A 57,206-nucleotide genomic window follows, 5' to 3' on the forward strand; every position below is an offset into this window, starting at 1 on the left:
CCCGCGCCGTCGCGTTCACACCATCAAGAAGCCACCCACGCTCCGAAGCGTCCACCAGAGGAACAGACGAAGCAGACCCAGCACCACCAGACGCCAACCACGACAAAACACGCGAATAACGCGAGGCCAATAAAGCGGCGTCTTCCTCGCTGAAAGCACCGAGCGACAAGTCGAGGTCAACCTCGACCCGCTCACCGTCGCCATATTCCCGGACGAAGATCTCGACCGGCGTGCGCTCGACGCCGTTCAGCAGCACCCGGGGCACACCGGCCACAGCATCGCCAAACGGCAACTCGCCGAAATCGACACGTTCATAGGAGATGTTGATATCGAAAAGTTGCAGTACCCGTTGCGCTGCCAGACCGAGGCTCCGGTTGACTCCGGAGAGCGGATAGCGGTGATGCCGCATGGCGCCTCTCATGGCCCGGTCAAGCTCGGACAGCAGGGCATCCAGGCCATCGGCCGGATCAAGCTGAACGCGTGGCGCGGTGGTCAGCGAGAACAGCCCGAAGGTCTCCTTGTCCCGTGCGGTTGGCCGGTTCAGCACCGGCATGCCGAACACCATGTCGGTCGCACCAGAGAGCTTGTGAAACAGGATCAGCGCGGCGGCCATGAAGAGCCGTGCCGGTGTCGCGCCCTTTTCGGCGGCCACCGCACGCAGCTTTGTCATTGTGTCCGCGTCGATACCAATCCGCTGCAACGAGGTGGACTCGGGCGGGCGTCCTTCCAATACGCTGGGCACCGCATCGACCAGTCGGTCGGGCAATGTCCTGTATTGATCGCTCCAATAATCAGCAGCCTTGGCGAAGCGCTTGCTTTCCAGGAAGGCGCGGTCGCCTTCTACGGCATCCGCGAATTGCGGCGCCTCCGGCAGCTCCGGATGCTCTCCGCTGACCAGCGCGCTGTAGGCTGCCGCAACATCCCGCATCAGAATACCGTTGGCCCAGGCGTCCATATTGATGTGATGATAGCTCATCACCCAGATATGCCGGTCCGTTGCAAAGCGGATGAGGTCGAAGCGGAAGGTCGGACCGCCATCGAGCGAAATGGCCCGGCGCCCGAGATCGGCGGCAAGCGTTTCGGCAGCACTTTCCGGATCGGCAGCATCCGAAACGTCATGCAGATCGAACATCCGCTCCGGCGCCGGGCATTCGATCTGCACCGGCTCCAGCCCACCATCGTCTGAAACGGGTGTCAGCCTCAGCGCCTGGTGTCGCTGCCACACCCAGAAAAGCGCCTGCTCGAATTTCTCGGCGTCAAGCGGGCCGGAAACGATACTGCGCGCCGACACGGTATGCACGGCCGTGCCAGGGAACAAAACATGCTCTCGCCAAACCTCCTGTTGCGCCATCGAAAGCGGCAACGGATAGTCTATGGAATGAGCCTGCTCATTCATCGTGCCACTCACAGTCAATCTCCGAGGGTTTTCAACATACAAAACCAGAGCATGAAACTACGCCCGATTCATCACCCAACAAAATTGATTGAATTCGCTCAAAACAGCGCGAATTTAAGCATAAACAATAAATCCAATATACCCAGAACCCATTGTGAACAAATAATTAATCGTTTGCAAACGCCTTAGCCTCACCTCATAGTGCCGCGGTCGTCGCTGGAAGCTGCCTTCAGGATAAGATCGCCCAGCGCGAGCATTTTGAGCATGTGACATATCGAAACATGCGAATATTTGTTACGGTATTATGATGCCTGTCGCCGCCGCATTAGTGAAACTCGCACTCTTCGTGCTCTGGGCGCTGCCGACTTATAAGTCGACGGTGGAGATGCTGGAGATGCGGGAGCGCCGGTTGGGAATCCTGCCGGACGAAAAGGACGTGACAGCAGACAATGCGAGCGTCGAACCGGAAGGCGAACCGGCACCAAAAACCACGAAATCAGCGCCGGCCAAAAAGGCCCGCTCCACCTCTCAAAAACAGACGAGGACAACATGAGCACCGGATCCGAGACAGCTCCCGACCAGGCAGAAACCCCGGTCGCGTCGCATCAGGTTCTGATCAACGATGAAGAGCAGTATTGCCTATGGCCTTTGGCAAAGGCGGTGCCGAGCGGCTGGAGATCCGTCTTTTCAGGAACGCATGAGGATTGCGTCGCTCATGTCGACAGGACATGGACCGACATGCGACCAAAGAGTGTTCGGGCCTGATGGCCTCGGGATTGATGGCAACGGGAGCAATGCCGGGCGTCCTGCGATCAGTAGCCGCACCGACGCCCTGGCTGCCTGTACAGCGCCGGGCCGGCGTGGGCACAGGACCTGGCAGCGTTCTTATCTGCTTCCCTCCGGCAGGCGCCGGTGCCGGTTTTTTCCGTGAGTGGGCGGGCTCCCTGCCCGGTATCCGCATTGTTCCGGTTCAGTTACCCGGCCGCGAAGAGCGCTTCGGAGAAGCGCCCGAAGAAGATGCCGTGGCGCTCGCCCGGAACATCGCCGACGCTATCGCCGCGGAAGGCTGGGATCGCCCGGTTTTGCTCGGTTACAGCTACGGTGCATTGCTTGCTTTTGAAACCGCAATGCAGTTGGAAGCCGAAGACATCGATATCGCCTGTCTTATCGCAATGGCCCGCGCCGCCCCGCAGACCACACCGCAACCGACCGTCGCCGACATGGGTGACGATGCGTTCCTCGACTATGTCCGGCGTCTCGGCGGCCTGCCGCCAGAGGTCGATGAAGTGCCTGAGTTCGCGGAACTGATGTTGCCGGTCATGCGCGCTGACTTCCGCGCGAACGATCTTTATGCCCGGGCCGAAAGCGAACGATTACGCTGCCCCATCCACACCATTGCCGGTACGGCCGATGCGGCCACTGCCGACGGACGGGACGGTGCCTGGGCGGAACGGACCAAGTCGGATCATGGACTTGCCCGGATTGATGGCGGTCACTTCTTCATTAACGAAAAACCAAGCGCCGCATTCCATCAAATTCGCGATATGATATCATCCGCAAGCCATGCTGGCGGGGTTAAAGCATGATTTTTTTCCAGACCTTACTCGTCGCGATGGCCCTTCTGTTGTCGGCACTGCCTCACACGGCAGATGCTCAAACACCCGTCCCGCCGATCGATGATGACGAAGCCATACCGACTTCCGGTCTTGGCGCCACAACAGTTGGTCAACGGGTGATTCTGTTACCGGATGGAACTTGGAAGATAGATCAATTCTATAGCGCCGACGAAGTGACCGCGATGAGCGACCACGGACGGGTCGTCACGCTTTCACGCACGACCGACCCTGTGACAAAGCATCCCGTCCTTCGCTGGAAATATGCAAGAGGCCACGGCGGGCCACTGCAAATCGTCGTCTCCCGCGCCATCACGACAGACAGAAGCAGGCACAGCACGGATGACAATTGCATCCCGGTCCTCACCATTCGGAATCTAACCAACCTGGGCCTTTTCCGCATCATTGCCGAAGTCGAATTTACGGTGAAAGATGGCAGCGGCCAATCAGCGACAAGCGTGATGGCTGGTCCATTAGATGACGGTGAGGAAGGTGATTACCTCGCCTCACCCCTTTTTCTGGAGACCTGCAAGAACCTGGAAGCGACCGTCAACATACCCTATTGCACATTCGAGAACGGGCTCGATTGCCGTGACGTTGTGACCGCAACACAGTTCGGAACCATACCGGCCAAGATCGCCGCCCCGAAAGAAAAGGCCGCACAAACGAAGCAGAACTAATAGAGAACCTCCACGCATCCGCGGGGGACGATGGATGCACCGGCGGTTCCAGGGGGATACAATGTTCGGATTACCCAAGTCGTCGAAGATTATGAGCGGACACCCATTGGCGTTGGCACGCAGGACAACTGTTGCATCGTTGATGCTGCTGCTGACGGGCCTTGCCGCCACACCGTCGGCAATGGCTCAAATTGCACCGCTTCCGCCCGTTTCCGGCTTCGAGCAACCATCCGGACTCAGCTTCGGCGGTTTCAAATTCTACAACCGGATCCAGGCCGGCCTTATGGCAACCGATAACATTCGCCTCGACCCGACAGAAGAATCTGACTTTAAAAAGATTTTCGCTTTTAATGCAGGAGCTCAGTCGGACTGGGAGAAGCACGCGGTGGCAGCCACCGTCAGTTATGTCGACCAGAAAGCCGTCGATGTTTCCGATCAGAAGAGCAGCGCACTCTCCGGAACGATCAGCGGACGCTATGACTTCACAGACGCCCTCAACCTGCGGCTCGGCGCCCTCAACGAAGGCAGCATCATCGGCAAGAACGATCCGCTGCAATTCAACGGAAACCTGAACGGCACAACCCAGACCAACACCCTGGAAGCCGCACTCGGATGGGACGACAAAAAGTACTTCGTCAATTTGCTGAGCCGCTATCAGGACGTATCGAACGATACAGATATCGATGTAACCATCGTCAGCCGGGTGCAGTCTCAGGACCGCGAGGAATACAATCTCACTCTTGAAGCGGGTCAGCATTACAGCTGGGGTAAGGCCTCTGTCTTCAGCGGCCCGATACGGATCCGGTATTCGGGCTCGGATTTCATTCTGCCGGAGGATCGTGATTCCGAGGGCGGCCGCGTCGGGATCGGCGCCGAATTCGCGCAAGGCAACCTGTCCGGCCTCGTCCGCGTCATCGGCTTCGCGCAGTATTTCGACGCGCCGACCATTGGCAAGGTGATTTCCGGCGTCGGCACGGCGCAACTGACCTACAAAATCGATGACCAATGGGGTGTCGGCGGGGCGCTACAGCGCACATTCGACGAAACGAACATCCAGACGTCGGGCGGACTCTTCACCAATCTCGCGGCAGTTTCGGCACTCTACCGCCCGGCAGATGATATCTACCTGAAGCTTGGTCCGACCTACAGGTTCTACACAATCGAAGGCACTCCCTACGAGGCGGAAAGCTTTACCCTGGATGCGACCGCCGCATGGCAAGTGCATGACCGCGTCGAATTAATGTTCAATGCCTCGGCATCGAATCAGCTCGTCAACGACGCGTTCCTTTCAAATCTCCAGTACAGCGAATCGTCGGCGACAGTCTCGGTCGTCATTACGTTCTAACCGGGAGAACAAGCGTCATGGCACAGAAGACATCCCGCGCGCGCCTCGCCGCAACCATATGTAGCGCAATCCTCGGCTTTGCAGCACCTGCTTCGGCCGATGACCGATACATCTTCCTCGGCGACAGCCTGGTGGACAATCAGAACAGCTTTATCGCGACCGGGCTCATCACGCCGACGAACGTGATCCCGCGAACACCGCCCTATTATCAGGGACGTTTTTCCAACGGCCCTAACTGGACCGACCGGCTGGCGCCGACGCAGCTCTATTACATGGATTACTATTTCAGCAATCCTGACTGCGCGACCACCAACGCTTCCAACGGACTTGCAAGCCTGTGCGGCTCAACCACAAATCCAGGAGCGCAGGACGGCGTCAGTCTCAGCTTTGCCTTCGGCGGGGCGAAAGCCGGAACGGAAGACTTGCCGAGCGCCGCGCCGGGCCTGCTGTCAGTGTTTGACGATCTGACGGCCTATAACACCTCCGGCGTCGTCGCCAACACCTCCGGCGCAACCTTCGCCATCCTGACCGGCGGCAACGACTATACGAACTATGTTATCGGCGCCAATCCGGGCGTCAGCGAGCAAGGCATCGTTGATCAGACGCTGGGAAACATCCAGACCGGCATTGAGCGGGCTTCCACCCTCGGCGCCCGGCGCGTGATCGTACTGAACCTTTTCGATCTGGACCGGGTACCGACCCTGGTAACGGATTTTACAGCAGATCAATTGGCGCAATCGGGGCGCCTGTCTGCGTCCCACAATGCCGGCATGCCAACCATGTTGCAAACGGCCCGGACGAATACCGGCCTCGAGATCATTCTGGTCGATCTCGACGGGCTCTATGACGATATCGATGCACAGCCAAGCCTCTATGGCTTCACGAATACCACCGGCTCCTGCATCACCAACAATGCAGCTAACGGGCAATGCCCGGACACGGCGAGCGAGAACGCTACGCTCTACTGGGATGGCCAGCACCCGACCACCGCGGCGCACGGGTATATCGCCGAGCTGGTGACCGCCACCCTGCAGGCGGTCGACAGCGATGGCGGCAGGCTTGCGGCTCTCGCCGATTCAGGTCTGGAACAACAGCGCGCCGTAATGTCAGCCCTGCGCGGCCAGATCCACAGCTTGCGCAGCGCACCGGGTCTTGCAGGTTCCGGAGCGGCACCGGTCAGCAGCCAGAAATTCGGTGACAGCACGCTCTTCATCATTGCCGAAAACGGGTTCGGCACCCGGGACAAGGACGGGGACTTCTCCGGGTACGACTACGATAGCCGGATGGCAATGGTCGGCATCTCCTATCACCCGCCGGGTATGACCGAGGATTTCGTCTTCGGCGCCCATATCGGCTATGCCAGCCTCGACTCGTCAATCAATGGCGGTGGCTCGTTTGACAATGACGCGGTGACTGTCGGGGGCTTCGGCGGTTGGCGGAGTGGCCAGTTCAGCCTCGGGCTGCAGGCAGGCCTGTCCTATCACACGGTCGATGACGTGAAGCGCGACACCGGATTCTCCGTGATGCCGACAGCACGCAGCGATACCAGCGGATGGGGCGTGAACGCCGAACTGGAAGCGCGCTGGGACAACGACATAAAGATCGGCGAACGGCGCATCGGCTATGCCGCAACCGGGCGGCTCGGCGCCGGCTGGACAACCGTCGACGGCTTCACGGAGAGCGGTGCCAGCTTCCTCAACCTGACGGTCGAGGACAGCGATGTTGCCGAGGTGAAGGCCGGAGTGGATTTCACCGTCTGGACGAACCTCGATACGAAAAATGGCGTGCTGCAACCCTATCTCGGCGTCGGCTATGAGCATGACCTGCTCGATGCGGAGCGTGAGATCGACGGCCGACTGTCATCCGGGCAGACCATCCATGCGGATTCACGTGCAGCAGCACAGAACTTGTTCAATCTGGCGGGTGGCCTCCGGTATCTCGCTTCCGATGGTTTGCGGGCGGAATTGAAGGTGGCCGCTTCTCTCGGTACCGGCGGCGAGGAAAGCTTCATTTTGCCGCAGCTGAGAATCGCTAAAAGCTTCTGAGCAGTTGTACTCAAAGGACCGTTTCGGATATGCTTGAAATGATTGAGAAAGACCTTCGGCCGGCTGGGCGCAGAATAAAGATGAGGGGCCGCTTGGCCACGCACCATTACACAAAATACGACTTCACCAACTCTGGAGAGTAATGATGGCAGATGATGTATTGGCTGCTCGGCGTGTCGAAGCCTCGAGCATCGTAAACACCTATATGGGCTGGTCCGCCGGCGCCAGTTTCATTCCGCTTCCGTTCGCCGATCTGGCGGCGGTCACCTTGGTTCAGATCAAGATGGTTGCGGATCTGGCAAAGCTCTATGAAGTGCCGTTCTCGCGCAATGTCGTGAAAACCATCATTGGCGGCCTGCTTGGTAGCCTGGTTCCGGCCGGACTGGCGCGCGGCGCCTCCAGCCTGATCAAGGCGATCCCGGGCGTCGGAACAGTGCTTGGCGTGCTGGCCGCGCCGGTCTTCACGACTGCATCAACCTACGCGGTCGGCAAGGTCTTCATCCAGCACTTCGAAGCTGGCGGCAACGTGTTGAACTTCGACCCGGAAGCCATGCGCGAGCATTTCAAAGCCGAGTTCGAAGAGGGTGTTTCCAAAGCCTCCACATCGACGAAGGCCGCAGCCTGATCAGTCACGACGGCTGAAAATTTAGACAATCCGACCGGACGGCATAGGCGGCCCGGTCGGCTGTCATATCGCAGCGACGCTCAAATCGGATTGCGCCTAATGCAATTTATCCCACTCGGTCTCTATGTGCTGCTTTCTGTGATCCTGGCCTATGCCGGTCGGCACACCCGGATCGGTGCGTTTGGGGTATTCCTTTGCTGCGTGATCTTTACGCCGCTGTTGGTCGGGCTAGTGTTTGCGCTGGTCCGGCCTGCTTTGAAAAAAGCTTCATCCGGCCCTTCTCAAGAAGGCTAACCCGCCCCGGGAGGAATTTCCGCGATGGAGACCGGTTCCGCCGCTGCCGATCTGGTTGCGTCAAACGGCCTGATTAAATTCCTGCGCAGCGAAGCGACGCTATCGCCTCGCAAGGCACTGACCGTGGCCGCCGTTGCCGGCCTGACCAACGCGATGATCCTTGCGGTCATCAATACGGCGGCCGAGCATGCCGAACAGTCGGAATCGCGCCCGCTCTATGCGGTGTTTTTCGCTGCCGCAATGATTCTCTATGTTATTTCACAGCGCTGGATCCTGACCCAGGCCGCCGAACAGGTCGAGGCGATGATCCATCGCGTGCGCATGCGCATCGTCTCCCACCTGCAATATTGCGAACTGCTCGATGTGGAGCAGCTCGGACGGGTGGTGATCTACAGCGGCATCGCACGCCATATGCAGACGCTCTCGCAATCCGCGTCAACCATGACCATTGCGGTGCAGATGACGATCCTGATTCTGTTCACGGCGCTCTATATCGCGTGGATTTCGATCACATCTTTTATCGCTCTCGTTGCCTTCATGAGCGTTGCTCTGTTCGTCTACTGGCGAAAATCCTATTCGGTGCGAAGCGACCTCCGCGGCACGCTGGAGATGGACAACGACGTCTACAACACGATCGACGACCTGCTGGACGGCTTCAAGGAAGCCAAACTGAGCCGGGGCAAGGCCCGGGCCATCATCGCTCGGATCGAGGAAATCAGCCAACGCGCCTCGGAGATGCGGGGCGTTACACAAATCATGCTGGCAAAGAACTTCGTGTTCTCCCAGACCGCCTTCTACCTGCTGCTTGGTACCATGGTGTTTGTGGTCCCGATCCTGACCTCGGGCTATTCAGACGAGGTTCAAAAGTCGACCACCGCCGTACTCTTCATCATCGGACCGATCTCCGGCCTGATAGGCTCCATCCCGATCTTCGAGAACTCCTCCGCCGCGGCCGAGGCGATCATGGATCTGGAACGCGACCTGAAAAGGATGTCCGGTGTCGAGTTGGCGGTCGACGAAGACGGCAAACCACTGGCGGAAGCGCCGACGGCGGACAGCACGCGCTTCGCAAATTTCAAGACCCTCGAACTGCGCAAAGCAGTGTTCCGCTACACCCCGCCAAACGGCGACCCCACTGAAAGCTTTGCCATCGGCCCGATAGATCTCACCGTAACGCGCGGGGAAGTTCTGTTTATCACCGGCGGAAATGGCTCCGGAAAATCGACCCTGCTGCGTGTCCTGACCGGCCTCTACCCCTTGCATGAAGGCACCATCCTGGTGGACGGCAAGGCTCTCCCACAGAATGCATTGCAGGATTATCGCGAAATCTTCGCGGCCGTCTTCGGCGACTTCCACCTGTTCTCGGAACTGTATGGCGTTCCGGATGAGGCGCTGGACGAAGTCGCGGACTGGATCGCCACGCTGGAGATCCTCAACAAGGTAAAGTTCGACGGCCAGCGTTTTTCCACCATCGACCTTTCAACCGGCCAGCGCAAACGCCTGGCCCTGCTTGCCGCATTGCTGGAAAAGCGCCCGATCCTCGTGCTCGACGAATGGGCCGCCGATCAGGATCCGATGTTCAGACGCAAGTTCTACCGTGAGATTTTGGGTATGCTGCGATCACGCGGGGCCACTATCATTGCCGTCACTCACGACAACCGCTTCTTCGATGCTGCCGACAGGCAAATGCACATGGAAGATGGTATGATGGCGACCTTCGACCCGGAGCTTTTCCATGATTAGTCGCTTCTTCAAATGGGCGTCGGCCTGGACGGGCAGGCACTGGGTAGAGTTCTTCGCCGCCGGTGCGCTGCTGCTCCTGATGATCATCGTGTTGTGGCCACTGATTGTCTACACAGTGCCGCCGGGATCAGTCGGGGTGATGTGGTACCGGTTCTTCGGCGGCACAGTCACAACGAGGGGCGAACAGCTCAGGGAAGGCATTCACTTCATCCTCCCGTGGGACAAAATCTACATGTACGATGCGCGCCTGCAGCGCATCAGCGAGAGTGTGCAAGGACTCAGCGTCGACGGCCTGGAGATCACGGTCAATATCTCCAGCCGCTTCGTCATCAACAGTAAATATGCGGGTTTCCTGCACAAGAGCATCGGGCCGAACTATACCGACACCCTGATGCGTCCCCAGCTCCGCACCCTGATCCTGACCTATATTTCAGAAAACGAGGCCTCTGACCTCTATTCGACCCGGCGCGAACGGGTGCAGACCATCGTGCAGACCCGGTTCCAGAGCAAACTTGCGAACATCTCCTCCAACGTCCCGTTCGACGAAGCTTACGTCAATCTCGAGGACGTGCTGATCGAGGAAATCACCCTGCCAACCTTTGTACGCAATGCCATCGAGCAGAAGGAACGGGTCCGCCATATGAGCGAGGCCTATGAATTCCGTCTGCGGCTGGAAGAAAAAGAACGTCAGCGCAAGCGGATCGAGGCAGAGGGTATTCGCAGTTTCCAGGAAATCGTCGCGCCGGGCATCACCGAGAGCTATCTGCGCTGGCGCGGCATCGAGGCAACCCTGCAATTGGCCCAGTCCAACAACTCCAAGGTTATCGTCATTGGCGGTGCAGACGGGCTGCCGATCATCCTCAACACCGACCCTGGCCTGAAAGGCGTAGAGAACGAACAACGGGGTGCGCCGAGCGGCAACAGTTCGCTTGGACCGCGCAGCGACCTTCTGAAGATGCCTTCCCTCGCCGGGCCGGCACCGCTGACCGCTACCGGTGCCATCATCAATCAGGACACCATGACTCCGCCCGGCACTCCTGCACCGGAGGAAAAAGGGTCACCGGCCAGCCAACCGCAGGCCGGAAGTCCGGCACAGCCCCCGGGCGGCTTGCCCATGGCGGATCCAGCGGCCGAACAGGCGCTTGGGCAATGGATTGATAAATTAACAGGCTCCGCCGGCAAGGATGGCGCCACGCCAAAGCCAGTGAACTAGCCGAATAACCGGACGCCTTAGTCTTTTCCACCCGCACCCGACAGGGTGCGGGTGCCATAAATCTCCGGAGGCGCCGGTTTTACGGCAGCACATCGCGCGCCAAGCGCGGGGACCGGCCTAGGCGGAACGCAGTTTTTCCCGGGCGACGATGGTTTTCATGATCTGCGCCGTTCCGTCGCCGATTTCCAGCCCCATCACATCACGCAGGCGCTGCTGGTGCGGCAGATCCAGAGACCAGCCATAATGCCCATGGGTCAGCAGGCACTGATGGATCACCTCCACGGCGCTCTTCGGCGCCAGCCACTTGCACATAGCAGCTTCGGAGGTGTGCGGCCTTCCCGCATCCTTCAGGCGCAGCGTGTGGTAGCAGAGTTGTCGGGCAGCCGCGATCGCCGCCTCGTTTTCCGCGAGCGGAAAGGTTATGCCCTGGTTCGCCGCCAGCGGCGCTCCGAATGCCTGACGCTGCTGGATGTAGCGCCAGCTCTCGTCGAGGGAGGCCTGTGCGGCGCCGAGAACCTGGAGCCCGATCAGCGCCCGGCTGAAATCGAACCCCTGCATCACCTGGACGAATCCCCCGCCTTCTTCCGAAAGCCGCCAATCTGCCGGTATCTCAACATCGTCGAAGAAGATCGAACAGCGGCCGATGGCATGACTGCCAAGGTCCCTGTAGCGCTGGGTCGAGATACCGGGCGTGTCGATCGGGATCAGGAAAGCACTGATGCCGCGGGCACGATCCTCGGCGGCGCCAGTCCGCGCGAACAGCACGATGGCATCGGCCTGGTCGGCCATGCTGATCGACGATTTCTCGCCCTTCAGGATATATCGGTTTCCGGAGCGCCGCGCCGTGAGCCCGAGGTTGGCGGCGTCCGATCCGCCACGCGGCTCCGTCAACCCGATGCAGACGACGGACTCGCCGGAAACGATCCGGCCGATCCACTCGGCAGCGAGGTCCGGCGCGGCGTGCTCCGAGATGATCTTGCCATTCAACGAGCCGAGGATCTGCAGGTAGGCGACATTGAGGTCGGCATAACCAATCGCCTCGGCGATCAGTCCGCTGGTTACGCTGTCGAGACCGAGACCGCCCTGTTTTTCGGGCAGTTCCGGCGCGATCAGGCCGAGACCACCCAGTTCCCGGACGAGCGCCCTGTCGATCCTGGCCTCGGCCTCGCGCGCCTGATAGCCCGGCGCAACACGTTCGGCCGCAAAGCGCCGGGCGGTTTCGAAAATACTCTGCTGGTCGTCGCTGAAGGCCGGATCCATGGCGCTTGCCTCTTTCAAAACGTGATCGAGCGGCTCTAGGCGCCGTTACTTGACATGTTTACGGAAATCCGGCTTTCGCTTTTCCAGGAAGGCGTTCACGCCCTCGCGGGATTCATCGGTGTCGTAATAGAGCTTCAGGGCATACATCCCCATACCGGCGATGCCCGCCTGGTGCGCGGTGTCCATGTTGAAGGAACGCTTCGCAATGGCGATCGCCGTCGGGCTCCGCTCGCAGATTTCCTCGCCCCATTTCTGCACTTCCGCATCCAGTTCGTCCTGCGGCACACATATATTGGCCAGTCCCATCTCGACGGCTTCAGCACCGGAATAGCGTCGGCAGAGATACCAGATCTCGCGCGCCTTCTTCTCTCCGACCGCGCGGGCGAGATAGGCTGTGCCGTAGCCGGGGTCGACCGACCCCATCTTCGGCCCGACCTGACCGAAGACGGCCTTGTCCGAGCATATTGTCAGATCACAGATCGTCGCCAGCACGTTACCACCGCCGATGGCATAGCCCTGCACCCGCGCGATCACCGGCTTCGGCACGTCCCGGATCGCGGCATGCAACTCCTCCATCGGCAAGCCGATGGTCCCGCGTCCGTCATATTGCCCGTCATGTTCAGACTGGTCTCCCCCGGTACAGAAGGCCCGCTCACCGGCCCCAGCCAATACAATGGCGCCAATCTCCCGGTCATAGCCGGCCTTGTAGAGCGCCTTGATCAGCTCATCGCAGGTCCGGCCGCGGAATGCGTTCATCTTTTCCGGCCGGTTGATCATGATCCAGGCAACGCCGTTGCGAACCTCGTAGAGCAGGTCCTCGAAATCCATTTTATGTCCTCCAGAGTTTTCGTTGACCGTCTCAGCCAGCCATCGTCAGGCCGCCGGAGACACTGAGCACCTGTCCGGTCACATAAGCCGCGTCGTCGCTGGCGAAGAAAAGGATCGCACCCGGAAGATCCTGCGGCTGTCCGATGCGTCCCAAAGGGATGGCCCGCTCGAAAGCCTTCAGCAATTTGTCCGGGTCGCCCGCACCTTCCTTGAAGTCCGCGAACAGCGCCGTATCCGTCGGTCCGGGACAGACCACATTGACGGTGATCCCGTGCCGGGCGTGTTCACGGGCGATCGTCTTGGAAAAAGCGACGAGCCCCCCCTTGCAGGCGGCATAAACGGCTTCTCCTGAAGACCCGACGCGCGCGGCATCGGAGGAAATATTGACGATGCGTCCGTGCCGTCGCTCGACCATGCCTGGAAGGACGGCGTGATGCATGTGAAGGGCGCCCGTCAGATTGATCGCGATCAGCCGCGCCCATTCCTCCGGCACCGTCTGCGCGAATGGCTTGAAGATGTCCCATCCAGCATTGTTGACGAGGATATCGACGGGCCCGAGTTCTTCCTCCGTCCTGGCAACTGCGCCATCAACCGCCTTCCGGTCGGTGATGTCGCACTCAAGCGCGATGGCATGCCCACCCGCATCCCTGATCCGGCCTACAGACACCTCGGCGGTCGCGAGATCCCGGTCGAGCACCGCCACAGCGGCACCTTCAGACGCAAGGCGCAAACAGGTCTCACCGCCGATGCCGCCACCACCGCCGGTCACGATTGCCGTGTTGCCGTCAAAACGTTTCATGAATTTCCTCCCTCAGACCCGATCCAACGATCTTCATGCCGCCGCTTTTACTGGTCATAATATATATCAATGCTATGATGTATATTATGGTGCGTCAATTAGTTGATGGAATGCGCGTTCGCATGGCAGACCCCGACATAGTCCTGCAGGATGACCACTCGGTCGACGAAGTCGCAAACCGGCTTTTTTTCCGCCTTTATCAATCATCCAACCTCATGCATAAGGCGGGAACAAACGCCGTTGAAGCCTTTGGCATCACCACCCAACAATGGGCCGTGCTTGGCGCTTTGGCGCGAAAACAGGTTCAGAAAGACGGAATGTCCGTCAAGTTATTGATGGAATATTTGATGGTCAGTCGACAGAGCCTGACCGCCGTTCTCGATCGCCTGCAGCGCGCGGGGCTTGTCGAACGCATTCGTGCGGCAGATGACGGACGGGTCCGCCACGTGCGGCTGACGGCAAGCGGCAAAACAACCTGGGAAGCCATGCAGGGCGCAATCCAGGCATTTTACGATGCAGCGCTCTCGGAGCTTTCAGGGGAGGAGAGCTACCTGCTCATGCGATTCCTCGACCGACTCTGCAACGGATTGGCGAAGCTCTAGAGCGATACGCCCATCAATCAATTGCAAAGAGAGCGATCTCCACGGCGGACGGGAGCCGTGCGCCCGTGCCGACAAACAGCGTGCGATTGACCCAGTCGTAGCGCGGATCCCCGGTCTCGAGACGAGCCGATGTCCGCATATAATAATCTGCGGGGTCTACCGGCTGCCCCTCCGCGAGTTTCGCCAGAACGTCCGGCGGGCCGTGCCGGTATCCCTGGTTCAGCACCTCGATCAAAGCGCCGTCCGGTGTTTCGAAGGCATAGCGGGCGTCGAGCCAGGCGCATCCATTGTCATAGACTGTCTGCCAGTCTGCGCCGACGCCGAGGATTGTGCCGTTAAGCTCCGGTCCCTCGACCCGGCCGCCCACGATCGGGATAATACGCCGCTTGCCCGCCCGTCCCTGACCAAGCTCCCGGATCGAGCTCAACCCCACCGTCAGCGTGCAGACCGGGCGCAGGCCGGGCGCGCCGCGCATCTCAGGCGAACCCGAGCAGACGGGCGGCATTGCCTTTCAGGATATCGGGGCGGATCTCGTCCTTGATCTTGATCTGCTCGAAATCCGCCAGCCAGCGCTCCGGCGTGATCATCGGCCAGTCGGAGCCGAACAGGACCTTTTTCCGCAGGATCGAATTGCAGTAGCGGACCAGGATTTCCGGGAAGTATTTAGGGCTCCAGCCAGAGAGGTCGATATAGACATTCGGCTTGTGCTGGGCGACGGCCAGCGCCTCCTCCTGCCAAGGGAAGGACGGGTGCGCCAGAATGATCTTCAGGTCCGGAAAATCGACGGCGACATCGTCCATATACATCGGATTGGAATATTTAAGCCGCATGCCATTACCGCCGGGCATGCCGGAGCCGACACCGGTCTGGCCTGTGTGGAAGAGCGCGATGCCACCCTCTTCCTCGATTGCCTCGTAAAGCGGATAGGCCATCCGGTCGTTCGGATAGAAGCCCTGCATGGTCGGATGAAACTTGAAGCCCTTGATACCGAAATCCCGGATCAGACGGCGGGCTTCCCGTACCCCCATCTTGCCCTTCCAAGGATCGATGGAGGCGAAGGGAATGAGCACGTCGTCATTCTCTGCCGCGAGTTCCGCGACTTCCTCGTTCTTGTAGCGCCGGTAGCCGGTCTCGCGCTCCGCATCAACGGGGAAAATCACGGCGGCGATATTCTGCTCACGATAATGCTGTGCGGTCTCCGGCACGGTCGGCGGGTGCTGCCAGGGCGCCCGGAAATACTGCGCCATGGTCGCCTGCAAATCATCATAACCATCGTCCGTGTGGCAGCCGCACGGCTCCTCGGCATGGGTATGGATATCGATCGCCCTGACCTTGGAAATATCAACCATATTCCTGTTCCTTCAGAGTGTCGTCACGGCTGCATCACCGTCGGAATAGAGCCGCTCAAGAAGCGCGGACCGGCGCTGCAGGACACGGCGGAAATTGAGGTTGCCCTTGGCAGTCATCTCTGCCTCCGGCATCGAAGCTGGCTCGGCCAGCACAATAGCCCGGCTGACACGTGTCGAGCTGCCGGAAAATTCCCGGTCCCGGACGGCAAGCCGACGGTGAATATCGCCGAGTAACAGCCTGTCGGTCAGCGCACCGTCCGCCTCATCAAGAGCATATCCCTCACGCTCCAGTTCGCCGAGGTTGGGGAAGATCATCACGCCGATCTCATCCCGGTCGGCGCCGGTCACCACAAGATCGGCGGCGAGCGGCGCGAGGCAGGACAAGAGATCGAGCCGCAGTTGGGCAGCTCGCACCCAGGTTCCGGTCAGCAGCTTGAAGTCTTCCGAGATCCGGCCATCGAACCGCAGGCCGCGATTGAAGTCGTTCGGATCGACAAAGGCCATCGCGTCTCCGGTGATCAGGAAGCCTTCCTCGTCGAACGCCGCCCGGGTTTTCTCCGGTGCCTCGAAGTAACCTGGCATGATGTTCGGCCCCTTGACCCTGACCTCGCAGCGCATATCCGGGTCCGGGACGAGCTTTACCGTAACCCCGTTCAGCGGCACACCGACGACGCCGGAACGTTCGGTCGGCTCCATCTGCATCAGCGCGGCAGGCGCAGTCTCCGTCAGCCCCCAGGACGAGGTGATCAGCGGGATCTCGCCCTTGACCTCGAACGCCATGCGCTCAAGCCCCTCCCAGACTTCCTGCGGCAGGGAGGCCCCGGCATAGAAGATCAGATCCAGCCCCTCGAAGAAACGCTGGCGCAGAGCTTTGTCCCCGGACAGGGCCGAGACCAGCATGGCGAAGCCGACCGGCACGTTGAACGAGAGGGTACCGGGCATCAGGGAGAGATTCTCGACCGTGCGCTCGAACAACCCCTTCACCGGCTTGCCGTCATCGATATAGAGGCTGCCGCCATTGGCCAGCATCATGTTGAAATTGTGCGAACCGCCGAAGACATGGTTCCACGGCAGCCAGTCTGTGATCCGTGGCGGCCGTTCACGCAGAAACGGCAAGGCGTCGGCGATCTGGGTCTGGTTCGCGCACATCATACGGTGGGTAGTGAGCACCCCTTTCGGCTCCGAGGTCGAGCCCGACGTCATCAAGATCTTGCCGACCGTATCCGGCGTGACGGCGGCAAAAGCGGCCTCGACATCCGCCTCTGCCCGCGCTTTCAGCAGATCGTCAAAAGCCGTGACATCGCTCCGCCCCCCGGTTCGGCTGGCAACGATCTCGATGCCGTCGAACATGTCCAGCGCCAGGGCTTCGGCATATTGTTCAGCGTCGATGGTGTAAGCCATGCGCGGACGCACTAGTTCCACCGCATGGCGGAGCCGGTTATGGGCGCCATGGATTAGGGAATACTGCTCGGCCACGGGGACAATCGGCGCGCCGATATATTGCGCGGCCAGAGCGAGCAGTCCGTGATCCACACCGGCTCCGGAGAGCACGATGATCGGCGTTTCTGTTCCCATGCCGCGTGCCAGCAGCGCCGCCGCCAGAGCCCTGACCTTTTCCAGCACGGAGGCAAAGCTCTCTCCCCGCCACCCGGCGCCGCTGCGCTCGGCGATAAAGATGCGGTCCGGCGCTTCGGTAGCCCAGTGATGCAGCCAGTCTCCTGTCCGCTCGACGACCGGGCCGAGTGTATAGGATGAGCGCAGGATAATGCTGCCATCGGGGCGATCCTCCCGCTCGGTGCGATGAGGCCGAAAACTGGCGGTGCGCTTCATTTCGATCCGCCTCCATCACCGCCCTGCCGGATGACTGTCATCGCCTCGGCAACCGTCGCCCGCATTTCCGTCGAGAGGTCGCTGAACATCCGTTCCTCGTGCCGTTCGACCTCTGCCATCGCCTTCTCGCAAAGCCGCCTGCCTGCCAGGGTGACGTTCAGGGCATAGGCCCGCCGGTCCGTCGGCACCCGCTCGCGGACAATCAGGTCGCGTCCTTCCAGCTCATCGACCAGCACAACGAGATTCGGCCGTTCGATATCCATCACTGTGGCGAGCTGGGACTGGCTGAGCCCCGGATTGTCCATGATCAGTACCAGCGCCGTATAGGAAGTCATCCTGAGATCGAACGGGCGCAGTGCCTCTGCCAGATCCGCCTGCACGACATTGAAGGCCCGCTTCATCCGGTAGCCGAGAAAGCGCTGCAACAGGGAATCGGACGCTTCGCCGGCAAGAGGCGGCACCGCGCCCGGTTTCGTCTTGGGCGCCGTCATGCCGCGCCTCCGAATTTCGGTGCCCTCTTCTCCAGAAACGCAGCCAGCCCTTCAATCGCGTCCGGACTGGTCTGGGTCAGCGCCGCGCACAGGCTTTCGGTGAAGAGGCCGTCGGCCTTGGACATATCCTCGATCCGGCTGAGCGCCTGGATCATGATGTAGTTGGAAAGCGGTGCGTTCGAGGCGATCTTGGCGGCGAGATCCAGCGCCTGCTCCAGAGCCTCTCCTTCGCCTACCGCATAATGGGTCAGGCCAAGCGCCAATCCTTCTTCCGCCGAATAGCGCCGGCCGGTCAGCATCATCTCGATCATCCGATCAGCGCCGAGAATGCGCCCCACCCGCACGCTGGCACCCCCGCCAACGAAGATCCCCCTGCGGCCTTCGGGCAGCTGGAAGATGGTCGAGGGTTCCGCCAGCCGGACATGGGTCGCGCTGGCAAGTTCAAGCCCACCGCCGATCACAGCGCCAGACAGCGCCGAGACCACGGGCAGGCCGCCGAACTGGATGCGGTCCATCACCGCGTGCCAGCTTCGGGAATGCCGCATCGTGCCTTCGGCGTCGCGGGCGACATGCTCGCTGAGATCGAGGCCAGAGCAGAAATGCCCGCCAGAGCCGGTCAGCACCACGGCTTTCACCTCCGCCGGCGGATTGACGAAGAAAGCGTCAATCGCCTGCAACAGGGCATCGCACATCGCATTGCGCTTGTCCGGCCGGTTCATGGTCAGAACGGCAATCTCGCCGCGCGCTTCGATAGTCAGAACAGGGTCGCTCATGGGAATACCTCAGCGCTTCGGCAGCCGGACCGCGCCGTCGAGGCGGATGGTCGTGCCGTTCAGATAGGGATTGGTGATGATCTGCCCGGCGAGCAGGGCATATTCCTCGGGCTCCCCGAGCCGGGCCGGGAACGGAATGTTTTCGGCAATCTTCTGCGCCACCTCTACCGGCAGGCCCTGCATCATCGGGGTCTGGAACAGGCCCGGCGCGATGGAGACCACACGGACACCAAACTGGGCGAATTCGCGCGCTGCCGGCAGGCAGAGCGAGGCAATCGCCCCTTTCGATGCTGCATAGGCCGCCTGGCCAAGCTGGCCATCCTCGAATGCCACCGAGGACGTATTGACGATCACCCCGCGCTCACCGCCTTCCAGCGGCGGCAGCTCGGCGATGTGCCGGGCAGCGTGGCTCATCACATTGTAGGTGCCGAACAGGTTGACCCGCAGCGTGCGCTCGAAGACGTCGATGGAAAGCTTGCCCTCGCGCCCAACAATCCGGGCAGCGGTGCCGATCCCGGCGCAGTTCACGACAATGCGCGGCGCCGCGCCAAGTTCTTCGGCAATGCTGTCGATCACGGCGCCAACCGCGTCCGCGTTGCTGACATCGACCTGACGGAAGAGACCGCCGATTTCCGCGGCGACTGCTTCTGCCCGCGCGGCATCAAAGTCGAGGATGGCGACCTTTGCCCCCTGCGCGGCCAGATGACGGGCCGTCGCCGCCCCAAGGCCGCTGCCGCCGCCCGTCACGAGTGCTGCGTTGCCTGTGATCAGCATGATTTGAATCCATGTCGAATGAGTGTGCGCATCGCTTTCGCTCCGCTCAGTAAAGAAGGAACAGCGTGATCGACGGGAACAGCACCAGAAGCACCACGCGGACAATGTCAGAGGTGACGAACCAGAGCACCGCCTTATAGGTCTCGCTGATCGGCGTTTCCCGATCCATCACGTTGATAATGAAGAGATTCATCCCCACCGGTGGGGTGATCAGCCCGACCTCGACCACGATCAGCACCAGAATGCCGAACCAGATCGCCATATGTTCCGGGCTCATGCCGAAATCGAGCTGGCTGACCACGGGAAAGAAGATCGGGATGGTCAGCAGGATCATCGACAGGCTGTCCATCAGGCAGCCGAAAACGAGGTAGAACAGCAGGATCAGCGTCAGCACGGTCCAGGCACTGAAGCCCTGACCCACAACCCAGGCCGAGAGTTCCTGCGGCACCTGGCTGAGGGCCAGAAATCCGTTGTAGAGCGCGGCGCCGAGGATAATGAAGAAGATCATCGCGGTGTTCTGGGCCGTGGCGACGACGCTTTCCTTCAGGAAGCTCCAGGTCAGAGCCCTGCGCGCCAGCGCGATGGCACCCGTGCCCGCAGCACCGACAGCCGCGCCCTCCGTCGGCGTGAACCAGCCAAGATAGATACCGCCGACGACCAGCCCGAAGACCAGCAGCACCGGCCAGACACTCACCAACGCGCTGAAGCGTTCCGCATAGGGAACTGGCTCTCGCGTGCCCGCCGCGTCCGGGTGGCGCCGGACATAGAGAGAGATCGTGATCATGTAACCGGCCGCAGCCAGAAGGCCGGGAATGAAGGCGGCCGCGAACAGCTTGGCGATATTCTGCTCCGTCAGGATGGCGTAGATAACCAGAATCACCGATGGCGGGATCAGGATGCCGAGGGTGCCGCCGGCGGCCAGCGTCGCGGTCGAGAAACCGCCGGAATAGCCGTACCGCCTCAGCTCCGGCAGGGCGACCTTGCTCATGGTTGCCGCCGTCGCCAGTGAAGAGCCGCAGATCGCGCCGAACCCGGCGCATGCCCCGACCGCCGCCATGGCAACCCCGCCCCGGCGATGACCGAGCCAGCTTTCCGCCGCCTTGAATAGAGCCGTGGACATGCCGGATGCGGTCGCGAACTGCCCCATCAGAAGGAACATCGGGATGATGGTCAGCGAGTAGCTGGAAAAGGTCGAATAGGTTTCCGACTTCAGCTTGGCCATGAACATGGCGCTGCCGCCGGTCGAGAAATACAGCCCCCCAATGCCGCACAGGAACATGGCGAGGCCAATCGGCGCGCGCAGTAAAATCAGGATGAGCAGGACCGGAAAGGACCAGAAACCGAGTTCAAGAGGGCTCACGAGTGCATGCCCCTTTCAATCAATAGATCGTCCCGCCCGGTCAGCAACCCGGCGACCCTGGTCCCGGCCGCATAGAGTGCGATCAATCCGGCGATGATCGCCGCCACGAAACTCGCGCCATAGGCCCACCAGACAGGGAACTGCAAGAGGAAGGTGGTCTCGCCGTAGCTATATTTGCTCTGGAGCCCTTCGAAGAGGCGCCAAGCGATCAGCAATACGATCAGCGTCAGAACCACTTCCCAAAACGCCACCAGAAACCGGTTCACCTTAGCCGGAAGCTGATCGGTGAAGATGTCCACCGTCGCATGTCCGGCCTTGAGCTGGCAGATCGGCAGGAAGGCGAAAACCGCGAAGGCGATCCCAGCCTCGACGACCTCGAAGTCGCCGGTCACAGCACCAACACCGCTCGTCAGAAGGGCGTCCGCAAGCCCCGGCGCCAGATCGCCCAACAGCGCGCTATGGCCGAACGTATTGAGCCCGCGGCCCAGCACACTGACGCAGGTAAGGGCGATCAATGCCAGCAAAACCGCACCGCCGAGCAAGGCCATGAAACGGGCCAGCCGCGTCACGAGGACAGCCATGGTTTGAACTCCGGGAACGAAAACAAGAACGGGTTGCCCCGGACCGTCTCAGACGGTCCGGGGCAATGCGGCTATTGCGCCGTGTGTTCCTTGATCAGGGCGGCGGCCTTGGCCTTGAGACCGGTGCCGTCTAGACCCTTGCCGTCCATCTCCTTGACCCAGCTATCCGTCACAGACTGGGCGGCCTTGCGCCACTCCTCCGTTTGCGCCGGTGTCAGGGTGATAATGTTGTTCCCCTTGTCGACCGCCGACTGCCGGGCGGGACCGTCGTCCCGCTGCATCTGGGCTCCCGCGAAGGCGGAAAACTCAAGCCCGGAATTATCGTCGATCACAGCTTTCAGGTCGTCCGGGAGAGCACTGTAACGGTCCTTGTTCATCGCGAAGATGAAGGTGGTGGTATAAAGCGAGGCATCACCGAAGCCGGTGTGATTCTGCACCAGCTCTGGCACCCGCAGCGCACCGGTCACCTCCCAGGGAATAACCGTCGCGTCGATCACGCCCTTGGAAAGCGCTTCCGGTACAGCCGGAACCGGCATGCCGACCGGGGTCGCGCCGAGTGCGGCGAACAACATGTTGGTCACCCGCGTCGGTGCCCGCAGCTTGACCCCGTTCAGGTCCGCGATGGAGCTGATCGGCGCCTTGGAATGGATCAGACCCGGCCCGTGAACCCAGAGCCCCAGCACCTTGAAGGCGCGGAAGTCGCTGTCCATCATGGTTTCCTCGGCCAGCTTCCAGTAAGCGCGCGAGGTGGCTTCTGCATTGGTCATGGTGAACGGCAGCTCGAACACCTCGGCCTTAGGGAAACGGCCCGGCGTGTAGCCGGAAACGGTCCAGATAATATCGGCGACGCCGTCAATGGCCTGATCGATCAACTCCGGCGGCTTGCCGCCGAGCTGCATGGCCGGAAAGCGCTGGATCTCGATCCGGCCACCGGAATCCGCCTCGACCTTGTCGGCCCACTTATAGAGAATGTTTTTCGGGACATTGGCCTGCGCCGGCAGGAACTGATGCATGCGCAGGGTTACTTCCGCCGCGGCGGAGACGCCCACGCTGATGGCGAGCACGGCAATTGCCGCAGCCGCCCGTGTCAGGCTTACGCGAATAAAGGTCATGGTTTCCTCCCCAAATGACCGATGTCGGCGGAGGCTTTTCGCCTCTCTTCCGATTAGTTATGTAACATAACTATTTTGATTTGTAATCACATCCTTGGACGGCACATTGAGAAAACACGGGCACGGATTTGCACACCCTATCCACTTTCCTGGGATTTATAAATTCCCCGAAAGAGCGCGGCTCGCGGCATGCCGCCCGGCGATATAGGCAAAAGCGATTGCCGGTCCGAGATTGATGCCCGGGGCTGGGTAGACGCCTCCCATCACCGACTGCATGTCATTGCCGCAGGCATAAAGCCCGTCGATGGGCTGCCCGTCGGCATCCATCAGCCGAGCGTCGGTATCCGTCAGCAATCCGGTAGCCGCGCCAATGTCCCCGGGCCAGAGCCGGATGGCGTAGTAGGGAGGCGTACGGACCGGGCCGAGCGTCGGGTTCGGCTCATGGGACGGGTCGCCATTGGCCCGCTCATAGACGGTTGTTCCCCGACTGAAATCGAGGTCGATGCCGGTTTCAGCAAAGCTGTTCATGCGTGCGGCAGTGTCCGCCAGGCCGTCCGGATCGATGCCGAGTTTGCCGGCAAGGTCAGCCAGCGTTTCTGCCTGCACCAGATATCCATCTTCCAGGAAGGGCCGAAGTCCGCGCCCACCCGGCCGCACCATGCCGAGCCCGTATTTTCGCAGCCCGTCGGCGTCGGTGATCTCGAAGGCCGGAATGGTGGAGCCGTCCCTGTTCGCGGCATACATCGCCGCAACGAACTCGTGATATGAGCGGCTTTCGTTGACGAAGCGCCGCCCGTCCCTGCCGACCGAGAAAATACCGGGCTTCGATCGGTCGAGCACAAAATGCGGGAACACCGCCATGCTGCCATCCTTGCGCTGGCGGCGCGACACCGGCGCCCAGAAGACCGGCTGCTCCGCACCCTCTCCATAGCGGGCGCCGAGCCTGAGCGCGATATCATGCAGCGCGCCGGTATTGCCAGGGGCCGCCGGGCTGAATTCCGGCTGCGGTTCGGGCAGCATCTCCCGGCGCCGCTCCGGATGGCGGGCGAAGCCGCCAGATGCGAGGATCACCCCTCCCCGCGCCCGCAGACTGATATCTCCGCCTTCGGTACGAGCCAGAACGCTTGCGCCGTCAGGGCCGGTCGAAACATCGAGGGTTTCGGCTTCCGTCATCAGCGTGACGCCGAGATCCCGCAGGGTTTTCAGCAACCGGCCGGTCAGGGCGTTTCCCATAACCAGCCGCGCTCCGCGCCCATGGCGCAGACGGTCCACGGCATAGCCCCCGATCAAACGAACACCATGGGCCAGGGATTTCAGCGATGTCGTCATCTTCAGCAGATGGCCGATATCGTCCCTGTCGACCATCATCCCGCCGAAGATCGTGAATTCCGGAATCGGCGGTCGTAGAAGCCCAAGAGCCCGACCAAGGGTTCCGCCATCAAACGGCAGCGCCTCGAGCGCCCGTCCACCCGCAGCAGAGCCGTCCAGCTCAAAAAGGTAATCAGGATGGAAAGGGCGGGCGCGGAATTGCACCGCCGTGTTTTCTTCAAGCCGCCGGATCGCTTCCGGCCCGGCTCGCAGAAATGTTTCCCGCATTGCCTTCGGCGCCCGGTTACCGACCGCAGCATCGAGAAACGCGGCCGCCCGCTCCGGGCTGTCCTCCGCACCAACCTCAAGGGCATGCCTCGTATTGGGAATCCAGACCGTCCCGGCGGACAGCGCCGAGGTGCCGCCGACGAACTCGGAACGCTCAACCAGAAGCGTTCTTGCCCCGTCGAGCGCGGCGAAAACCGCAGCGGCCATCCCGGCCGCCCCACCACCAAGCACAATCACATCCCAGTCGTCGGGTGCCTGTTCAGATTTCGCGGATATGGAGGCAATTTTGGGATCGGACATTGAGCGCACTCTTGCTGCCGGATGGTGTCGGACAAGCCGATCATAGAGGCTTCCAATCCGAAACATGATTCGAAATTAGAATCTCTTTCCATTTTTTGATTTCACCGATGTACCCTGCGGGATGACAAAAACGGCGGGACCGCCTGCCCGGATACCGGAGTCGCGGCAATGAACGGAATTGAGCAGTGAGCAGCGCCCTCGAACGCGGTCTCCGCATCCTCGAGCTGATGGTCGAGCATCCTGCAGGCCTGCCAGTAAGCCGGATCGCCGCCGCACTCGACATGCCGGTTTCCGGTGTGCATCGGCAGCTGAAAGAGCTGGCACGGCTCGGCTATGTCCGGCAGGCGCGTGAGCAGGGCGATTATCTGCTCAGCGTGAAGCTCTCTGCCCTCGGCCTCGGCTTTCTCGGCCGGTCCGGGGTGACGGACATAGCCCAGCCCATTCTCGACAGACTGGCGGCGGCAAGTACCGAACTGATCCGGCTCTCCGTCATCGACGGGGACAGGCTGGTCTGGGTTGCCGTCGCGCAAGGCGCAACGGGCGGTCTGCGCTACGACCCCGGCCGCGAGCAGGGCGTCTCAGTGCATCTCGCCAGCACCGCAGGTGGCCAGGCCTGGCTTGCCAGCATGAGCGATGAAGAGGCCCTGGCGCTTGTCAGCCGGCAGGGCCTGAGACCAACCGAATTCGAGCCGGGTCCCGGCACCCCGACAAGCCTGACGGCATTGCTCGCCGCCCTGAACGAAGCCCGCGCGAACGGTTACGCCCTCACAGTCAACAGCTACATGATCGGCATGGCGGCGATGGCGGTGCCGGTCCGGTTCGGAACCGCCGGCCCCGCCGTCGGTTGCCTGTCAATCGCTGGGCCATCGGTCCGGCTCGACAAGGCACGTGTCACCAGCCTGGCGCCAGTGCTGGCCGAGGCTGCCGCCGAGCTTTCGGCTGCGGCCGATGCCTCGCAATTCTTCAGCCGGCTGGGCCGGGATTATTCCGAGGCACCAGAGCACCCTCAGACAAAAACAGCGAGATCGCAATGACACGCGCCTATTCCCTCGGCTACCTGACCGGCAATGGCGTCGACCCTGTATCCGCCGTCGGCATCGCCGCCGAGCATGGCTACGATATGGTGAGCTTCCGCCTGCTACCGGCCGGCCCCGGCGACAGCCTCTCCCGGCTGCTTACGGACGACGCCCTGCTGCGCGAGGTGAAGGCAGCGCTGCGCGATACCGGGATCACCATGGCCGACGCGGAGATGATCCGCCTGAATGCAGACACCGCGCTCGATACCTTCACGCCGTTTCTCGACCGGATTACCGAACTCGGCGCCCGTCATGTCCTGGTCGCGGTCGATGATCCTGATCCCGTCCGAAGTCAGGAGTGCTATACGGCCCTCTGCGTCCGGCTCGGCACCTATAACCTGACGGCGGATCTCGAATTCATGCCCTGGACCGGGGTGAAGGATCTGGCGCATGCAAGACGCATGGTCGAGGCCGCCGCTCATCCAGCCGCCGCCGTGCTGTTCGACAGCCTGCATTTCGACCGCAGCAGCTCGACCCTGGAAGAGTTCGCCGCCCTGCCGCCAGGCCTGATGAACTATGTGCAGATCTGCGACGGACCGGTGCCTTATGACCCGTCAGACGCGGAACTGATCCGGGTCGCCCGGACAGCGCGGCTGATCCCCGGAGAAGGCGGCATCGACCTCACATCCATCGCCGCCCTGATCCCGAAGGACATGACGGTCAGCGTCGAGGTTCCAAACCACGCTCTTGCCGAAACCATCGGTGCCTCAGAGGTCGCCCGGCGGGCGCTGCAGGCAACGAAGGAACTACTCGGCGACTGAAGGCCACAGCGAACAAAGAAAACAACAAACCAAAGGAGTGAAACAACATGGCTTTGACCGGCAACGCTTTTCTGGCGCTTTGGCACGATATCGACCCGCCATCCCAGACCGAATACATGGAGTGGCATACCCGCGAGCATATGCCCGAGCGGCTGTCGATTCCCGGTTTCACCATCGGCAAGCGGCTGATCAATCACAGCGTCCCGCGCTACCGCTACGGCACGGTTTATGGCGGCGAGACTATCGAAGTCTTCCGTTCGCCCGCCTATCTCGAACGGCTGAACAACCCGACTGACTGGTCCAACAAGGTGCAGCCCACCTTCCGCAACTTCTTGCGTGTAGCCTGCGATCGGATCGCTTCGGCCGGCGTCGGTGAAGGCGGCGCCATGGCCACCATCCGGCTCGATTTCTCGGACGGGGCCGGACCGGACACGGTGCGGTCAAACGCACAGTCTCTCGCCGACACCCTGCTTGAGGTCACCGGTGCCTGCGGCGTCCATATCGGCCTCGCCCGGACGGAAGTCTCCGGCGTGAAGACCAAGGAAACCGAGCTTCGGCCCGGCATGGCGGAAAAGGAATTCGACGTGGTCGTCCTGATCGAGGGCAGCGGAGCGCCCGAGCTTGAAGCCTCAATACCCGAGATGCTGGCCGTCATCGCGGCGAGCGACATCGGAGCAACCAACCCGCAGACCATCGTCTACAACCTCGCCTATCAGCTCACCTCTGCGGATATGGCCGGCGCGGGAGCGGCACAATGAAGGTCCTGATCACCGGCGGCGGCGGCTTTCTCGGCGCCTGGCTCATCAAGCGGCTGAATGCGCGCGGCATCGAGGTCCGGGTGTTCGACCGAAAGGAAGACCGCTCCATCCTCAGGGAAATCATCGGCAACGCCGCGGGCGATGTCGACTGGGTGACCGGTGACATCGGCGACACGGACCGGGTCCGGGACGCGGCGCGGGGCTGTGACTTCGCAGTTCACCTCGCCGCCCTGCTGACCCCGGATTGCGCCGCTAATCCGGTGCTCGGCGCGCAGGTGAACCTGATCGGCACACTCAACGTCTTCGAGGCAGCGAAAGCGGAAGGCATGCGCGGCATCGCCTATGCCAGCAGCGCCTCCGCACTGGCGCCGGATGACGCAGCGGATCTAAGCCCGGTCACCCATTACGGTGCCTACAAGCTTGCTTGCGAAGGCTGTGCCCGGGCCTACTGGATCGAGTCCGGCATTTCCAGCATCGGTTTCCGCCCGGCCATCGTCTACGGCCCGGCCCGGGAAACAGGCATCTCCGCCGGTCCTTCGGTGGCCTGCCGCGAGGCAGTGGCGGGACGGCCCTACACGATCGGCTATTCCGGCGCGGCGGATCTGATCTTCGTGGACGATGTGGCGGCGCTCTGCGAAGCGGCGGCCCTGAAGCCTTTCGAGGGCGCCCATGTCATCACTCTGTCCGGCGAGATGGTGGATGTCAGCGCCATCGCCGAGGCCATCCAGGATCAGGTGCCGGGCGCCCGGATCAACTGGGACGGCCCTCTCCTGCCGATCCCGGCGCACATGGAGCGGACCCCGACCGAGGATCTGCTGGGGCCATTGCCACGCACACCCCTGAAGGACGGCATCGCGCAGACCATCGCGCACTACCGTCCCGGCCGGAACGCGTGAGCACCATGACGCGCGACGCGCTGATTGCCCTGGTTCAGAGCTACTTTTCCGGCGTGGACGGAGAGGACCTGGACCAGGTGCTTGCGACCCTGACGGAGGACTGCCGCTTTTCCGTCGAAACCCACGGTGTCGCGCTCAACGGTCATGCCGAAATCGGCGGGATGATGACGCAGCTATGGAGCCGTCACAAAGCCGTTCTTCATGACAACTTCCAATTTGTCTGTGACCCGGAGAACGGTGCGATCGCGGCACGTTTCCGGGTCGTCAACACGCTGCATGACGGCACACAGGTCCATAAATCGAACTGCAACTTCTTCACTCTAAAGAACGGAAAGTTCGATACGGTCGCCGTCTACATGGCCGGCGAGAACACCCTGGAGCGCAAGCCCTAGCGGCCGTCCGGGCGCTTCATCTCGAAGGTATCCCGGCTGGTCGCATAGAGGTTCGCGCCCAGCCGTCCGATGGTGTCCAGTCCGATATGGTCGATATGGAGCTTCTCCTCGTCGAGCACCAGCGCGTCACGGACGGAGATGCTCCGCACCTCACCGACAACGATCTCGCGCCGGTTGCCCAACTCAAGCGTCGTGTGCCGTGTGCATTCCAGAGCGACTGGCGCCTCGGCAACGCGAGGCGGCCTGATGGTCTCCGACGGCTCCACCGTGAAGCCCGCGAGCGGAATTTCGGACTCGCCATGCGGCAAGGGTGTCGAGCAGGCGTTCATCTTCTCCGCCATGGCCCGGTCGACGATATTCACCACGAACTCGCGGCTATCCCGGATGTTCCGCGAGGTGTCCTTCGGGGAGCCGTCAGGCCGCGCTTCCAGTCCGAGAACGACCATGCAGGGATCGAAGGCGATGGCATTGAAGAAAGAGAACGGCGCGGCGTTCACGATCCCGGCCTCGTCAATCGTCGTCACCAGGGCGATAGGCCGCGGGGTCACCACATTGCGCAGCAGCTTGTAGGCATCCGTCGCCGACAGATCGGCCAGATTGAAGGTCTTCATTTACGGGTTCCGTTTCTTGGCAGGAGAATGGTGGGCAATCCAGTGTCGCGCGATATCGACCCGGCGCGTGACCCAGACATCACTGTGCGACAGCACATGGTCCAGAAACCGGGCCAGCGCCCGCGCCCGTCCCGGGCGGCCGACCAGGCGCGTATGCAGGCCGACTGACAACATCTTCGGGGCGTCCGCCCCTTCTTCGTACAACTGGTCGAAACTGTCTTTCAGATGATTGAAGAAGTCATGGCCGGACCCGTAGGACGCCGGCGCACCAAACTTCACGTCATTGGTGTCGAGCGTGTAGGGGACGACCAGATGATCCCTGCCCGCGACGGTCTCCCAGTACGGCAGGTCATCGGAATAGGAATCCGAATCATAGAGAAAACCGCCCTCCTCCACCAGGAGGCGCCTTGTATTGTCACTCGGAGCGTAGCGGCAATACCAGCCGTAGGGCCGGTCCCCCGTCAGGCGGCGGATACTCTCGATCGCCTTTTCGATATGCTCGCGCTCGGTCGCCTCGTCCAGCTCATAGTGGTTGATCCAGCGCCAGCCATGACCGGCAATGTCGTACCCGGCCTCGGCGAAGGCCTCCGTCAAGGCCGGCGCCCTTTCCAGTGCCAGGGCACAGCCGAACACCGTCATCGGAATGCCGCGCTCCCGGAACAGGCGCAGGACGCGCCAGGCTCCAGCCCGCGGGCCGTAATCGTAGAGGCTCTCCAACCCGAGATCGCGCTTTCCAGCCGGATGCCGCCCCCCGACGACCTCGGACAGGCCGCCTTCGTTGCGCGCATCGCCATGCAGGACATTCGTCTCCGACCCCTCCTCGATATTGAGGACGAAATTGACCGCAATCCGCGCCTTGCCCGGCCATTTCGGATCAGGAGTCTTGCCCGCGTAGCCGTTCAGGTCGCGGGGATACTGGTCGGACATTTTTTACCTCGTTCGCATTACAGCGGGGAGAAGGAGACAGGACACATTCGCGAGCGGGCCATTGCCCGTTGGAGATGATCACGATGAATTGAGTATCGCAACGCCGCAAGGGCAACCCGGTCGCCCTCGGCAAAGGACGCTGTTGGCCCCGGCAGAAAAAGAGGAGGCACCCTTTCGAGTGCCTCCTCCAATCTCAAGCAGATCAGACGTTGTGAACGCCGTCTATTTCTTGAACTTCTTGATCTCGCCCGACTTCAGACGCTCGACATAGGACGTCATCTCGTTCTTCACGACGCCCATCAGGAAGTAGAGGCCGATGATGTTGACCACCGCCATGGCGAAGATCGCCGCGTCGGAGAAGTCGATCACCGGGCCGAGATTCGCGGCCGCACCGATCACCACGAAAACGCAGAAGATCAGCTTGAACACGAGCTCCGCCGTCTTCCCTTCGCCGAACAGATAGGTCCAGCTTTTCAACCCGTAATAGGACCAGGAAATCATGGTCGAGAACGCGAACAGGATGACCGCGATTGCCAGAACATACGGGAACCAGCTCACCGCAGAGCCGAAGGCGGCGGACGTCAGGGCAACGCCCGTATTTCCGTCCACCGTCGCGATGTGGTTGCCGTTGAGCATGTAGTTCCCCGTTGCCGGGTCAGAGATCAGCTGGCCGGAGATCGTGATCACCAGGGCCGTCATCGTGCAGATCACCACCGTATCGATGAACGGCTCCAGCAGAGAGACGAAGCCTTCCGTGATCGGCTCTTTCGTGCGCACCGCGGAGTGCGCGATAGCGGCCGAGCCGACGCCGGCCTCGTTCGAGAAAGCGGCGCGCTTGAAGCCCTGGATCAGGGCCCCGACAAAGCCGCCGGCAATCCCGAGACCGGTAAAGGCACCTTCGAAGATCTGGCCAAATGCCCAACCGATATTCTCGTAATTCACCACGAGGATGATGACCGCTGCAGTGACGTAGAGAATGCCCATGAACGGCACGATTTTCTCGGTCACACGGGCGATCGACTTCACGCCGCCGACGATGACGGCGAAGACAACTGCCGCGAAAACCAGCCCTGTGATCCAGCCCGGATAGTCACCGAGAATGCCGGAGATCTGGGCGTGTGCCTGATTGGCCTGGAACATGTTCCCGCCGCCCAAGGCACCGAGGATACAGAAGATAGCGAACAGAACCGCCAGGATCTTGCCGCCGGGAAGCCCCTTCTCGGCAAAGCCCTTGGAGATGTAATACATCGGGCCGCCGGAGACGGTGCCGTCAGCATACTCGTTCCGGTATTTCACGCCGAGCGTACATTCGGTGAACTTGGAAGCCATGCCCATCAGGCCGGCCAGGATCATCCAGAAGGTCGCTCCCGGACCGCCGATCCCGACGGCAACGGCAACACCGGCGATATTCCCGAGACCGACGGTTCCGGAAAGTGCGGTCGCGAGTGCCTGGAAGTGGCTGACCTCACCGGCATCGTTCGGATCCGCATAATCGCCCTTCACCAGTTCGATCGAGTGCTTGAAAAAACGGAACTGCACGAAGCCGAAATAGAGGGTGAAAATCGTCGCGGCGATTACCAGCCACATCACGATCCAGGGAAAGCTGGTCCCCGGGATTGGAGCAAAGATGAGGCTGACAAACGGGCCCGTGATTGTTGCAAAGATGGCATTCACCTTTGCATCCAGGCTTTCCGCTTCCTGCGCGAGAGCCGGGGGGCTGATCACCCCCATGAGCAATGCGAACATTGCCCCCAGATTGAATTTTTTCATTATCGCCCCCCTAAGCAACGACCGTGACAGGTACGTCGGCATGCATGACCAGATTCGCGGTAGCGCTGCCGAAGATCCGGCTCGCGATTCCCCCTTCCGAGGCCCGTCCCACGATGATCTGATCCGCTTTCTCCTCCCCCGCGACAGCGTTCAATGTATCGGCGACGTTGCCATGCCGGACCATGCCGCGCGCGTTCATGCCCGCCTTTTTCAGGGCATCAACCGCCGGAACGACAACCCGTTCCGTCGCCAGGGCGATCTCTTCCTCGCGCCGTTTATGGCGCTCGGCATTTTCTTCAGGTGTCTGAAAGGAGAAAGGCGACCATTCGATCACATAAACAACGAGAAGCTCGCAGTTTCCCATGACCGAGGCCAGGTTCTGCGCGAACTTCAGTGCGCGCTCGCCGGAACCGTGGCCATCCAGCCCGATAATCAACTTCATACTGATACCCCCTACTCATATTCCGACGAGATAATCTCCCATCGGTTGTTGCGATCAGCTTAGGTCAAGCCATGAAAGGGGTCTATCGCCAATGCGACGCCCTTATTTCGGCGAAAAAAGAAGCAAAAATAGAGAAAATCGGAGCTTTCGGGCCCGTTCAACGCAGCCGAAGAACGGCAGCGCTGAACGGATAAAAGACACGCCAAGCGTGCTGCCGAGCGGGATCAGCCCCGTTTAGGAATTACCTAGCTCGTTCCCGACCATGTTCTCCGGACGCACCCAGGCATCGTATTCTTCAGCCGTCACCAGACCGAGCCCGATTGCCGCCTCCTTGAGGCTTGTCCCCTCATTGAAGGCCTTCTTCGCAATCTGGGCCGCCTTGTCGTAGCCGATATGCGGATTGAGGGCCGTCACCAGCATCAGCGACTGTTCCATCAGCTGCTGGATACGCTCCTCGTTGGCCTCGATCCCGGCGACGCAATTGGTGGAGAAGCTGCGTGTTCCGTCAGCCAGCAACGCGACCGACTGCAGCAGATTGAAGATCATTACCGGCTTGAAGACATTGAGTTCGAAATGCCCGGTGGCCCCGGCCATGGTGATGGTGACGTGATTACCCATGATCTGGGCGCAGACCTGCGTCAGGGACTCGGACTGGGTCGGATTGACCTTGCCTGGCATGATCGACGAGCCGGGCTCGTTCGCGGGAAGTTGCAGCTCGCCAAGCCCGCTACGGGGGCCGCTACCCAGCATGCGAATATCGTTCGCGATCTTCATGCAGCTCGCGGCCAGGACATTGAGAACACCCGACATCTCGACGATGGCATCATGCGCCGCAAGCGCCTCGAACTTGTTCACCGCGCTGGTAAACGGCAGGCCGGTCAGCTCCCTCACGCGCTCCACGAAACTCTCGGCAAAGCCCGGCGCCGCGTTAAGCCCCGTGCCAACCGCCGTGCCGCCCTGGGCCAGCTCCATCAGTCTCGGCAGAGCCCCGCGCACACGCTCGATCCCAAGCTCGATCTGCCGGGCATAGCCGGAGAACTCCTGCCCCAGCGTTACCGGCGTCGCGTCTTGCAGATGAGTGCGGCCGATCTTGACGATGCCGGAGAATTCCTCCGCCTTGGCTCGCAATGCTGTGTGAAATTCTTCCAACGCCGGCAGCAGCGCCCTGTCGATCTCGAGCACACCAGCAAGCGACATGGCGGTCGGGAAACTGTCGTTGGAGCTTTGCCCCATATTGACGTGATCGTTCGGGTGCACAGGCTGCTTGCTGCCGACAACGCCACCCATCAGCTCGATGGCCCGGTTCGAAATCACCTCGTTGAGGTTCATGTTCGTCTGGGTGCCTGAACCGGTCTGCCAGACCACCAGCGGGAAATGATCGTCGAGCCTGCCCGCGATCACCTCGTCGGCGGCCGCCACCATGGCCTTGCCGCGTTCCGCGTCCAGCTTGCCAAGGTCCATATTGGCAAGCGCCGCGGCCTTCTTCTGGATCGCGAATGCGCGGATCAGAGCCGACGGCATTCGCTCCCCGCCGATCTTGAAGTTTTGCAGGGACCTTTGCGTCTGGGCTCCCCAGTAACGGTCCGCCGGAACGGACATCTCGCCCATTGTGTCGGTTTCAATACGTGTATCGGTCATGAAAGACTCTCCGAATGCACCCTGTGGGTTCGGTAAATTTTCCGACCAGCCTTACTCCCTGAACCGTGGCGCCGCGTCAATTTCTCGCGTCCGGCAGCCCCAGTCCCGTCCACCTTAAGCGGCGGATCATCTCCCCCTGAAATGCCCGCAATGACGCTGAAGCGCAAGTGCGCGCGATCAAGGCGTGCGTCACAGCGGGTTATCGACACATACCAGTCCCGATCTCACCAGGGAACGGAAGCGCCTCGCCAATCGAAGAAACCGCCGGTGTCTTCCTTTTTCAGACGATCAAGAACAGTCAGCAAATTGGCAGCCGCGGCAGCCGGGCTGTGCAAATCCAATCCCTGTTTTGTAAAAGGTACGGACAGTTGGGTGTCCACCGTTCCCGGATGCAATGCGACACAGACGGCCTCTGGAGCGCGGCGAGCCAGCTCCACGGATGCCGTCCGAACAGTCTGGTTGAGCGCCGCTTTCGAGGCGCGATAACCATACCAGCCGCCGAGGCGGTTATCGCCAATGGACCCGACCCGCGCGGATAATGTTGCAAAGACCGTTTTTCCTGTGCGTGGGAGTCTCGGCAGGAAGTGCTTCATGAGCAGCGCCGGCCCGATCGCATTTATGGCAAAAGCGGTCGCAAGCTTCTGCGCATCGAGTTCACGCCAGGTTTTCTCCGGGCCCTCACCGTCCTGATGAAGAAACCCGGTCGCGTCGACAACCAGTCGAATCTCACCTTCCGCTGCAGCCGCCTTTGCCGCACGTTCCAGGCTGGCCTCATCGGTAAGATCAATGGCAAGAGGGCTGCTGCGGCTGAAACCGAGAACTGTCTTGAAACGATCCGTGTCGTTCAGGATTGAGACCAGCGCCGATCCGATGCCGCCGGATGCTCCAATCACCACGGCCACGCCGCCAGGAGAGAAGGATTCAAACGCGCACATTGCAGGTCTAGTCTTTCCGGATCAGGTGTCGGGCGCGCTGAAATGTCTGTGCGAGCCACGGACGTATCGGCAGGAACAGACGGTAGCCAAATTCAAGCAGCGGCGTCAGACCCGGTAGCGATGCAATCCTGGCCACCCATCTCCATCCAGGCAATTGCCGCCAGACCTCTACGAAGGCGGCGGCGCCTGAGCGTATCTGTCCGTCTTTCCCAATGATGTGGAAACGCCTCATTGCCGTTTCCCTGTCGAGGTCCGGCGGCATTACCGCATTGGAAACGGACACATCCACGAGGCATAACGCTCCCTCCACATCATGCTGCCGGTACATATGAATTTCCGACTGGCAGAGAGGGCAGGAGCCGTCAAAAAAGATAATTGTCTGGCTTTCCTTGTCCGTCATTTTCCGCCTCGCTCGATGAATTCTCGCTGACCTCACATTGCGTTTTACGCTGCAGTGCTGGCGGCAGATCTATTTGCAGCCTGCCGGCCACCAACTGGTTTACTTGCTTCAGGCCGCCTCGGCAGCTCGCGCCGGCCCTCTCCTGTCGAGCTGCAGCCAAAGAAAGACAGCAACCGAGAGATTAAGCAGGTTCCAGGCGACGCCATTCAGGAAGGCGGCATCGTAGGACAGGGTGAGGTCATAGATCTTGCCAGACATCCAGCCACCGAGTGCCATGCCGAGCAGCGTTGCTGACAGGACGAGCCCCACCCGTGTCCCCGCCTCTGCCGCCGGAAAGACCCGCCGCACGATGAGCGCATAGGTCGGCACGATGCCGCCCTGCGCCAAACCGAACAGGGCGGAGACGGCGTAAAGGGAAATCAGACCGGTAAAGGGCAGGAACAGCAGCAGCGACAGACCCTGCATGACCGAAGACAGGATCAGCGTCGGCAAGGCACCGATCCGGTCGGCGATCCAGCCGAAGAGAAGCCGGCTGACAATGCCGGTCGCGAGCATCAGGGAGAGCATTTCCGCGCCCCGTGCCGTGCCGTAACCGAGATCCGCACAATAAGCGACGATATGCACTTGAGGCATCGCCATGGCGACACAACAGCTGATACCGGCAACCAGCAGCAACCCTTGCACGGCGGAGCGGGGCAAGGCGCTTTCATAGCTCTCCTGCAGGCCACCGGCCTTCGTGCCGGACACTGTGCCAGGCTGTGGCACAGGTGCCGTGGGGCTGCGTTCACGCAAAGCCGCCGACAGCGGCAGCAACGTGCAGAGACAGATTCCCGCAATGATCATATGCGTGTCGCGCCAGCCGTAAGCATCGACGAAATACTGGACCATCGGCGGCCAGACCGTGCCGGCGAGATAGCTCCCGCTGGCCCCGATGGCGACAGCAATCCCGCGACGGCGCTGGAACCAGTGCGTCACATCGGAGATCACCGGCCCGAAGCTGGCCGAGCTGCCGAGCATGCCGATCAGCACCCCCTGAAGCATCGCGAACTGCCAGAGAGTTTCCGCCTGGGCCGAGAGCGCATAACCGAGCGCGAGGGCGACCGCCCCGAAACGCAGGGGCACCACGATGCCATAGCGGTCCGCCAGCCGTCCCATCAGGATGCCGCCGACGGCGAAGCCGATCATGGTGATCGTATAGGGCAGCGACGCATCGGCCCGCGCCAAGTTAAAGTCCGCCTCGACCGCCGGCAGGATGACTACGACGGACCACAGGCCAACACCACCGACCATGCTGATCAGCAGAGACATCGAGAGACGGAACCAGGCGTAGGGACTGTCGACTTCCCGCACCGCAAGTATGGAGGCGACGTTCATTACAATGACTGGCCTAAACTGAAAGAGGCTTTGGAACAGGTTAGCGTGAGCCAGGAAGCATGATAGCCGAGGATCGGTGTGCCACTCCGCCTCACGGCTACCAGTTCACACACTAGATTTCGTCAGCATAGGCGGTCGACTCATAATTTTTAGTGCGCTCAAGAGCATCCAGCCAATAGCCGGAACTGATGATCTCAAGCTTTACGGCGTCTTCGCCAACCGGCTCCGCGCGCACGGTCCAGACAACCTCGGCTGCATTGGGAAACGACTTTCCAGACAACTGATCACCATACAACCGGTGCAATATGGCGTGGTCATCCATACCGTCCGCCAGCAGCCGCACCAGAAATGACTCGTTGTTGACGTTCTTCAAAAGGTGCTTCGCGCCAGCGCCGGTCGCCGTGACCTGAAGCTCCAGGCGAACCGCATCGGGTTTCGGGAAAGATTTGGGAAGAGCCGCATACAGCAGGCTTCCTGCATTGAAGAACCGTTCGTGCAGGTTGGAATTCGAGTATTCCTCCCAGAGTTTCTCGTCTTGCATCTCACCGGCAGCATTACGCATCTGACCGTCGCGAAGGACGTCTGCCATGTCGTGCTTCAGCACCTGGTACGCCGCCTCTTCAGGCTCCAGATCCTGCAGCGACAAGATGCACATCTCACGCTTCTCGTCGTCGCTCAGCCCAGACTGGTCACCGTATTCCATGGCCTCGAGCAGCGCCTCGAAGTCACGTGTTGTCCGTGCCCCGCCTATTTCCAGAATGTTGGAGAAGTGAAGCACCTGAACCTTGTATGTATCGACCATTCGCGATCAGCTTTCATTCGCGCAACCACGCGGGTTGGCACGCAACGATTCCGCCCCGGTCGACGGAACCGATATGAAGATTTCCGGATACGGTATTTTGGAAGAGATTATTCAGAGGACGGCTGTTTTGGCGACTAAAATCGCATTATGGAGAGGAGGAATCTGGAATAGAAATCGTCGATATCACACCCCATTCCCTCCTTGCATAATAGACATACAAAAATCCGAACTATTCACCGCACCCACTGCACCATAAACAGAAAGAAACGACCGGGTTCATCAATCCGGCGAACAGCTGCGAAACGCAAAGAGCTGCAGGGAACCGCCGCATGAGAGCTTTCAAGGGCATAAGAGTGATCGATTTCAGCCGCGTGCTTTCGGGCCCGGTCGCGACGCAGATGCTGGGCCTGCTTGATGCCGACGTCATCAAGATCGAACCGCCGGGCGACGGAGATCAGTTGCGGGGTGTTCTGACGGATCCCGAAATGGCGGCGAAGCGGATGTCGCCCGCTTTCCTCACCGTCAACCTCAACAAGCGCAGCATCGCGCTCGACCTCAAGTCCGATGCCGGCCGTGCCGCCGCGGCCAAATTGGTCGAGAATGCGGATGTGGTGGTCGAGAATTTCGTTCCCGGCGTCGCGGCCAAGCTCGGAATCGATTACGAGAGCGTGCGCGCGGCCAACCCGAACGTGATCTATTGCTCCATCAGCGGCTACGGCCAGAGTGGCCCCAAAAGCGCAGAGCGAGCCTACGATGTCGCCGTGCAGGCCGATTCCGGCATGATGACCCTGACCGGCCACAAGGAAACTGGGCCGACCCGCGTCGGTTTCATGCTGATCGATATGACCACCGGCATCTCGGCCGCTTACGCGATCGCCTCCGCGCTGTACCGGCGCGCGGTCACCGGCCAGGGCCAGTATCTCGACGTCGCAATGTACGACACTGCACTTCAGATGATGTCCTGTCAGGCGGCGGATTACATGATGCGCGGCAATCACCCGGGCCTGCTCGGCAATAGCTCCCCGACAGCGCAACCCACAGCGGGCGCCTTCGAGACAAGCGACGGCATCGTCCTTCTCGCGACCCTGACATCGGCGCAGCAGGAAGCCTGTTTCCGCGCTGTCGGGCTTGAGGAAAGCCTGCAGGACCCGCGCTATGCAACGGAGACCGCACGTCAGGAAAACTTCGGAACCGGACAGGCGCTGATCCAGGCCGCCATGAAATCAAGGACCACCGAAGAGTGGCTCCCGATCCTGAAACAGCATGGCGTTGCGGTGCAGTCGGTGCGGGACCTGGACACTGCACTCTCGGACCCGCAACTCGCGCACCGGGGCATTCTGGTCAACGCATCCGGCGGCGGTCTCGACGAGAGAAGACCAACCTGGTCGGAGCGCCGTTCCTGGCCAATGAGGACGGCCCGATGACCCAGGCCAGCGCGCCGGTCAGAGTCGGCCAGGACAGCCGCGAGATTCTTGAGGAGCTGAACTGCACCCCGGACGAAATCGACGCCATCCTTGCCGGGATGGAGTGACCAGGAAAGCGTCTTCCCCGGCCAGACGAGCGGACTGCATGCGCATCAGTGTGCCCGGCGCACTCAATCCTCGTTGGCAGGGTGATTGAGCTGGTCTATGGATTATGAATAGGTGCCCCATCACCGATTTCTCCGCTAGGACATGGCCATGAAGTTCCGCTTCCCCATCGTTATCATCGACGAAGATTTTCGCTCCGAGAACTCGTCCGGCCTGGGCATTCGTGCCATCGCGCAAGCCATCGAAGCCGAGGGTTTCGAAGTGCTCGGAGCGACAGGTTACGGGGACCTGTCGCAATTCGCGCAGCAGCAATCGCGCGCCAGCGCCTTCGTTCTGTCGATCGACGACGAGGAATTCACCCCGGGACCCGATCTCGATCCGGCAGTTCTGAACCTGCGCACCTTCATCGAGGAAGTACGCTGGAAGAACGCCGACGTGCCGATCTATATCTACGGCGAGACCAAGACCAGCCGACACATCCCGAACGATATCCTGCGCGAGCTGCACGGCTTCATCCACATGTTCGAGGACACGCCGGAATTCGTGGCGCGCCACATCATTCGCGAAGCCAAGGGCTATCTCGAAGGCATCCAGCCGCCCTTTTTCAAAGCCCTGCTCGACTATGCTGAGGATGGCTCCTACTCGTGGCATTGCCCCGGCCATTCGGGAGGCGTCGCCTTCCTGAAAAGCCCGATCGGCCAGATGTATCATCAGTTCTACGGTGAGAACATGCTGCGCGCCGACGTCTGCAACGCCGTGGAGGAGCTGGGTCAGCTGCTGGACCATAACGGCGCCATTGGTGCGTCAGAGCGCAATGCCGCACGCATTTTCAACGCCGACCATTGCTTCTTCGTGACCAACGGCACCTCGACCTCGAACAAGATGGTCTGGCACCATACCGTGGCGCCGGGCGACGTGGTCGTGGTGGATCGCAACTGTCACAAGTCGATCCTGCATTCGATCATCATGACCGGCGCCATCCCGGTCTTCCTGAAACCGACACGGAACCATTTCGGTATCATCGGCCCAATCCTGCAGGCCGAGTTCGAGATCGAGTCGATCAAGGCAAAGATCCGCGCCAACCCGCTGCTCGAAGGCGTCGATGCTGACACGGTGAAGCCCCGAATCATGACGCTGACGCAGTCCACCTACGATGGCGTGCTCTACAATACGGAGACCATCAAAGGCATGCTCGACGGTTATGTCGAGAACCTGCATTTCGATGAAGCCTGGCTGCCGCATGCCTCCTTCCACCCGTTCTACGGCACCTACCATTCGATGGGCCGCAAGCGGGAACGGACGAAGCACTCAGTGACCTATGCCACGCAGTCCATTCACAAACTGCTGGCCGGGATCAGTCAGGCGAGCCACGTGCTGGTGCAGGATTCGCAGGAAGCCAAGCTGGACCGCCACCTCTTCAACGAAGCCTACCTGATGCATACGAGCACCAGCCCGCAATACAGCATCATCGCCAGCTGCGATGTCGCCGCCGCCATGATGGAGCCGCCGGCGGGCACAGCACTGGTGGAGGAAAGCATCGCCGAGGCGCTCGATTTCCGCCGCGCGATGCGCAAGGTCGACGAGGAATTCGGCGAAGACGACTGGTGGTTCCAGGTCTGGGGACCGGACGAGCTTGCCGATGAAGGTATCGGCAACACCAATGACTGGGTGCTGAAGAAGACCGATGCGGACGGTGTCCAGGCTGCCGATGGCGAGGATTCCTGGCACGGCTTCGGCGACATGGCACCGGGCTTCAACCTGCTCGACCCGATCAAGGCCACGATCGTTACGCCCGGCCTCAATCTGGACGGCCGCTTCGACGACTGGGGCATTCCCGCGTCCATCGTGACCAAATATCTGGCCGAACATGGCGTTGTGGTGGAGAAAACCGGTCTCTACAGCTTCTTTATCATGTTCACCATCGGCATCACCAAAGGCCGCTGGAACACGCTGCTGACCGCGCTGCAGCAGTTCAAGGACGATTACGCAAAGAACCAGCCGATGTGGCGCACCATGCCCGAGTTCTGCGCCTCGCAGAAACGCTACGAGAACATGGGGCTGCGCGATCTCTGTCAGCACGTTCACGCGCTCTATGCCAAGTATGACGTGGCGATCCTGTCCACCGAGATGTATCTGAGCGACCTGACGCCGGCCATGATCCCCAGCGAGGCATTCTCCCACATCGCCCGCCGCACGACGCAGCGCGTGCCGATCGACGCGCTCGAAGGGCGCATCACGACAAGCCTCGTCACGCCTTACCCGCCAGGCATTCCGTTGCTCATTCCGGGCGAGGTGTTCAACGGGAAAATCGTCGAGTATCTGAAGTTCAACCGGGAATTCGCCCGCGAATGCCCAGGCTTCGAAACCGATATCCACGGTCTCGTGCAGGAGGTCGGAGAAGACGGCCAAATGCACTACTTCGCCGATTGCGTGGCCGAATGACCTGCACTGACTGACGCTGCTTGAAAACGAAAAGGCGCGGTTTCCGGACCGCGCCTTTCTCTGTCTAGATCCCCAGCTTGTCCCGCAGCGCGTACCACCACGAGCCCGCCGCCGAATAGGGCACCCGGAACATCCGGCCGCCCGGGAACGGGTACCACGGCACCTTCTCGAACACGTCGAACCGGGAACGGTCGCCATGGATGGCTTCCGAAAGGATACGGCCGAAAGTGTGGGAGCCGGTAACGCCATGGCCGCTATAGCCGTGCGCGAAATAAGTATTGTTTCCGATCCGGCCCATCTGCGGCACGCGGCTGAAGGAAAGGGCGAAATTCCCGCTCCAGGCGTAGTCGATCTTCACGCCCTTCAGTTGCGGGAACACCTTGTTCATATTCGGCAGCAGTTTGGCCCTGATATCGTGCGGGTCGGTGCCGCCATAGACCGTTCCCCCGCCGAACAGCATCCGCTTGTCGGCGGAAAGGCGGAAATAGTCGAGAATGTAGCGCACATCCTCGACACAGACGTCGGTCGGGATCAGCTCGGCCGCGCGTGCCTCACCCAGGGGTTCGGTCGCCATGACCTGGGTCGAGACCGGCATGACCCGCGCCGTCAGCGTGGGCACCACATGCCCCAGATAGGCATTGCCGCACAGCACAAGCGTCGAGCAGGTGATCGAGCCATCCGGCGTCTTCACAACAGGCTTTGCCGCGTCGGTATCGACATGCACGGCAGGCGTCTGCTCGTAGATTACCCCGCCCAGTTTCTCGAACGCGGTGGCCTCGCCGAGCGCAAGGTTGAGCGGATGCATATGACCGCCGGAACGGTCGATCACGCCGCCTGCATAGACGTCCGAATTGATGTGTTTGCGGAGCTGCTCCTTGTCGAGCATTTCCTGATTGTTGATCCCGTAGCCCTGCCAGAGCTTAAGCCGCTCCTCCAGCTCCCGCATATGCGCGCCGGTATAGGCTGTGAAGACGTTGCCGTCCTTCAGATCGCACTGGATATCGTAGGTCTTCACCCGTTCGCGGATGATCTCGCCACCTTCCTGCACGAGGCCGGCGACGAAATTGGCGGTGTCCGCGCCATAACGCTTCTTAATGGTTTGCAGGCTGGCATTCAGGCCGTTGACGATCTGCCCGCCATTGCGCCCCGAGGCGCCCCATCCGATCCGGGCCGCCTCGATAATCGCGACCTTGTGCCCCTTCTCGGCCAGATGCAGCGCGGTCGAGAGCCCGCTATAGCCCGCGCCGACAACCAGAATGTCGACTTCAATATCGCCTTTCAGCGGCGGGCGCTCCGGCGACGGGTTGGCGCTGGCCGCATAGTAGCTACCAGTATGCGCGGTCACGCCCTCGAACATCTTTTCCGGACGGCTCATCACACGACCTCCAGATAGCTGTCATACTCGAAGTCTGTTACCTGACGGGCGAAGCGTTTCAACTCCTGCAGCTTGCTTTCGACCAGCATGGTCTGCAGCCGTTTCGAGTAGACTTTCCGGATATTGCGGCCGCGCCGGAAGGCCTCGATCGCGGTCGCCCAGTCCAGCGGCAAATGATCGAGCTTCATGCTGTAGGCATCGCCGGTGATCGGCTCCTCCGGTTGCATCTCGCCCTCGATCCCGATGAACGCGCCACCGAGAATGCTGGCCAGTACAAGATAGGGGTTCGTGTCCGCGCCAGCGACCCGATGCTCGATCCGGCGCGCCTTGGGACTGCCGCCCGGAATTCGGATGGCGGCGGTACGGTTCTCATACCCCCAGGCAACGCTTGTCGGCGCGTGCGCGCCGGGCAGCAACCGGCGATAGGAGTTCTCGTGCGGGGCGAAAACCAGCGTGTTTTCCTGCATCGTCGCCAGCAGCCCTGCGACCGCGTTCCGCATCAGCGGCGCACCTTCGTCGGTGCCATTATCGAACAGATTCTCGCCCGCCTCGTTCTCGAGCGAGAAATGGACATGCAGACCACTGCCCGCCCGATCTCCGTAGGGCTTCGCCATGAACGTCGCGGCAAGGCCGTGCTTGCGGGCGATACCACGGACCAGACGCTTGAAAAGAACTGCATCATCGGCCGCCTTCAGCGCGTCGGCCACATGCACCATGTTGATCTCGAACTGACCGGCGCCGTTCTCGGATATGGCGGCGTCCGCCGGGATACCCTGCTCGGCGCAGGCATCGTAGACATCGTCCAGAAACTCATCGAAATGCTCAAGCTCGTCCAACGACAATGCGCCGTCGGAATCCAACCGCTTGTCGGTGATCGGCGAGCGTGGCGGCTCCGGCTGCGTGCCGCTTGGATCGTAGAGATAGAATTCCATCTCGGTCGCGACCACCGGGGTCAAGCCCCGCTCCTTGTACCGGGCCACGACCTCGGCCAAAGCCCTGCGCGGATCGCCCAGGAAAGGCTTTCCATCCTCCTCACGCATCCACAACATGGCCAGCGCGGAGGGTCTATTGGTCCAGTTGATCAGAACGATCGGGCGTCCGGTGAAATCGCAGATCCCGTCGGAATCCCCGGTTTCGAAGACAAGTTCGCTGCCTTCGATATCCTCTCCCCAGACATCGACGCTGAGGGTGGAAAGCGGCATGCGCAGGCCGCCCCCGAGAACTTTTACCGCCTGTTCGATAGGCAGGCGCTTGCCGCGCATCGTGCCATTCAGGTCACAGACACAGGCGAAGACGGCTTCAATTTCGGGATTTTCCAGCAGCAAGCTGTTCAGATTGTCGACAGACACTCTTGGCCTCGTTCGGACACATGAAGATCAGGGGCGATTTTACTGACTTCAGAGCTCTTTTTCGCCATCTGTCAAACCGAATATGAGCACGTGGAGCGATAGCTCACGAATAGTGGGTTGCAGAAGCATGGGCATGTCATTGTCGGAACAGTATATCGCTCCCGGTTGGCGAGGCAAAACAGTGAGCCGGAATTCGGCACGCCTAGCGCCGAATGGCCCACACTCGCAGGTCCACCCCGACCTTCACCGCGGCCAGAACGACCAGCATGCAAAGAGCCACCTTCGATAGTGTCTCCATCGTTCCCTCGATCAGGAGGGCATGAACCACACTGCACACGACGATGATTGCGGCGAGGCTCGTGTGAGCAAGGCGCCACGTGCGCACGCGCAGCCGGAACCGGCGCCGGAACGCGGCCAAAACAGCGGCCCCGATGACTGCCCACATGGCGATCACACCCCAATCCGAAAACGGCGTCGGCGATGCGAAGAGAAGCGCGTCGATCACGTCCGGTGGGCTGGTGATCCAAAGGCCGGCAACGTGGATCGCCACCGCGATGACAAGAACGGCTCCAATAACGCGATGGATCCTCCGTCCGCGCGGAGCGGGCAGCCCCGGCAAGTACCCTCCGATCAGCAAAGGCTGAACCAACAGCAGAGCCATCGCGATCACTCCCGCAAACCCGGCCACTATGTAGACCGGGCTGCGCCATGCAAGCAGCGGACTGGCCGCCGCTGCGGCTATTGGCACCGCAATGGCAACAACGAGAACAGCCCACACCAGGGTCGTACGGACCGAATTCATTATCGTCGACCTCCCGTCGTTCAGACCAGCTTGAGGACAAAACCCGCGTGCAGACTGGTATTTCGCGCACTCGGCATTACGCCGTCATTCTGGCTGCCCCCGGCCCTCTGGTCATTGGGATATGGAAACACCGCCCTCCAAAAGAAGTAAAAACTCCTCGCCGACAACTGAAAGCGAGGAGTTAATCGCTCAGACGGTTTCGCCGCGCCGGCGCCGCTCGGCGTCGTCCCAGGCGGTGAGCGCCTGGTAGTCAGGCACGAAGCCAAGCCCTTTCTGCGCGTCGGAGGAGACCGCGTCCCGCGAGGTCACGACATCGATCACAGCCGGCGCATTGGCCAGCGCCCGTTCCAGCGCGGCCGGAAGGTCCGCCGGATCCTCTACCCGCTCGCCATGGGCGCCGAAGGCCCGGGCCATGGCCGCATAATCCGCATGCTGCAACGTGGTGCCGACGACGCGCCCGCCGTAATTCACTTCCTGATCGAAGCGCTCAATGTTCCAGGCCGCGTTGTTGGAGACGATGAAAACCGCCTTGGCGCCATGCCGGACCGCACTATCAACCTCCATCGCATTGAGCCCGAAGGCGCCGTCGCCATTTACCGAGATTACCTGCCGGCCCGGCTCCGCCAGCGCGGCGGCAACCGCGTAGGGCACGCCGACGCCAAGACAGCCAAAGGCTCCGGCGTCCATGTAGGTCCGAGAGGCGAGACCGACCCGGGCGAAACTGAGCAGGTCTCCGCCATCCGCCACCGCAATATGATCCGGGTCGGCAACCTTGCGGATCGCATCGAAAATAGCCATCGGGTGGATCTTGCCGTCGCCGCCCTTCGACGGGCCGGTCCCGGCGGCACTCTTTGCAATCCGTTCCCTGTGCTTCGAGCGCAGGCCGTCGAGCCAGCCCGCGTCCCGCGTACCCGCATCGTTGCCGAGCGCGTCGGTCAGCGCGTCGAGGGCGAGCCCGACATCGGCCAGGATCTCCGGCTGGCCACGCCGATTGTCAAAAAGCTCGCCGGCATTGTCGGCAATGCGCAGGAAAGCGGCGTCGGGAAAGACCGCAGGCGAGCCGAAGGCCACCTGGTAGTCGAGCTTGCGGCCGAGGGTGATGACAAGATCCGCCTGCCCCATCGCCGCAGCGCGCACCGCACCCACAACGGACGGATGATCCGCCGGTACCAGGCCGCGGCTTTCCTGGGTGTCGAGGTAGAGCGCGTCAGCGGTGTCGAGGAAGCGGACAAGCGCGTCTCCGGCCCAGCGGGCACCCCGTCCACTGATCACCAGCGGGCGTCGGGCGGCGCGGATCGCGGCGACAGCTTCTGACACCCGGTCCGGGCTGGGTGCAGGCTGGCGCGGCGGCTTCGGCGCCATCCAGTCTGCAGGTATCAGGTTCTCCGGCACGTGGGTGCGCAGCACATCGGTCGGAATCTCGATATAGACCGGACCGGGCTCGCCGGTGTCACCCATCGCACAGGAAATCGCCTCGTCCAGCTCGCGGATCACCTGATCCGGCACCCGGGCGGTGCGGGAATAGCGGGTCACCGGGCGCAGGATGTCGACATGGGGGATATCCTGCAACGGCCCCATGTTGGCCTGCGGGCGCGAGGTGCAGCCGCCGATCAGCAGCACCGGCATACGGGCGAGCGAGGCATTGGCCATTGCTGTCACCGTGTTGGTCACACCCGGCCCCGCCGTCACCATGGCGACACCAAGCGTGCCGGTCAGCTCCGCATGGGCATGAGCCATGTGCACGGAGGCAGCCTCGTGCCGCACATCATAGACCTTGATGCCGTTCCGGGTGGCATGATCCCAGATCGGCTGGATATGACCACCCTGCAGGCCGAAGAACCGGTCGATGCCGCGCTCCTTCAGCAGGCGCGCGATCCACGCGGCAACACTCAGCGTGTCGGCATTGAGGTCTTGGACGTCGGTCATTCCTGTTTCTCCCTGGGACCCTGTTTGCGGGTCAGTTTTCGGACATGCGGCTTGCCAGCAGGTCACGCAGCACTCCGTGCTGGATCTTGCCTGTGGCAGTCCGCGGCATTTCCGTGGCTTCGATAAAGGTGACGACACGCGGTCGCTTGTAGCCGGCGAGTTTCCCCCGCGACCATTCGATCAGGGCCTGCGCGGAAACGCCCGCGCCATCGCGCAGCACGACCGCTGCCTCGACCCGTTCTCCCCAGCGGCTGTCCGGGCGTCCGACGACGGCGACGTCGCGCACATCGGGATGCCGGGCCAGCACCGCCTCGACCTCGGTCGGGTAGATATTCTCGCCGCCGGAGATGATCATGTTCTTCTTCCGGTCGATCAGGCGGATAAATCCGTCCGGCTCGCGCAGGGCCACGTCGCCCACCGAGAGATAATCTCCCCGGAAGGCTTCCGCCGTCTTGTCGGGCCGGTTCCAGTAGCCGTCGAAGACGTAGGGACCGTTGCTGTAGAGCTCTCCCGGCGTTCCGTCGGGCACTTCATTGCCGTCATCGTCGAGCAAGCGGATCGGCAGGGAGCCAACGACCTCGCGGCCGACCGAGCCCAGATGATCGAACTGCTCGTCCGGATGCAGCATGGTCACCCAGCCGGCCTCGGTCGAGCCGTACAGCTCGAACAGGCCGGAGTTCGGGAACATCTCCATGACCCGGTGCTTGGTTTCCTCACGCGCAGGCGCCGATGAGATCATCAGCTTCTGCACCCGCCGGAGGTCGCCGGCCTCGCCCCGGAGATCGAGCATCATCTCGTAATGGGTCGGCACCAGGGAGGTGAAACTCGCTCCGGTCTCGGCCAAGGCCCGAAGGCAGTGCCCGGCATCGAAACTGCGGCGGGAAAACACGCTGGTCGCACCGCCGCAATGCAGAAAGGAGGCGAAGAAATAGAGGGAATTGGCGTGACACATCGGCATCACCAGCATTGCCTCGTCATTCCGGCCGAGGCCCAGTTCAACCGCCGTCATCAGGGCGAGATTGCCGATTCCCTGATGCCCGCGGATCGCGCCTTTCGGGTTGCCGGTCGTTCCCGATGTATACATCAGGCACCAGGGATCGGAAGGTGTGACCGCCACTTCCGGCTCACGTGGAGCACCGGCCGCGATCAGGTCTTCATAACCGCGCCAGCCGGCTGGCGTCCCGGTCCCGGTCCCGGTCCCGCCGAGATGCACAAACCTGTTCTCCGGGACACTTAGATCGGCACGAATTTCGTCGATTGCATCGTGCAGCTCCTGCTCGGCGATCACCGCCGAAACCGCGCAATCTTGCAGGATGAAACGAATCTCCGGCGTCACCAGACGGAAATTCACCGGCACCGCGACAAGCCCAGCCTTGGCGGCAGCGGCATAGATTTCCAGCCACTCGACCCGGTTCCAGGCCAGCACGCCGACCCGCTCTCCCTTGGACAGCCCCAAACCGAGTAGCGCATTGGCCAACCTGCAGGCGCGCGCATTCCAGAGCGCGAAGCTCATCTCCCGTTCAAGGTCACGAGCGCCTATCCGGCCCGGCTGCAGCCGTGCCTGTGCGGAAAGCATCTGCCCGATATTCGGCATTGGTGTCATCTACCAGCCTCCCGCTGCTGCGCCATCTCGAGGGCGCTGGCCAGCAGCTCGCAGGCATTCTCGACGTGGCTCACGGCGAGCCGTTCCGCTGTATCGCTGTCGCCGGCCAAAACCGCCTCAAGGATTTCCGCATGCTGCTTCCAGATCACTTCCGGTCGCTCGGCCTGGCGCAACACATCGACCATTGCCCGGCGCAGAAATCGCCAATGGGGTTCCGCCGTTGTCGCCAGCATCGGATTGCCTGCAGCCGCATAGAGCATGAAATGAAAAGCATCATCGCGGCGCATCAGCGAGACGGCGTCCCCCTCGGTCGCCGCCGTCCTTGCAGCCTCCTGTATCGATTCCCCTTTTGCCCTCAGCGCAGCCGATGGCGACGGATCGGCGGCCATCCGCGCGGCGGCCTGCCTGGCAGCCCATCCGTCCAACGCTGCGCGAATGCCGTAATGGTTCCGCATCCGGCCCGGGTCGAGCGGCGCCACAAAAAGACCGCGGCGGCCACGCTCCTCCACCATGCCGTCTGCTTTCAAGAGCGACATGACCTGCTGGATCGGTTGTCTGGAGACGCCGAAACGGTCGGCCAACCTCTCCTGCACGAGATGGGTTCCGGCACGGAGGCGACCGTCACAGATTTCTTCGACCAGCGCGTCGTAAACCTGATCCGTCAGCTTGGGGACGATCTTGAGCATATTTCGCATCCAGAATTCTGAATTCTGAATTCAATATATACACCCAGAGAACGAGTCAAAAGCTGATATCGGTTTACCCATTCGCGGAAAGCGCGCAGCGATTACCCGCGCCGGCACTGACACTAGCAGGCTGTTACAGGAGGCTGTATGCGCGAACAGAAAGCGTTGAGCTCATCCCGGTGATTTGAAACGCGGTATCCTTCGCTCTCTCTATCAGACTGGCTTGAGGACAAAATCCGCACGCAGACTGGTATCTTTTGAGCTCGACATGACCGGACGCAGGAAGACGGTTTCGAATTCATCACTGTCATAGGCGAGATGTCCGTGCGGCTGCCCGAAGGCAGGAACGATCTGCGGCATCTCAAGCCGGAACTCCCCATTCTCATCGGTAAGCGTGGCGCCATGACTGTGCGGGTCACGCTCGTACCCTTCGGTCGTATGCGCCCAGATCTGGATGCGCTGGCCTGCCAGCGGAGCGCCGTCGCCCGCTCGGCGTACCGTTCCCGTCATCCAGAAGCCGCCACCACCGATCCGTTCCACGATCGGGGCATTGGGGATGTAGTTGTTCGAACCGCCACGCATCGAGGGTGTCGGCGCCAGGCCTTGCGCCTGCGCCGGAACATAAAGGCCGCCGCCCCATGTTGCTGCGATAGCACCGCCCGCGACAAGCAGGGTGCGTCGGGTGAACTGTTCGACGGACATATGGAATTCTCCAATTGCGCGTGACATTTCCAAGGCCATCCAACGGGACAAATCTCGACAATCGCCGATCTATGCCCCTCATACGGCCCCCTTATGATTTATGAGGATCAGAGCATGGGATAACCGGCACTCACGGCTTCGTGATGCAAGATCATTGAACAATCAGCCCAGAGCTTAGAGGCGAGTCTGGTTCCACTCAGAGGCTCACTCCCGCTTGGGATCCTCCAGAGCCCTGATGACCCGCCGCATGATCTTGCGCCGTGACCGGTCATCGGCGGCGGTCTCCATCTTTTCCCTGAGGCGAAGAGAGAACTCTGCCAGATCGTTATGCCAATCCGGTCCCCGAACGGCTTCCGGAGCAAGGCGTTTGACCTTCTTCTTGAACCGGATAGCAGTATGCCCCGCTGACAAGTCGACGACATCGTCCAGCTGAGGAATGACGATCCGTTCCGGATCGACGCCCTTGGCTTCCAGGCCTTCTCGCATGGCCGACAAAGCCTCCTCCTCACCATGTGTAAGGAAGATGGCCGATTTCACCGGCAACCGGTCGGTCAGCCAGTCGATCAATTCGTCTCCGTCCGCATGTCCGGAATACACATCGATCTGCCGGATCGTCGCCTTAACGCGGTGTTCTTCGCCGAAAATCGTGACTGCTTCGACACCCCCGGCGAGAAGTGCCCCGAGAGAACCCGGAGCCTGGTAGCCAACCAACAGGACGGTCGCATCGGAGCGCCACAGATTCTGCTTCAGATGATGGCGAATTCGTCCTGCATCGCACATTCCGCTGCCGGCAATGATAATCGCGCCCCCCTTCACCCGGGCGATCAGCTTGCTCTCATCGACAGACTCGGTGAAACGGATGTTCGCACGCCTGAAACTGGCTCCAACGGCCGGGAGATCCTCGAGATCGGAGGCATTCTTCTCGAAAACCTCCGTCGCTCTGATTGCCAGTGGCGAGTCGAGGAAAACCGGCACCTGAGGGATACGCCCCTGATCAAACAGTGCCCCCAGATCAAGCAGAAGCTCCTGCGTTCGTTCGACCGCGAATGCGGGAATTAAGAGGTTGCCTCCCCGCGACAGCGCCGTGTTCACTTCCTCGGCAAGCACAGCCCGCCTGTGCTCAGGCGTTACATCGACACGAGGCCGCCCGCCGTAGGTCGCCTCACAGCAGACCCAGTCCCAGTTCCCGGGTGCTTCCGGATCCGGATGAAGCAGTTTGTGGTCCGGACCAATATCGCCGGAAAACAGGAACCGCGACAGCCTCGCGTCCCGATCCCCGGATGACACTTCGACCTCGATCGACGCCGATCCGAGAATGTGCCCGGCATTCCAGTAACGGGCGCGAACGCCATCGCCGACCTCACGCCACGTCTCGTACTCGACAGAGGAAAAAGAGCCGAGCGCGGTCTGCGCATCTTCCTTGCCGTAGATCGGCGTCACCGCCGGCCGGCCGCGCCGCGCGTTGCGTCTGTTCAGCCGCTCGACCTCCATCTCCTGGATCCCGCCACTGTCCGGCAACATGTAGGTCAAGAGATCGACCGTTCCGCTTGTGGCGAAGATCTGCCCGGTGAAGCCCTGCTTGACCAGCTTGGGAATGAGCCCCGAATGATCGATATGCGCGTGGGTCAGAAGAACGAAGGAAATCTTCTTCGGATCGAACGGAAAGGGCCCGTAGTTGAGCTCCTTCAGGGTCTTCGAGCCCTGGAACATTCCGCAATCAACCAGGAACTGACAGCGGTCCGTTTGCAACCAATAGCACGACCCGGTGACGGTCCCGGCTGCGCCGCAGAAGGTCAGGATCATTCGATAAAACTCCGTTGAACGCGCTCAATCCAAAAATGTTAGCAGGCAACGCCGACTGACTTCGACAGATTACCCGCCGCCAGGCTTCTCAGCCATTCGATTAATTGGGTCCTGTATGCGTCTTCTCTTTTCGCCCAACGGGCGGGCGGACGGCGAAACTGCGCCATTCTGCCTGATGTCACCGGCATTGAAGAGCCCGCAGCAGATACGATCCGTTCTGCAATCAGCGACGACAGGGAAAGCATAGCCTCCACAGGGAACAATATTTGACCGTTTCGTTCTATTTCCATCGCGTCACCTAGGCGATTGGGAACGAATTTTATATTTATCCTCCGAGGGCTGCTGATTTTCCGCTCGATCAAGCGGAACAGCCGACCCGAGTTTTTACGACTACCGGCACAGGATCACCGTCACTGTCGCCCGACCGGAAGCAGGGCCATATCAGCTCAGCTTCCGCTCAAGCGCCCAGGAGACAACCTGCCGGTCAAGAGAATGGAACCGACAATGAAACCGATCGTCACAGCTTTGGTTGCCTTGATCGCACTGTGCGGAACAGCAGTCGCCCAGACGGCGACGCCGCTGGTAAGCGTTGAGTGGGCTGCGGCCAATATCGGCAAGCCCGGCGTCGTCTTTCTCGATGTCCGCGGTCGTCTCGCCGGTGCCAGCAAGGAAGATTATCTGCGCGGCCATATCCCCGGCGCGATCTGGACCAACTATCTGAAAGACGGCTGGCGCACCGAGGATGCCAACGGCACGATCGCGCAGCTTTCCAGCGCCGAAACGCTGGAAACCACGATCGGCAATCTCGGCATCGAGAACGAGGACCATGTCGTCATCGTTCCGGCCGGGAAATCTGCGCTCGATATGGGAACGGCAACACGCATCTACTGGACATTCAAGGTCGCCGGTCATGACGCGGTGTCGATCCTGAATGGCGGCATGAAGGCCTACACGGCCGAGATAAACGCCGAGACGAAGCAGCCGGTGAACCCGCTCGAAACAGGTGATGTCGTGCCGGAACCGACGATCTTTACCGTGGAACTGCGTGAAGACATGCTGGTCACGAAAGCCGATATGGCCGCGGCAAGCAACGCTGGCGAGATGATCGTCGACAACCGGCCGCAGGACCAGTTCCTCGGCATCAACAAGCATGCCAAGGCAAAGCGTGCGGGAACCATCCCGGGTGCCCGCAATCTGCCGGAAAACTGGCTGACGCAGAACGGCGGCACGTTCCGGGACCGCGACACGATTGCGAAGCTCTACCAGCTGGCTGGCATCAAGACCGATGGCGCGCAGATCAACTTCTGCAATACCGGCCACTGGGCAAGCCTCGGCTGGTTCGTTTCCCAGGAAATCCTCGGGAACAGGGCTGCCAAGATGTATGACGGCTCAATGGTCGAATGGTCGGCGGACGCGGGCCTTCCCGTTGACTCGATGCTGGATCGCCCGCAGACGGCCCAGGTCACTCAGTAGGCACACCCGAGAACAGGACCGGCGCCAGCAGCCGGTCCACCGGCGCGAAATCGTCGGTCAGCACAACCGGAGACGGTTCTCCGGGATCCATCAGATCCGCGATCGGGATCCGCTGCCAGCTACGGCGGATCCCGAAGGCAGAATGGATCGTTTCTTCCGGCACGCCTGACAGGGTCGCAACAACCTCATAGGTCACGCGGCCGTCCGGGCCCACCCCGGTTCCCTCGCCCATCTCCCGCCAGACCGTCACATCCGCGAAGTCGAGCGACAGTGTCTGGACCAGCGCCGCGAGGAAGCGCGGATTGCGTGCCCCATCCACCACATTCGCAACGTAGAACCCCTGCGGACGCAGCCGGGCCGCGACTTCGGCATTAAACTCGCGGCTGACCAGATGGGTCGGCACGGATATGTCGTGGAAGGCGTCACCGAAAATGACGTCGAACCGGGGTTCGGGCGGCAGGGATTGCAGCAGGGCACGGGCATCGCGGTGATGGATCTCGAGCCCCGATGCGGACACATCCAGCCAAAGATAGTCACGCGCCGCCGCCGTGACCGCCGGATCGATTTCCGCGACCACCAGACGCGCGCCGGGAACTGTCGCCGCCCAGGAACGCGGCAGTGAGTAACCGCCGCCGCCGATGAAGAAGGCTGAGAAATCCACACCGGGGAGATCGAGCGGGAACCGGCGCCGGGCAAACTCATCGACGAATTGAATATAGGGGCTGAAGAGCAGGCTCGGGTCTGCCTTGTCATTGATGCTGTGCACCAGATTATCCAGCACCATCAGACTGCTCGGGCGCCCGCTATAGGGCGCAAAGTCATCGATGACGATGCAGAAATAGTCGCTTTCGACAGTACACCTGGAATCGAATGCACTGCGGGCAATACCCGTCCCTGCGAGAGGCAGGGATAACAGCAGGATCGATATGGCGGCAATCAGAGCCGGACGCCTTCCCGCGAGCAGAGCGCACCCCAAAGCGAGGGTGCCGTATAGCACCGTCACCGCGATCAGCGTGCCGCTGGAGCCGATCCAGGAGATGAAGAGATAGCCGGCCGAGAGCGTGCCTAAAATGCTTCCGGCCGTGCCGACAGCATACATGGTTCCAATCACGGCCCCCGTCTGGCCCGGATTGGCGTCGACGGACAGTTTTGTGACCATCGGCGCGACCATCCCGACAAAGAGGCTCGGCAACAGGAACAGTGCCGTTGTCAGGCAGACCACGATCGTCACCTGGCCGAGTCCTGACGACAGCAGGCCGACAGCCAGATCATTGAGCAATACAAGAGCAAGCAGGCTGCTCGCTCCGGCCAATGCAAGCGAACCAGCCAGACGCTTCAATACACTCTGCCTGTCCGTCTCGGGACCGGCCATGAGACCACCGATCCAATGCCCGGCGGAGAGGCCAGCCAGAACCACAGCAATGATCGCCGTCCAAGTATACAGCGACATGCCGACATAGGGCGCGATCAGGCGGCCGGCAACAATCTCCACGACAAGGCCACCGGCCGAGCTGAGGAACAGGACGATTCCGAGAAACAGGCGGATAATCAGCGGCATGGAGCCCATTCTTTCTGCAACGTCAGTCATGAGAGAGCCCGTCCAGGTGCCGGCGCAACGCCCCGGTCTCCCATCGCCCACTGGCAGGCTCCGGCACCAAGCCACATGGCCAGCAGTGCCAGCCAGGCGGTCAGAGAGAGTACCGAACCGCCGGTGACCCCTGCACCGACCGCGCAGCCGCCAGCGAGCATGCCGCCGAAGCCCATCAACACGGCGCCAAAGACGTAGCGCACCATACCGGTCGACTGGTCAAAGACCTCGACACGGAATTCCCGCCTGACCAGCGACGAGGCGCAGGATCCGAGAGCGACGCCGGGCACGAGACCGAGACTGAAACTGAGCGGCACGCTGGGCGCGGTGATCAACGCCATAAGCGTATCGGCCGAAGGCCCGGTGAAGGTAACGCTCAGAACCGAGACCGGCTCGAAAGAGACGTGCGCCAGGGACGCGGTAAAGAGCCACCCGCAGGCGATGGTTCCGCCCAATGCCATCGACAGCAGGGCACGGGACCATCCCAGAGCCGATCTCGATGCCAGCAGCACCGCAACCGCCAGCAGGGCACCGCCGAGCAGGATGCCAAATACATCAGGAACATGAAGATTGAGATTCCGGATTTCCGGACTGACGGTCCAGAGGGCGGAGAGATCAAGCCGCAAAGGCGACAGGATGCCGGAAAGCGCCGCCTGGGCCACGACCGTCACCAGCAGCCCGGTCATCAGGGCCCGGAGATTCCCGGTCGCCGAAAGCACCAGAAGGCGGCTGGCGCAACCGCGGGCGAGGATCATGCCAATGCCGAACAGCGCACCGCCGATGATCGCCCCCGAGAGCGTCCCGACGGAGGTCAGTTGCCGCACTTCTGTTGCTGGCAGGGTCTCTGACCAGAGCAACAGCTGAACGAATAGCAACGCGGAGCCGAAGACAAGCAGCCAGACCGCGAAACTTGGCCCGAGCATGCCGCGCCAGAATTCCAGTGATGCGCTTCTTAGGCAGAAACGGCTGGCCTGGGCGCAGGCGCCGAATGCGAGCCCCACAAGCAATCCGCCAAGTCCAGCCTTCGCAGGATCCGACAGCAGGTCGCTCGCAAGCAATGTCTCAAGAAATTCCATATCGACCAGTCTGTCAGATGCTCAGGCTAAGCGTCCCGCCGCCGGCCAGTCCGGCCAGGCGGCGGGGTCAATCAGTGTCAGCCGAACATGTCCTTACTGATTCCGGCGTACCAGCCAATGCTTTCCTCGTAGGTCTGCTTACGAAGGGCGGCATCCTCGCCGTTCTGGCTGATAAAGCCCGAGGTCTTGGCGATCTTCTCCGCCGTCGCCTCATAGGCTGCGCCGACCTTCACGCCGTTGTTCGTGCCGATCAGCGACCAGCAGGTGTTCGCAAACTTGGCCGGGAAGACCTTCGAGCCGGTCAGCGCGCCGCGAATGGCGTTCGCCGCCACCTTGGCCTGACTGTTGGCGGAGAAACCGGATTTCGGCATGTCTCCCTGGTGCGCGGAATCTCCGAGAACGTGGATATTCTCATCCTCACGGCTTTGCAGCGTGGCGGGAACCACCGGCGCCCAGCCCTTGTCGTTCGTGATCGCAGCGAGCTCGGCAATCCGGCCGGCTTTCATCGCCGGAATGACGTTGACGACATCCGCCTTTGTCACCTCGCCGCCGACAACAAGCTCCATGCTGTGCGGACGGACCTCTTCCAGCGCACCGGTGAATTCGGAATCCAGCCAGTCGATCATTCCCGGATAGCTATTCTCCCAACCAGCCTGGAACAATCCCTGTTTGGAGAATTTCTTCTTAGGATCGAAGATCAGGATTTTCGCCTTCGGGTTATTTTCCTTCAGCATATGCGCAACCATGGAGACGCGCTCGTACGGGCCCGGCGGGCACCGATAAGGGTTCGGCGGAGCAACCATGGCGAACACGCCGCCCGGCCGCATCGCTTCGACCTGTGCTTTCAGCAGCTCGGTCTGCGAGCCGCCCTTGTAGGCATGGGGCATGCGGTTCTGGTGCGATAGATCCCAACCGGGTACCGAGCCATCGACGAAATCAATGCCGGGAGAAAGAACCAGCCGGTCATAGGGCAGCGATGCCCCGCCGGCCAGGGATACCGTCTTCTTATCCCGATCTACGCCGACAGCCCAATCATGCACAACGTTGATGCCGTATTCGCTGGCGAGCTTTCCGTATGTATGGCCAAGCGATTCAAGGGTCCGGAAACCGCCGAGATAGAGGTTGGAGAAGAAGCAGCTGAAATAGGTGCGGGTCGGCTCGATCAAAGTGACGTCGAGCGCGCCCTTGCTGTCTTTCGCAAGGTATCGCGCTACAGTCGCGCCGCCGGCGCCGCCGCCGACGACGACGACCTTGGGCTTTCCGTGACTGGCGCCCATGATCATCGGTGCAACGCTAAGCGCGGCAGTTGTCGCCGCTCCTTTAAGGATCGACCTTCTACTCAGAGACATGGCAATTCCTCCCTTTTACACCTCGTTTATTCGAGGCCTTCGAAATACGCCGCTAAACCGGCGATCTCTTCGTCTGACAAACGACCGGCCATCATCCGCATGACCGGATGCG

53 protein-coding genes (1 of these 53 running past the window's edge) are annotated in these 57,206 nt (G+C 61.3%); 18 read left to right on the top strand and 35 right to left on the bottom strand.

The annotated features are described in order from the left end of the window. On the bottom strand, positions 1-1,408 hold a 1,408-nt coding region (locus VOI22_RS20535; protein WP_323798317.1), incomplete at its 3' end, for a condensation domain-containing protein. Between the two features lie 292 nt (positions 1,409-1,700). Between VOI22_RS20535 and VOI22_RS20540 the strand changes: the two genes are divergently transcribed. From VOI22_RS20540 to VOI22_RS20580, 9 genes are all read left to right on the top strand, one after another. Beyond that, positions 1,701-1,949: a hypothetical protein gene (locus tag VOI22_RS20540; RefSeq protein WP_323798318.1), complete on the top strand. Its 249-nt coding sequence runs from the start codon at positions 1,701-1,703 to the stop codon at positions 1,947-1,949. Beyond that, complete coding sequence (locus tag VOI22_RS20545; RefSeq protein WP_323798319.1) at positions 1,946-2,161, top strand: MbtH family protein; 216 nt, start codon at positions 1,946-1,948, stop codon at positions 2,159-2,161. Before VOI22_RS20540 ends, VOI22_RS20545 begins: the two co-directional genes overlap by 4 nt. Continuing rightward, complete coding sequence (locus VOI22_RS20550) at positions 2,161-2,982, top strand: thioesterase II family protein (protein ID WP_323798320.1); 822 nt, start codon at positions 2,161-2,163, stop codon at positions 2,980-2,982. Before VOI22_RS20545 ends, VOI22_RS20550 begins: the two co-directional genes overlap by 1 nt. Next, positions 2,979-3,689 (top strand): hypothetical protein, encoded by a 711-nt coding sequence (locus tag VOI22_RS20555; RefSeq protein ID WP_323798321.1) that lies wholly within the window; start codon positions 2,979-2,981, stop codon positions 3,687-3,689. The genes VOI22_RS20550 and VOI22_RS20555 overlap by 4 nt, the downstream gene beginning before the upstream one ends. Positions 3,690-3,801: 112 nt before the next feature. After that, complete coding sequence (locus VOI22_RS20560) at positions 3,802-5,034, top strand: outer membrane beta-barrel protein (RefSeq protein ID WP_323798322.1); 1,233 nt, start codon at positions 3,802-3,804, stop codon at positions 5,032-5,034. 17 nt (positions 5,035-5,051) lie between these two features. Then, positions 5,052-7,079, top strand: coding sequence for an autotransporter domain-containing protein (locus VOI22_RS20565; protein ID WP_323798323.1), 2,028 nt, complete (start codon positions 5,052-5,054; stop codon positions 7,077-7,079). A 145-nt stretch (positions 7,080-7,224) separates the two neighbouring features. After that, positions 7,225-7,704, top strand: coding sequence for a YcjF family protein (locus tag VOI22_RS20570; protein ID WP_028466914.1), 480 nt, complete (start codon positions 7,225-7,227; stop codon positions 7,702-7,704). Positions 7,705-8,022: 318 nt separating this feature from the next. Further along, the gene (locus VOI22_RS20575; protein WP_323798324.1) at positions 8,023-9,741 is read left to right on the top strand and encodes a cyclic peptide export ABC transporter; all 1,719 of its coding nucleotides are present in this window, start codon (positions 8,023-8,025) and stop codon (positions 9,739-9,741) included. Next, positions 9,734-10,954: a prohibitin family protein gene (locus tag VOI22_RS20580; protein WP_323798325.1), complete on the top strand. Its 1,221-nt coding sequence runs from the start codon at positions 9,734-9,736 to the stop codon at positions 10,952-10,954. The genes VOI22_RS20575 and VOI22_RS20580 overlap by 8 nt, the downstream gene beginning before the upstream one ends. Positions 10,955-11,071: 117 nt before the next feature. Here VOI22_RS20580 and VOI22_RS20585 read toward each other — a convergent pair whose 3' ends face one another. Genes VOI22_RS20585 through badH form a run of 3 tightly spaced genes read right to left on the bottom strand, consistent with a single transcriptional unit; the run spans position 11,072 to position 13,841 of the window. Then, a complete protein-coding gene (locus VOI22_RS20585) occupies positions 11,072-12,214 on the bottom strand; it encodes an acyl-CoA dehydrogenase family protein (protein WP_323798326.1) in 1,143 nt (380 codons plus the stop codon). 45 nt (positions 12,215-12,259) lie between these two features. Then, complete coding sequence (gene badI, locus VOI22_RS20590) at positions 12,260-13,042, bottom strand: 2-ketocyclohexanecarboxyl-CoA hydrolase (protein ID WP_323798327.1); 783 nt, start codon at positions 13,040-13,042, stop codon at positions 12,260-12,262. A gap of 31 nt (positions 13,043-13,073) precedes the next feature. Further along, positions 13,074-13,841, bottom strand: coding sequence for a 2-hydroxycyclohexanecarboxyl-CoA dehydrogenase (badH, locus tag VOI22_RS20595; RefSeq protein WP_323798328.1), 768 nt, complete (start codon positions 13,839-13,841; stop codon positions 13,074-13,076). A gap of 122 nt (positions 13,842-13,963) precedes the next feature. On the opposite strand from badH, the gene VOI22_RS20600 reads away from it, so the two are divergent. Next, the gene (locus tag VOI22_RS20600) at positions 13,964-14,443 is read left to right on the top strand and encodes a MarR family transcriptional regulator (RefSeq protein ID WP_323798329.1); all 480 of its coding nucleotides are present in this window, start codon (positions 13,964-13,966) and stop codon (positions 14,441-14,443) included. Positions 14,444-14,456: 13 nt separating this feature from the next. On the opposite strand, the gene VOI22_RS20605 is transcribed toward VOI22_RS20600, so the two are convergent. The 10 genes from VOI22_RS20605 to VOI22_RS20650 form a co-directional block, all read right to left on the bottom strand. Further along, positions 14,457-14,918 carry a DUF3237 domain-containing protein gene (locus tag VOI22_RS20605; RefSeq protein ID WP_323798330.1) on the bottom strand — a complete coding sequence of 154 codons (462 nt, stop codon included), beginning with the start codon at positions 14,916-14,918 and terminating at the stop codon, positions 14,457-14,459. A gap of 1 nt (position 14,919) precedes the next feature. Continuing rightward, positions 14,920-15,792 (bottom strand): amidohydrolase family protein, encoded by an 873-nt coding sequence (locus VOI22_RS20610; RefSeq protein ID WP_323798331.1) that lies wholly within the window; start codon positions 15,790-15,792, stop codon positions 14,920-14,922. Positions 15,793-15,804: 12 nt separating this feature from the next. Beyond that, a complete protein-coding gene (locus tag VOI22_RS20615; protein WP_323798332.1) occupies positions 15,805-17,622 on the bottom strand; it encodes a feruloyl-CoA synthase in 1,818 nt (605 codons plus the stop codon). Continuing rightward, the gene (locus tag VOI22_RS20620) at positions 17,619-18,113 is read right to left on the bottom strand and encodes a MarR family transcriptional regulator (RefSeq protein WP_323798333.1); all 495 of its coding nucleotides are present in this window, start codon (positions 18,111-18,113) and stop codon (positions 17,619-17,621) included. The genes VOI22_RS20615 and VOI22_RS20620 overlap by 4 nt, the downstream gene beginning before the upstream one ends. Next, positions 18,110-18,886: a crotonase/enoyl-CoA hydratase family protein gene (locus tag VOI22_RS20625; RefSeq protein ID WP_323798334.1), complete on the bottom strand. Its 777-nt coding sequence runs from the start codon at positions 18,884-18,886 to the stop codon at positions 18,110-18,112. The genes VOI22_RS20620 and VOI22_RS20625 overlap by 4 nt, the downstream gene beginning before the upstream one ends. Before the next feature lie 9 nt (positions 18,887-18,895). Further along, positions 18,896-19,660: an SDR family NAD(P)-dependent oxidoreductase gene (locus tag VOI22_RS20630; protein ID WP_323798335.1), complete on the bottom strand. Its 765-nt coding sequence runs from the start codon at positions 19,658-19,660 to the stop codon at positions 18,896-18,898. Between the two features lie 46 nt (positions 19,661-19,706). Then, positions 19,707-21,020: a TRAP transporter large permease gene (locus VOI22_RS20635; RefSeq protein WP_323798336.1), complete on the bottom strand. Its 1,314-nt coding sequence runs from the start codon at positions 21,018-21,020 to the stop codon at positions 19,707-19,709. Then, a complete protein-coding gene (locus VOI22_RS20640) occupies positions 21,017-21,601 on the bottom strand; it encodes a TRAP transporter small permease (protein ID WP_323798338.1) in 585 nt (194 codons plus the stop codon). Before VOI22_RS20640 ends, VOI22_RS20635 begins: the two co-directional genes overlap by 4 nt. Before the next feature lie 71 nt (positions 21,602-21,672). After that, complete coding sequence (locus VOI22_RS20645) at positions 21,673-22,713, bottom strand: TRAP transporter substrate-binding protein (RefSeq protein WP_323798339.1); 1,041 nt, start codon at positions 22,711-22,713, stop codon at positions 21,673-21,675. Positions 22,714-22,869: 156 nt separating this feature from the next. Continuing rightward, positions 22,870-24,609 carry an FAD-dependent oxidoreductase gene (locus VOI22_RS20650; protein WP_323798340.1) on the bottom strand — a complete coding sequence of 580 codons (1,740 nt, stop codon included), beginning with the start codon at positions 24,607-24,609 and terminating at the stop codon, positions 22,870-22,872. A 185-nt stretch (positions 24,610-24,794) separates the two neighbouring features. Between VOI22_RS20650 and VOI22_RS20655 the strand changes: the two genes are divergently transcribed. Genes VOI22_RS20655 through VOI22_RS20675 form a run of 5 tightly spaced genes read left to right on the top strand, consistent with a single transcriptional unit; the run spans position 24,795 to position 28,492 of the window. Beyond that, positions 24,795-25,643 (top strand): IclR family transcriptional regulator, encoded by an 849-nt coding sequence (locus tag VOI22_RS20655; protein ID WP_323798341.1) that lies wholly within the window; start codon positions 24,795-24,797, stop codon positions 25,641-25,643. Further along, positions 25,640-26,446: a sugar phosphate isomerase/epimerase family protein gene (locus tag VOI22_RS20660; protein WP_323798342.1), complete on the top strand. Its 807-nt coding sequence runs from the start codon at positions 25,640-25,642 to the stop codon at positions 26,444-26,446. Before VOI22_RS20655 ends, VOI22_RS20660 begins: the two co-directional genes overlap by 4 nt. Positions 26,447-26,493: 47 nt before the next feature. Continuing rightward, a complete protein-coding gene (locus VOI22_RS20665; RefSeq protein WP_323798343.1) occupies positions 26,494-27,204 on the top strand; it encodes a hypothetical protein in 711 nt (236 codons plus the stop codon). Continuing rightward, positions 27,201-28,100 carry an NAD(P)-dependent oxidoreductase gene (locus VOI22_RS20670; RefSeq protein WP_323798344.1) on the top strand — a complete coding sequence of 300 codons (900 nt, stop codon included), beginning with the start codon at positions 27,201-27,203 and terminating at the stop codon, positions 28,098-28,100. Before VOI22_RS20665 ends, VOI22_RS20670 begins: the two co-directional genes overlap by 4 nt. A 5-nt stretch (positions 28,101-28,105) precedes the next feature. Next, entirely contained in the window at positions 28,106-28,492 is a 387-nt protein-coding gene (locus tag VOI22_RS20675) for a nuclear transport factor 2 family protein (RefSeq protein ID WP_323798423.1), read from the top strand. Here VOI22_RS20675 and VOI22_RS20680 read toward each other — a convergent pair. The 9 genes from VOI22_RS20680 to VOI22_RS20720 form a co-directional block, all read right to left on the bottom strand. Further along, positions 28,489-29,103, bottom strand: coding sequence for a flavin reductase family protein (locus tag VOI22_RS20680; protein ID WP_323798345.1), 615 nt, complete (start codon positions 29,101-29,103; stop codon positions 28,489-28,491). The genes VOI22_RS20675 and VOI22_RS20680 overlap by 4 nt on opposite strands. Beyond that, the gene (gene puuE, locus VOI22_RS20685) at positions 29,104-30,030 is read right to left on the bottom strand and encodes an allantoinase PuuE (protein WP_323798346.1); all 927 of its coding nucleotides are present in this window, start codon (positions 30,028-30,030) and stop codon (positions 29,104-29,106) included. It lies immediately after the preceding gene. Positions 30,031-30,252: 222 nt separating this feature from the next. Further along, positions 30,253-31,800, bottom strand: a complete 1,548-nt coding sequence (locus tag VOI22_RS20690; RefSeq protein WP_323798347.1) for an alanine/glycine:cation symporter family protein — start codon at positions 31,798-31,800, stop codon at positions 30,253-30,255. Between the two features lie 10 nt (positions 31,801-31,810). Further along, complete coding sequence (locus VOI22_RS20695; RefSeq protein ID WP_323798348.1) at positions 31,811-32,242, bottom strand: universal stress protein; 432 nt, start codon at positions 32,240-32,242, stop codon at positions 31,811-31,813. A 234-nt stretch (positions 32,243-32,476) separates the two neighbouring features. Further along, entirely contained in the window at positions 32,477-33,880 is a 1,404-nt protein-coding gene (gene fumC / locus VOI22_RS20700; protein WP_323798349.1) for a class II fumarate hydratase, read from the bottom strand. Between the two features lie 224 nt (positions 33,881-34,104). Next, positions 34,105-34,815 (bottom strand): SDR family NAD(P)-dependent oxidoreductase, encoded by a 711-nt coding sequence (locus tag VOI22_RS20705; RefSeq protein ID WP_323798350.1) that lies wholly within the window; start codon positions 34,813-34,815, stop codon positions 34,105-34,107. Positions 34,816-34,822: 7 nt separating this feature from the next. Further along, positions 34,823-35,215 carry a DUF393 domain-containing protein gene (locus VOI22_RS20710; protein ID WP_323798351.1) on the bottom strand — a complete coding sequence of 131 codons (393 nt, stop codon included), beginning with the start codon at positions 35,213-35,215 and terminating at the stop codon, positions 34,823-34,825. A gap of 108 nt (positions 35,216-35,323) precedes the next feature. After that, on the bottom strand, positions 35,324-36,589 hold the full coding sequence (locus tag VOI22_RS20715; protein WP_323798352.1) for an MFS transporter: 1,266 nt from the start codon (positions 36,587-36,589) through the stop codon (positions 35,324-35,326). A gap of 112 nt (positions 36,590-36,701) precedes the next feature. Next, on the bottom strand, positions 36,702-37,391 hold the full coding sequence (locus tag VOI22_RS20720) for a hypothetical protein (protein WP_323798353.1): 690 nt from the start codon (positions 37,389-37,391) through the stop codon (positions 36,702-36,704). Between the two features lie 329 nt (positions 37,392-37,720). Between VOI22_RS20720 and VOI22_RS20725 the strand changes: the two genes are divergently transcribed. Both VOI22_RS20725 and VOI22_RS20730 read left to right on the top strand, forming a co-directional pair. Beyond that, complete coding sequence (locus tag VOI22_RS20725) at positions 37,721-38,815, top strand: CoA transferase (RefSeq protein WP_323798354.1); 1,095 nt, start codon at positions 37,721-37,723, stop codon at positions 38,813-38,815. Between the two features lie 255 nt (positions 38,816-39,070). Then, complete coding sequence (locus VOI22_RS20730) at positions 39,071-41,362, top strand: arginine/lysine/ornithine decarboxylase (protein WP_323798355.1); 2,292 nt, start codon at positions 39,071-39,073, stop codon at positions 41,360-41,362. A gap of 64 nt (positions 41,363-41,426) precedes the next feature. On the opposite strand, the gene VOI22_RS20735 is transcribed toward VOI22_RS20730, so the two are convergent. From VOI22_RS20735 to VOI22_RS20770, 8 genes are all read right to left on the bottom strand, one after another. Next, on the bottom strand, positions 41,427-42,737 hold the full coding sequence (locus VOI22_RS20735; RefSeq protein ID WP_323798356.1) for an FAD-binding oxidoreductase: 1,311 nt from the start codon (positions 42,735-42,737) through the stop codon (positions 41,427-41,429). Beyond that, positions 42,737-44,086 (bottom strand): glutamine synthetase family protein, encoded by a 1,350-nt coding sequence (locus VOI22_RS20740; RefSeq protein WP_323798357.1) that lies wholly within the window; start codon positions 44,084-44,086, stop codon positions 42,737-42,739. The genes VOI22_RS20735 and VOI22_RS20740 overlap by 1 nt, the downstream gene beginning before the upstream one ends. A gap of 202 nt (positions 44,087-44,288) precedes the next feature. Continuing rightward, a complete protein-coding gene (locus VOI22_RS20745) occupies positions 44,289-44,888 on the bottom strand; it encodes a ferric reductase-like transmembrane domain-containing protein (RefSeq protein WP_323798358.1) in 600 nt (199 codons plus the stop codon). Between the two features lie 189 nt (positions 44,889-45,077). Next, positions 45,078-46,814: a thiamine pyrophosphate-binding protein gene (locus VOI22_RS20750; RefSeq protein WP_323798359.1), complete on the bottom strand. Its 1,737-nt coding sequence runs from the start codon at positions 46,812-46,814 to the stop codon at positions 45,078-45,080. A gap of 31 nt (positions 46,815-46,845) precedes the next feature. Continuing rightward, a complete protein-coding gene (locus VOI22_RS20755) occupies positions 46,846-48,417 on the bottom strand; it encodes a class I adenylate-forming enzyme family protein (protein WP_323798360.1) in 1,572 nt (523 codons plus the stop codon). Beyond that, positions 48,414-49,103 carry a GntR family transcriptional regulator gene (locus VOI22_RS20760; protein WP_323798361.1) on the bottom strand — a complete coding sequence of 230 codons (690 nt, stop codon included), beginning with the start codon at positions 49,101-49,103 and terminating at the stop codon, positions 48,414-48,416. Before VOI22_RS20760 ends, VOI22_RS20755 begins: the two co-directional genes overlap by 4 nt. 213 nt (positions 49,104-49,316) lie before the next feature. Next, positions 49,317-49,805 (bottom strand): hypothetical protein, encoded by a 489-nt coding sequence (locus tag VOI22_RS20765; RefSeq protein WP_323798362.1) that lies wholly within the window; start codon positions 49,803-49,805, stop codon positions 49,317-49,319. A 204-nt stretch (positions 49,806-50,009) separates the two neighbouring features. Further along, on the bottom strand, positions 50,010-51,608 hold the full coding sequence (locus VOI22_RS20770; RefSeq protein WP_323798363.1) for an MBL fold metallo-hydrolase: 1,599 nt from the start codon (positions 51,606-51,608) through the stop codon (positions 50,010-50,012). Positions 51,609-52,112: 504 nt separating this feature from the next. Between VOI22_RS20770 and VOI22_RS20775 the strand changes: the two genes are divergently transcribed. Further along, entirely contained in the window at positions 52,113-53,081 is a 969-nt protein-coding gene (locus VOI22_RS20775) for a sulfurtransferase (RefSeq protein ID WP_323798364.1), read from the top strand. On the opposite strand, the gene VOI22_RS20780 is transcribed toward VOI22_RS20775, so the two are convergent. From VOI22_RS20780 to VOI22_RS20795, 4 genes are all read right to left on the bottom strand, one after another. Beyond that, positions 53,071-54,669 carry a fused MFS/spermidine synthase gene (locus tag VOI22_RS20780; RefSeq protein WP_323798365.1) on the bottom strand — a complete coding sequence of 533 codons (1,599 nt, stop codon included), beginning with the start codon at positions 54,667-54,669 and terminating at the stop codon, positions 53,071-53,073. The two genes, VOI22_RS20775 and VOI22_RS20780, sit on opposite strands and share 11 nt — an antisense overlap. Next, the gene (locus tag VOI22_RS20785) at positions 54,666-55,745 is read right to left on the bottom strand and encodes a YeeE/YedE family protein (protein ID WP_323798366.1); all 1,080 of its coding nucleotides are present in this window, start codon (positions 55,743-55,745) and stop codon (positions 54,666-54,668) included. Before VOI22_RS20785 ends, VOI22_RS20780 begins: the two co-directional genes overlap by 4 nt. A gap of 77 nt (positions 55,746-55,822) precedes the next feature. After that, positions 55,823-57,094, bottom strand: coding sequence for an NAD(P)/FAD-dependent oxidoreductase (locus VOI22_RS20790; protein WP_323798367.1), 1,272 nt, complete (start codon positions 57,092-57,094; stop codon positions 55,823-55,825). A gap of 26 nt (positions 57,095-57,120) precedes the next feature. Next, positions 57,121-57,206: the end of a c-type cytochrome gene (locus tag VOI22_RS20795; protein WP_323798368.1), read on the bottom strand. Its footprint extends 640 nt past the window's final position; only the last 86 of its 726 coding nucleotides appear in the window; its start codon lies beyond the right edge, outside the window; it ends in the stop codon at positions 57,121-57,123.

It is taken from the genome of Nisaea sp. (assembly GCF_034670185.1).
Lineage (GTDB): Bacteria > Pseudomonadota > Alphaproteobacteria > Thalassobaculales > Thalassobaculaceae > Nisaea.

Excerpts from the sequence above, each read along its gene's own strand:
- VOI22_RS20540 (WP_323798318.1), top strand. The coding sequence starts at position 1,701 with ATGATGCCTGTCGCCGCCGCATTAGTGAAACTCGCACTCTTCGTGCTC.
- VOI22_RS20545 (WP_323798319.1), top strand. The coding sequence starts at position 1,946 with ATGAGCACCGGATCCGAGACAGCTCCCGACCAGGCAGAAACCCCGGTC.
- VOI22_RS20550 (WP_323798320.1), top strand. The coding sequence starts at position 2,161 with ATGGCCTCGGGATTGATGGCAACGGGAGCAATGCCGGGCGTCCTGCGA.
- VOI22_RS20555 (WP_323798321.1), top strand. The coding sequence starts at position 2,979 with ATGATTTTTTTCCAGACCTTACTCGTCGCGATGGCCCTTCTGTTGTCG.
- VOI22_RS20565 (WP_323798323.1), top strand. The coding sequence starts at position 5,052 with ATGGCACAGAAGACATCCCGCGCGCGCCTCGCCGCAACCATATGTAGC.
- VOI22_RS20570 (WP_028466914.1), top strand. The coding sequence starts at position 7,225 with ATGGCAGATGATGTATTGGCTGCTCGGCGTGTCGAAGCCTCGAGCATC.
- VOI22_RS20575 (WP_323798324.1), top strand. The coding sequence starts at position 8,023 with ATGGAGACCGGTTCCGCCGCTGCCGATCTGGTTGCGTCAAACGGCCTG.
- VOI22_RS20580 (WP_323798325.1), top strand. The coding sequence starts at position 9,734 with ATGATTAGTCGCTTCTTCAAATGGGCGTCGGCCTGGACGGGCAGGCAC.
- VOI22_RS20585 (WP_323798326.1), bottom strand. The coding sequence starts at position 12,214 with ATGGATCCGGCCTTCAGCGACGACCAGCAGAGTATTTTCGAAACCGCC.
- badI (WP_323798327.1), bottom strand. The coding sequence starts at position 13,042 with ATGGATTTCGAGGACCTGCTCTACGAGGTTCGCAACGGCGTTGCCTGG.
- badH (WP_323798328.1), bottom strand. The coding sequence starts at position 13,841 with ATGAAACGTTTTGACGGCAACACGGCAATCGTGACCGGCGGTGGTGGC.
- VOI22_RS20600 (WP_323798329.1), top strand. The coding sequence starts at position 13,964 with ATGGCAGACCCCGACATAGTCCTGCAGGATGACCACTCGGTCGACGAA.
- VOI22_RS20605 (WP_323798330.1), bottom strand. The coding sequence starts at position 14,918 with ATGCGCGGCGCGCCCGGCCTGCGCCCGGTCTGCACGCTGACGGTGGGG.
- VOI22_RS20610 (WP_323798331.1), bottom strand. The coding sequence starts at position 15,792 with ATGGTTGATATTTCCAAGGTCAGGGCGATCGATATCCATACCCATGCC.
- VOI22_RS20615 (WP_323798332.1), bottom strand. The coding sequence starts at position 17,622 with ATGAAGCGCACCGCCAGTTTTCGGCCTCATCGCACCGAGCGGGAGGAT.
- VOI22_RS20620 (WP_323798333.1), bottom strand. The coding sequence starts at position 18,113 with ATGACGGCGCCCAAGACGAAACCGGGCGCGGTGCCGCCTCTTGCCGGC.
- VOI22_RS20625 (WP_323798334.1), bottom strand. The coding sequence starts at position 18,886 with ATGAGCGACCCTGTTCTGACTATCGAAGCGCGCGGCGAGATTGCCGTT.
- VOI22_RS20630 (WP_323798335.1), bottom strand. The coding sequence starts at position 19,660 with ATGCTGATCACAGGCAACGCAGCACTCGTGACGGGCGGCGGCAGCGGC.
- VOI22_RS20640 (WP_323798338.1), bottom strand. The coding sequence starts at position 21,601 with ATGGCTGTCCTCGTGACGCGGCTGGCCCGTTTCATGGCCTTGCTCGGC.
- VOI22_RS20645 (WP_323798339.1), bottom strand. The coding sequence starts at position 22,713 with ATGACCTTTATTCGCGTAAGCCTGACACGGGCGGCTGCGGCAATTGCC.
- VOI22_RS20650 (WP_323798340.1), bottom strand. The coding sequence starts at position 24,609 with ATGTCCGATCCCAAAATTGCCTCCATATCCGCGAAATCTGAACAGGCA.
- VOI22_RS20660 (WP_323798342.1), top strand. The coding sequence starts at position 25,640 with ATGACACGCGCCTATTCCCTCGGCTACCTGACCGGCAATGGCGTCGAC.
- VOI22_RS20665 (WP_323798343.1), top strand. The coding sequence starts at position 26,494 with ATGGCTTTGACCGGCAACGCTTTTCTGGCGCTTTGGCACGATATCGAC.
- VOI22_RS20670 (WP_323798344.1), top strand. The coding sequence starts at position 27,201 with ATGAAGGTCCTGATCACCGGCGGCGGCGGCTTTCTCGGCGCCTGGCTC.
- VOI22_RS20675 (WP_323798423.1), top strand. The coding sequence starts at position 28,106 with ATGACGCGCGACGCGCTGATTGCCCTGGTTCAGAGCTACTTTTCCGGC.
- VOI22_RS20680 (WP_323798345.1), bottom strand. The coding sequence starts at position 29,103 with ATGAAGACCTTCAATCTGGCCGATCTGTCGGCGACGGATGCCTACAAG.
- puuE (WP_323798346.1), bottom strand. The coding sequence starts at position 30,030 with ATGTCCGACCAGTATCCCCGCGACCTGAACGGCTACGCGGGCAAGACT.
- VOI22_RS20690 (WP_323798347.1), bottom strand. The coding sequence starts at position 31,800 with ATGAAAAAATTCAATCTGGGGGCAATGTTCGCATTGCTCATGGGGGTG.
- VOI22_RS20695 (WP_323798348.1), bottom strand. The coding sequence starts at position 32,242 with ATGAAGTTGATTATCGGGCTGGATGGCCACGGTTCCGGCGAGCGCGCA.
- fumC (WP_323798349.1), bottom strand. The coding sequence starts at position 33,880 with ATGACCGATACACGTATTGAAACCGACACAATGGGCGAGATGTCCGTT.
- VOI22_RS20705 (WP_323798350.1), bottom strand. The coding sequence starts at position 34,815 with ATGTGCGCGTTTGAATCCTTCTCTCCTGGCGGCGTGGCCGTGGTGATT.
- VOI22_RS20710 (WP_323798351.1), bottom strand. The coding sequence starts at position 35,215 with ATGACGGACAAGGAAAGCCAGACAATTATCTTTTTTGACGGCTCCTGC.
- VOI22_RS20715 (WP_323798352.1), bottom strand. The coding sequence starts at position 36,589 with ATGAACGTCGCCTCCATACTTGCGGTGCGGGAAGTCGACAGTCCCTAC.
- VOI22_RS20720 (WP_323798353.1), bottom strand. The coding sequence starts at position 37,391 with ATGGTCGATACATACAAGGTTCAGGTGCTTCACTTCTCCAACATTCTG.
- VOI22_RS20725 (WP_323798354.1), top strand. The coding sequence starts at position 37,721 with ATGAGAGCTTTCAAGGGCATAAGAGTGATCGATTTCAGCCGCGTGCTT.
- VOI22_RS20730 (WP_323798355.1), top strand. The coding sequence starts at position 39,071 with ATGAAGTTCCGCTTCCCCATCGTTATCATCGACGAAGATTTTCGCTCC.
- VOI22_RS20735 (WP_323798356.1), bottom strand. The coding sequence starts at position 42,737 with ATGAGCCGTCCGGAAAAGATGTTCGAGGGCGTGACCGCGCATACTGGT.
- VOI22_RS20745 (WP_323798358.1), bottom strand. The coding sequence starts at position 44,888 with ATGAATTCGGTCCGTACGACCCTGGTGTGGGCTGTTCTCGTTGTTGCC.
- VOI22_RS20750 (WP_323798359.1), bottom strand. The coding sequence starts at position 46,814 with ATGACCGACGTCCAAGACCTCAATGCCGACACGCTGAGTGTTGCCGCG.
- VOI22_RS20755 (WP_323798360.1), bottom strand. The coding sequence starts at position 48,417 with ATGACACCAATGCCGAATATCGGGCAGATGCTTTCCGCACAGGCACGG.
- VOI22_RS20760 (WP_323798361.1), bottom strand. The coding sequence starts at position 49,103 with ATGCTCAAGATCGTCCCCAAGCTGACGGATCAGGTTTACGACGCGCTG.
- VOI22_RS20765 (WP_323798362.1), bottom strand. The coding sequence starts at position 49,805 with ATGTCCGTCGAACAGTTCACCCGACGCACCCTGCTTGTCGCGGGCGGT.
- VOI22_RS20770 (WP_323798363.1), bottom strand. The coding sequence starts at position 51,608 with ATGATCCTGACCTTCTGCGGCGCAGCCGGGACCGTCACCGGGTCGTGC.
- VOI22_RS20775 (WP_323798364.1), top strand. The coding sequence starts at position 52,113 with ATGAAACCGATCGTCACAGCTTTGGTTGCCTTGATCGCACTGTGCGGA.
- VOI22_RS20780 (WP_323798365.1), bottom strand. The coding sequence starts at position 54,669 with ATGACTGACGTTGCAGAAAGAATGGGCTCCATGCCGCTGATTATCCGC.
- VOI22_RS20785 (WP_323798366.1), bottom strand. The coding sequence starts at position 55,745 with ATGGAATTTCTTGAGACATTGCTTGCGAGCGACCTGCTGTCGGATCCT.
- VOI22_RS20790 (WP_323798367.1), bottom strand. The coding sequence starts at position 57,094 with ATGTCTCTGAGTAGAAGGTCGATCCTTAAAGGAGCGGCGACAACTGCC.